Source organism: Agrobacterium sp. LEGMi-208b (assembly GCF_059511785.1).
This window is the reverse complement of record NZ_CM183445.1, coordinates 2,788,527-2,844,626: the sequence shown is the minus strand read 5'-3', so window position 1 is coordinate 2,844,626 and position 56,100 is coordinate 2,788,527. Positions and strand designations below refer to the sequence as shown.

Sequence of the window (56,100 nt, the reverse complement as noted above, 5' to 3'; positions counted from 1 at the left end):
GCAAGGTCCTCCGCCGTCAGGCCGTCGCCTGCCCGGTGGCCGGCCTCACCATGCAGCCAGACCCCGGCCGCAGCCGCTTCGAAGGCCGGTGCGCCCTGCGCCAGCAGCGCGCCGATGATACCGGCCAGCACGTCGCCTGATCCCGCCGTCGCAAGGCTCGCCGGCGCATTCGTGTTGACCAGCGCCCAGCCATCCGGCGCGGCAATCACCGTATCCGCGCCCTTGTAAACCAGCACGGCGCCGCTGCGGGCCGAGGCGACCTGCGCCTTCTCGATCTTGCTCAGCATCCTGTCGGCGGCAAGATCGGGAAACAGTCGCGCAAACTCGCCCTCATGCGGCGTCAGCACGAATTTGCCCGTGCCAGACGTGATACGCTCGAACAGGACCTCCTTATGATCCCTGAAAGCCGTGATTGCATCGGCATCCAGAACCACCGCCTTGTCTGCGAGCAGGGACACGAAGTGTCGCGCCTTTTCGAGGTCACCGAAACCCGGGCCGAGAACGAAAGTGCCATGACGCCCATCGTCCAGCCACGACCGCAGATCGTCGGCATCGTCCATCGGTGCATTCATCACCGCCGTCAGCGTGACGGACAGCACGTCGAGCGCATCTTTCGGCGCGGCGATGGTGACGATGCCCGCCCCCGCCTTCAGTGCCGCAAGCGCCGTCATGCGGCTTGCGCCGGTCGCATGCGCCGGGCCGGAAAAGACGGTCAGATGCCCTCTACGGAATTTATGGGTTTCCCTATCGGCATGAGGCAAGGCATCCCGCCAGACCAGCGGGCTGTTTTCCGCCACCGATCCCGCATGGGCGTCAAGGATGCGGGACGGAATGCCGATATCGAACACCTCGAGCGCTCCGCAAAGCTCCCGCCCCGGCATCAGCAGATGACCCGGCTTGCGCGCCATGAAGGTCACCGTCCGCTCCGCCCTGAACGATGCGCCTAGAGGCACACCCCGCCTGCCGCAGAGACCCGAGGGCAGATCGACGGCGAGAACCGGCACCTTCGCCTGCGTGACCGCCTCGATCACCCGGACAAGCTCCTGCGGAACATCGCGGGACAATCCGGCCCCGAACACCGCATCGATCACCACATCGCCGGCAAGAGGCGTATAGCCGTCAAGCGGCAGCGGCGTCACGCCGCTCCGCTCGAATGCCGTCCGCGCATCGCCCCTGAGCGCGCCGATATCGCCGAGATGATGAACCGCGACAACCGCTCCGCTCTGCAAAAGCGCCCGCGCCGCCACATAACCATCGCCGCCATTATTGCCGCCGCCGCAGAGCACGACGAAACGCTGCGCCTGCGGATGGTGACGCAGCGCCGAGGCGGCAACCGCCTGCCCCGCCCGCTCCATCAGGTCATAAAGAGGAATGCCGGATTGCCCGGCCGCCGCATCGATGCGGGCCATGGCAACAGGGTCGATCAGGAAGAGGTGCGGGAGGGATTTCATGTTCCGATCATCCCTTCAAAACGCCGGAAAGGCAATCGATACAAAAATAAGCAAATCGCCATGTCTAAATAATAGACAAATGCATAAAATATAAACAAACAGCCACTTCTTTGTTCGCACCTTTTCAAATATTCAAAAAATCTAAAATAATACAAATTCACAGAAATGCTGATGGATTTTTCGGGTTTCCGCGAGAAATTCGCTGGAAAACCGTAAAAACCGAATGCATTTTGTGCCGGAAGGCCGGGGGATCGAAGTTTTTTCTTCAAGCCCGCTTCCGATCTGGCACAATACGTGCATTCTTGTGGCAGAGCGGGAGTTACCTGCTTTAACGGGAGAAGCGGAGAGATATTTTCTCATGAAAAAGATCGAAGCGATCATTAAGCCTTTCAAGCTCGATGAAGTGAAGGAAGCCCTTCAGGAAGTCGGACTTCAGGGAATCACGGTCACGGAAGCAAAAGGCTTTGGTCGTCAGAAGGGCCACACGGAACTCTACCGCGGTGCAGAGTACGTCGTGGACTTTTTGCCGAAAGTGAAAGTCGAAGTCGTATTGGCGGATGAGAATGCGGAAGCCGTCATCGAGGCGATCCGCAATGCGGCGCAGACCGGACGTATCGGCGACGGAAAGATTTTCGTTTCCAATGTCGAGGAAGTCATCCGCATCCGTACCGGTGAAACAGGCGTGGACGCCATATAATCAAGAACGTCCCGAGCCGGGGAGGCTTGGGTTTTCACCTCGTCATCATCACACTCAAGGAAAACGTTTAAATGACGACCGCAAACGATATCTTGAAGCAGATCAAGGATAACGACATCAAGTTCGTGGACCTGCGCTTTACCGACCCCAAGGGCAAGCTGCAGCACGTCACCATGGATATTGTCTGTGTGGACGAAGACATGTTCGCCGATGGCGTCATGTTCGACGGCTCCTCGATCGCCGGCTGGAAGGCCATCAACGAGTCCGACATGGTGCTGATGCCCGATCCGGCCACCGCCCATATCGACCCGTTCTTCGCCCAGTCCACCCTGGTCGTCCTTTGCGACATTCTCGACCCGGTCTCGGGCGAAGCCTATAACCGCGACCCGCGCGGCACCGCCAAGAAGGCCGAAGCCTATCTCAAGGCGTCGGGTATCGGCGACACCGTTTTTGTCGGCCCCGAGCCGGAATTCTTCGTCTTCGACGACGTGAAGTACAAGGCAGATCCCTACAACACCGGCTTCAAGCTCGACAGTTCCGAACTGCCGTCCAACGACGACACGGATTACGAGACCGGCAACCTCGGCCACCGTCCGCGCGTCAAGGGCGGCTACTTCCCGGTTCCGCCGATCGACAGCCTGCAGGACATGCGTTCCGAAATGCTGACGGTTCTGGCCGAAATGGGCGTCGTTGTTGAAAAGCACCACCACGAAGTGGCTGCCGCACAGCACGAGCTGGGCGTGAAGTTCGACACGTTGGTATCCAGCGCCGACAAGATGCAGATCTACAAGTACGTCGTGCATCAGGTCGCCAATGCCTATGGCAAGACGGCAACCTTCATGCCGAAGCCGATCTTCGGCGATAACGGTTCGGGCATGCATGTTCACCAGTCGATCTGGAAGGGCGGCAAGCCGACGTTTGCGGGCGACGAATATGCCGGCCTCTCCGAGACCTGCCTCTATTACATCGGCGGCATCATCAAGCACGCCAAGGCAATCAACGCCTTCACCAACCCCACCACCAACTCCTACAAGCGTCTGGTGCCGGGTTATGAAGCGCCGGTTCTGCTCGCTTACTCCGCGCGCAACCGCTCCGCATCGTGCCGTATTCCCTTCGGCTCCAACCCGAAGGCAAAGCGCGTCGAAGTCCGCTTCCCGGACCCGACCCAGAACCCCTATCTCGGTTTTGCGGCCATGCTGATGGCCGGCCTCGACGGCATCAAGAACAAGATCCACCCCGGCAAGCCGATGGACAAGGACCTTTACGACCTTCCTGCCAAGGAACTGAAAAAGATCCCGACCGTCTGCGGCTCGCTGCGCGAAGCGCTGGAAAGCCTCGACAAGGATCGCAAGTTCCTGACCGCCGGCGGCGTGTTCGACGACGACCAGATCGACTCGTTCATCGAGCTCAAGATGCAGGAAGTCATGCGTTTCGAAATGACCCCGCATCCGGTCGAATTCGACATGTATTACTCGGCCTGATCGGCCTGCGGAGCGCCGTCCTTTCGGCGCTCCATCCATCTCGGCGGTTTTCCCCGGAAAGCCGCCGTTTTCTTTTGAAGCCCAGTCATCATTGCGAAGCATGTCGAACAAGCCAGCCTCTCAGCAAACGCGCCTCACGGACTGGCTCATCTTTCTGGCGGTGCCGTTCTTTTTCTCCAGCAATGTCATTTTCGGCCGTGGCGTCGTCGGCGAAGTCTCGCCTTTCATCGCCGCTTTCATCCGCTGGATCGGATCGACCCTCATCATCGCACCCTTCATGATCGCCGACTGGCGCAACTGCCTTGCTTTCGTGCGGCGCAAAACGCTGCTCTGGCTCGTCCTCGGCATTCTCGGCATGGGCATCTGCGGCGGCGTGGTCTATTGGGGCCTGACCATGACGACGGCCGCCAACGGCACGCTGATCTACACGACCTCATCGCTGTTCATCATCCTGTTCCAGCGCATCTTTCAGGGCCGCCCTATCCGCAAGCTCGAAGTGGCCGGCATGATCATCGCCTTTGCAGGTGTCGCGGCCATCGTGCTCAAGGGCGATATGTCCGCCCTCTGGCACCTGAATTTCAACATCGGCGATTTCGCGATCCTGACGGCGGCCATCGCCTTTGCCATCTATTCGCTGCTGCTGCGCGATCCGGCCGCTCGGCAGATGGCATCCTTCAGCCTTTTCGGCCTGATCGCCTTTTCCGGCGCGCTGGTACTTCTGCCACCGGCGGCGCTGGAACTGGCGCAGGGCGGCATGCTGCCCGCCACCGGCACGGCCTGGGCGAAGATCGGCGGCATCATCCTCTTCGCCTCACTCTTGGCCTTTTATTGCTTCACCCATACCGTGCGCGTCTTCGGTCCCGCCACGGCGGGCGTCACGCTTTACATGATGCCGCCGGTCTCGATCCTGATGGCCACGCTGTTCCTCGGCGAGACCTTCGAGACCTATCACGCCATCGGCATCGTGCTGGTCACCGGCGGCGTCATCATCGCCACTGCGCCCATCGGCAGAAGGCGCTGAGCCAGGACGGCAGACCGGCGCCCAAACCGCTAGGTCTTGATATTTCGCATTCCGACACCAACTAGTATTGGGAAAGGAAGTACATGCCATGAAACAAAGAAACGCAAAATTCACGCTTGGCGAAATCGTCCGCCACAAGGTGTTTCCGTTCCGCGGTGTGGTGATCGACGTGGACCCGGAATATGCCAATACCGAGGAATGGTGGAACGCCATCCCCGCGGAAATCAGGCCGGATCGCGACCAGCCCTTCTATCATCTTCTGGCCGAAAACGAGGAGACGGAATATGTCGCCTATGTTTCCGAACAGAACCTCGTCCACGACGAAAACGAGACGCCGCTCCGAAACCCCAATATCGGCCGCATCTTCGACAAGGCGCCGAACGGTGAATGGCGTCCGAAAATGTCGACGGCGCATTGACGCCCGCCAACCGCCTCCCCACCTCCCAGGGGTATGAAACGGGCATAAAAAAACCGGTCTGTCGCCAGACCGGTTTTCTGTTTTTGAAGCTTGCGCTGCAATCAGGGCTTCGGCGCGCCCTTGGCGGCGTCCTGAGCGGCTTCCAGCTTCTTGCGAGCTTCTTCAGCCTTCTTCTGCATGCCTTCCTGCAGGCTGCGCTGGCTTTCGGCCAGCTGCGACTGGGTGATCGCCGGGCCGTCATAGGCGCCGGTGAAACCGGAAAGCGCGATCTTGATGGGGTTCGGCGCGCGGCGGAAGTTGATGGAGGTGAAGACCACCTCGCTACCCTTCTTCAAGGAAGCGATCATGGCGTCCGTCAGCGGAACTTCGGCCGTGCACTTGTCGGGAAGGCAAACGGCGTAATCGAGCTTCTGGCCTTTGCCGCCATCAATCTGCATCATCACTCCCGGAGGAACGAGACGCGCGGTCGGAACGGAAACCTGCAGCAGCTTGCGATTGACCTTGCCTTCAACGGTGATCAGGCCAACGGCGGTGATCATCTGGCCGTTCTGGGCAAGAACCACGTTCTGCACGACGCAGACATCGTTGTCTTCCTGCTTGGAGCAGGTCTTGAACCAGCCGAGCGGCGGAGCGCCAGCGCCCTGAGCGGCGGGAGCAGCATCCTGCGCCTGCGAGATGGCCGGAGCGGACATTGCGCCGAGAGAAAGGACCAGAGCGGACAGAGCCGTCCGGGTGAATGTGTTTGCCTTGTGCATCATAAGAGTTCCGTCTCCTGAATGTCTGCCAGAACAGAACCGCAAGGTCCTGTTCGCCGATGGCGGTATCCTTCTGCCCGTTCAACTGTCGTTTAAATGAGGCAAATGCGTGACCCGTCTCTTCCGGTCCCCCTGTTACATGCCGATCGCGGCGATATCCAGCACTTCTTTAACTTTTTCTTGAGCGGACCCAAGATTTCCCGCCCTCGCATGGGTCATGCAATGGGACTGTGCTACATATTCGCCAGAATCACGATGATAAACCAGTCGTAACGGCAAATCGGACGGACAGTTGAGACAGGATAGTGACATGCGCAACCTTATGACGACAAAACACGTCAAAGCGGCTTCAGATGCCGGCGCGTCTCCCAATCCCTCATTCCTGTGCCTGTCACAGGAATCCAGCCGGCGCGCGTCTGCGCGACGAGACGAGTCCTTTCAGCCCAAGGACTTGGGCTGGCTGGATTCCTGTGACAAGCACAGGAATGAGGGGAGGCATCTGCTGCGCCTGTCACGCGCTTTGTTCCGCACATTCGGTCTGACAATAGTTTTTGCAGCCGTGCTCCTGCCCGGAATATCGCAGGCACAGCCGCTTCACGGCATCTCCATGCATGGCACGCCCGCCCTGCCGGCAGATTTCCGCCACCTCCCTTATGTCAATCCGGACGTGAAGAAAGGCGGCCGCATCTCCTATGGCGTCGTCGGCACCTTCGACAGCCTCAATCCCTTCGTGCTCAAGGGAATGCGCACCACCGCACGCGGCGTCTGGGACCCGGAATTCGGCAATCTTCTCTACGAACCGCTGATGCTGCGCTCCAGCGACGAGCCTTTCAGCCTTTACGGCCTCCTGGCCGAAACCGCGGAGTGGGATGAGGAGCGCAGCTTCGTCCAGTTCAACCTCAACCCGAAAGCACAATGGTCCGACGGTGAGCCGGTGACCGCAGATGACGTGATCTTCACCTTCAATCTTCTGAAGGAAAAAGGCCGCCCGCCCTTCAACACCCGTCTGGACGGCGTGGCGAAGCTGGAAAAAATAGGCGATCGCAGCGTGCGTTTCACCTTCAATGACAAGGCCAACCGCGAAACGCCGCTCATTCTCGCCTCCTCCACCCCGATCCTGCCGAAACATGCGATCGATCCGGAAAAATTCGAGCAAGCCGGGCTGGGGCCAGTCGTCGGCTCGGGGCCATACCGAATCAAGATCCTGCGGCCGGGCGAACGAATCATCTGGGAGCGGAACCCGGATTATTGGGGCAAGGATATTCCCGGCAAGGTCGGCTTCGACAATTACGACGAGATCAGCGTCACCTATTTCCTTCAGGTCACCACCATGTTCGAGGCCTTCAAGAAGGGCGATATCGACATTTATCCCGAAGGCGACGCCATCAACGGCACCTCCGATACCTCCCACTGGGGGCAGGCCTATAATTTCCCGGCCGTCCATCGCGGCGATATCGTCAAGGACGTTTTCCAGCCGCGCCTGCCCACCGGCATGTTCGGCCTCGTTTTCAACATCCGCCGCGCCGTCTTCGCCGACGAAAAGGTGCGCGAGGGCCTGTCCTATGCGCTTGATTTCGAATGGATGAACAAGAACATCCTCGGCGGCTCCTTCAAGCGCACGCAGAGTTACTGGCAGAACTCCCCGCTCGGCGCCTATGGCAATGCCGCAGACGAGCGTGAGCTTGCCCTGCTTGGCGACGCGGCGAAAACCATGCCGCCGGAACTGCTGGCGGGAACCTATGCCATGCCGACCACCGATAGCACCGGCGCGGACCGCAAAGTTCTGAAAATGGCCGTCGACAAGCTGAAAGAGGCTGGCTACAGCATCAAGAACGGCAGGATGTCCGACGCCAACGGTCGTCAGCTCGCCTTCGAAATCATGACGCAGAACCCGGCGCAGGAACGCATCGCGCTTGCCTATCAGCGTTCGCTGAACCTGATCGGCGTCGCCATGGGCATCCGCTCGGTCGATGACGGGCAATATCAGGCCCGCTCGAACAGCTTCGATTATGATATGATCATCCGCTCCCTGCCCTCCTCGCTCTCACCGGGCATGGAACAGCTCAACCGCTGGAGCTCGCTCTCGCGGGATGCGCAGGGCAGCTTCAACTATGCGGGCGCTGCAAATCCCGACATAGACCGCATGATAGAGGCGCTGCTGCAGGCACGTTCGACGGAGGATTTTCAGGCCGCGGTGCGCGGTTACGACCGCCTTCTGGTCGCCGGCCACTACGTCATTCCGCTTTATTACATCGGCGCGCAATGGGTGGCCCGCTGGAAATATATCGACCGCCCGGATATGACGCCAATATCCGGCAATCAGAAACAGACCTGGTGGGACGCGCGGGCGCAATAAACCGCACCGCACCCATCCCCGGCAGAAAAAGGGAAGATAAAACCATGGAACGCATCGTTATCGACGTCGTATCGGATATGGTCTGCCCGTGGTGTTATCTCGGCAAGGCAAGGCTCGATCTCGCCATTGCCGAGGTGCAGGACGAAATCAGCGTCGACGTGAACTGGCGTCCTTACCGCCTCAACCCGGATTATCCGCCTGAAGGCGTCGACCAGAAAGCCGCTCTCGAGGAAAAGCTCGGCAAGGAGCGCCTGGAACAGGCCCATGCCACGCTGGTACAGCTCGGCAGGGAAGTCGGCATCAATTACGATTTCGATGCGATCAAGATCGGGCCGAATACGCTCGACGCCCATCGGCTGTCGCTCTGGGCGCATTCGGAAGGCCGCGACGTTCAGGAGAAGGTCGTCACCGGCCTGTTCAAGGCCAATTTCGAGGAAGGGCGCAACATCGGCGATCACGCGGTGCTGACCGATGTGGCCGAAAAATCCGGCATGGACGCCAAGGTCGTGGCGCGGCTTCTCGCCTCGGATGCGGACAAGGACACGGTCATCGCCGAAATTGATGCGGCGCAGCAAATGGGTGTCGCCGGCGTGCCGTTTTTCATCATCGACCAGAAATACGCCATAAGCGGTGCACAAACGCCCGACGTCTTGATTGCTGCATTGCGGGATATTGCAAAAATCAAGACGGACGAGCATAGATCGATGAACTGACGGTCAAATCACCGGCGGTTTTCAGCAACTCGATTTTTCGCCGGTGTTTCCGTGTCCGACAAGACCCTGAAAGGCATTCTGCTCGCCTTTGCCGCCTTCGCTGCCTACGCCTGGAGCGATGCCAGCGTTAAACTCATAGAAGGCCAGATTTCGCCGATCGAATCGGCCTTCTTCGGCGCCCTGTTCGGCCTCATCGCCCTGCCCTTCATCCGCAAGCGCAATGATCGCTGGGTGGATGTGGTGAAGACGACGAACCGCCCTTTGTGGATCATCCGTTTTTTTGCCGCCGGCACGGGTGCCGTCGGCAGCGTAACCGCTTTCACCCATCTTTCCATGGCAGAAGCCTTTGCGTTGATCTTCCTGCTGCCTTCCTTCGTCACCATCATGTCGGTGGTGTTTTTGAAAGAACAGGTGGGCATTCGCCGCTGGTCGGCGGTCATCATCGGTTTTCTCGGGGTACTGGTCATCCTGCGTCCGGGCTTTCGCGAACTGGGCGTCGGCCATCTCGGCGCCATCATCGGCGGCTTCAGCGGCGCGCTCAGCATCGTCATCTTCCGCGCCATGGGCCCTTCGGAAAAGAATGTCTCGCTTTATGGTGCCGGCGTGCTGGGCTGTCTCATCATCAGCGGCATCGCCATGGTGCCGACCTTTGTCATGCCAGGCGGAGAGCAATGGCTACTGCTGGCAGGCTATGGCCTGCTCGGCGCACTCGGCAACGTATTGGTGATGTATGCCGCCCAATATGCGCCGGCCGCGATGATCGGCCCGACGCAATATAGCCAGATGCTCTGGGCCATCCTGTTCGGTTATCTGATTTTCGGCGACCGCATCGACGGATGGATGCTGATCGGCATCGCCCTCATCGTCGGCTCCGGCCTGCTGACACTCATCCGCGAGAAGCAGAGGAAAGTGCCGCTGCCCGCCTCGATCGCTGCGACCGACCAGAACGTGGCCGTGGGGATCACGCCGGAAGACGCGCCGCGGACCCTCTAGTCAACGGCGCGTTCCCGCATCGCTGCTTGGGCGGCAGGGCTCAGTCGCAAACCCGTGCGCGATACATGTCACCCCAGGCATTCTGCCGCCAGACGACATGGCAGCGCGGATATACCGGCTGATAGATCACCGGAGGGCCGTAAACCGGCGGACCATAAAAGGGATCGCCGTAATAGGGGCCGCCATAGGAATGCCGCGCCCCGGCGACGATAGCGCCGCCGATAATTGCGCCCGCAATTCCCGCGGCAATGCCGGCGCCGCCATGCCCGTGTCCGAAATGGTTGCGTGCTTCCGCCTGGCCGGTGGTGGCAATTGTGGTGCCCGCAATTGTCAAAGCAACCAGACCTGCGGTGACGAACCTGTTTATGTTGGTCCACATCGTCTTGCTCCTTCGTCTTCCCACTCGCGCGTCATATTGGGCGCGGCAGAGGAGATGAAAACAAGACTACGCCCGCCGAAGCTACCGGCGCATGTCCGTTTCATTACATCCCGGTAATGTTTGCTTCAGGTTTTGGCTTTCGGGAGGTTGTTTGTTGACAGCGGATCGAGGGTGGGTGGGGTTTACCCCCTCTGCCCTGCCGGGCATCTCCCCCACAAGGGGGGAGATCGATATACAGCGAGGTTTTGCCCATCTCGACGTTAGAGAATGAAGTGGTGACAGCGCGTCTTGCCGATCTCCCCCCTTGTGGGGGAGATGCCCGGCAGGGCAGAGGGGGGTAAACCCCACCCACCTTCGGTCAGTCGCCAAATGGACAAGCTCCCAAAAGCTCAAATCTACGACCGCGCCAGTTCCGCCAGCTGCGTCATGATCATCGCTGCACCCGTCAGCCGCTTTTCCGGCGTCGGCAGATCGCGGTTGAGGAACAGGCTGTGGTCAGGACGGATTTTCGCCATCGAGCCCTGCTTGCCGATGTAACCGACCAGCGCCGCCGGGTTCGGGAATTCCTTGTTGCGGAACTGCACGACGACGCCCTTCGGCCCGGCATCCAGCTTCTCGACATTGGCGATACGGCAGAGCGACTTGATGTAGACGATCTTGAGAAGATGCTGCACCTCTTTCGGCAGCGGGCCGAAACGGTCGATCATTTCCGCGCCGAAACCGTCGATCTCGCTGATATCGGCAAGCTCGCCGAGACGGCGGTAAAGACCCATGCGCAGATGCAGATCGGGAACGTAATCTTCCGGGATCATGACGGAGGTACCGACGGAGATTTGCGGCGACCAGCCGCTATCCTGCACCTGCTCGTCACCCTTCACCTCTGCCACCGCCTCTTCCAGCATCTGCTGGTAAAGCTCGAAACCGACTTCCTTGATGTGACCGGACTGTTCTTCACCCAAGAGATTGCCCGCACCGCGAATATCGAGGTCGTGGCTCGCCAGCTGGAAACCGGCACCGAGTGTATCGAGCGATTGCAGCACCTTCAGCCGGCGCTCGGCGGTCGTCGTCAGCACCTTGTTGACCGGCAGGGTGAAGAGCGCGAAGGCCCGCACCTTGGACCGGCCGACGCGGCCGCGCAGCTGGTAAAGCTGGGCGAGACCGAACATATCGGCCCGGTGCACGATCAGCGTATTGGCAGTCGGCACGTCGAGGCCGGATTCGACGATGGTGGTCGACAGCAGCACGTCATATTTGCCGTCGTAGAAGGCATTCATGATGTCTTCCAGTTCGCCGGCCGGCATCTGGCCATGCGCCACCGCCACCTTCAGTTCCGGCACATCCGATTGCAGGAACGCGTGAATATCGGCAAGGTCGGCAAGACGCGGGCAAACGTAAAAACTCTGGCCGCCGCGATAATGCTCGCGCATCAGCGTCTCGCGAATGACGAGCGGGTCGAACGGCGAAATGAAGGTGCGCACCGCCATGCGGTCCACCGGCGGCGTGGTGATGAGCGACAACTCACGCACGCCCGTCATGGCCAGCTGCAACGTGCGCGGAATGGGCGTCGCGGATAGCGTCAGCACATGCACGTCGCTCTTCAGCTCCTTCAGGCGCTCTTTGTGCTTGACGCCGAAATGCTGCTCTTCGTCGATGATCAAGAGGCCGAGATTGGCAAAGCTGATGCCCGCGCCAAGCAGCGCATGGGTGCCGACAACGATATCGGTCTTGCCATCCGCCACTTCCTTTTTCGTCAGCGTCAGTTCCTTGGAGCCGACAAGGCGCGAAGCCTGCTGCACCCGGATGGGCAGGCCACGGAAACGTTCCGAGAAAGTGCGGAAATGCTGGCGCGAAAGCAACGTAGTCGGCACCACCACCGCCACCTGCACGCCATTCATGGCGGCGAGGAAAGCGGCGCGCAATGCCACCTCAGTCTTGCCGAAACCGACATCGCCGCAGATAAGGCGATCCATCGGCCGGCCGGCACCGAGATCTTCGCGAATGGCCTCGATGGCGTTCAGCTGGTCTTCCGTCTCATCATAGGGGAAACGGGCGGCGAATTCGTCATAAAGCCCGTCGGGCGCCGCCAGCACCGGCGCATGGCGCACCAGACGCGCGGCTGCGATGCGGATAAGCTCATCGGCCATATCGAGCAGGCGCTTCTTGAGCTTGGCCTTGCGCATCTGCCATGCGCCGCCGCCCAGCTTGTCCAGCTGCGCTTCCGCCGCATCCGAACCGTAACGGGACAGAAGATCGATGTTTTCAACGGGCAGGAACAGCTTGGCGTCGTCGGCATAATGCAGTTCCAGACAGGCCCGCGGCGCACCCGCCGCCTCGATTGTCCGCAGGCCGACGAAGCGGCCGATGCCATGTTCGGCATGGACGACCAGCGAGCCTTCATCCAGCCCCGCCACTTCCGAGATGAAATCCGCGCCGCGCTTGCGACGCTTGGAGCGGCGCACCATGCGGTCGCCGAGAATATCCTGCTCGCCGATAACGGCCAGCGTCCCGGTTTCGAAACCCGCCTCAAGGCTCAGAACCGCCGAGGCCGCCTCGCCCTTGCCGAGCTTCTCCACCTCTTTCAGCGAAGTAACCGGCTTGATCTTCTCAAGCCCGTGCTCGTTAAGCACCTGCAACAGCCGGTCGAGCGAACCTTCCGACCAGCCTGTTATCAGCACCTTCCAGCCCTTGGCGCGGCGTTCGGCAATGTGCTTCACCGCCAGATCGAAAACATTGACCCGCTCTTCGCTCTCGCCCTCGGTTGGCGGACGCGCCCAGCGCGGCCCGACATGGGCGTCAAGCGTGGCGACCGGGCGGCCTTCGCTGTCCTGCTCGTTGAAAGGCGTCAGACGCACCGCATTGACGGCAGCGAGCGCGGCATCGAAGCTCTTTCCATCGAGATAGAGCTGACCGGGCGAAACCGGCTTGTAGGGCGCGCCCTGCGTCGAGCCCTTGGTTTCGCCGGAGCTGCGGCGCGCATCGTAATAATCGAGCACGAGCTTGGAGCGCTCTTTCGCCGCCTCCCGCGCCGTATGATCGGTGACGATGCGGAAATCCTTCAGATAATCGAAGGCAGTTTCCAGCTGCTCGTAAAACAGCGGCAGCCAGTGCTCCATGCCGGCATAACGGCGACCTTCGGAGACGGCCTGATAAAGCGCATCGTCGCGCGTCGCCGCACCGAACAGCGACAGGTAATTCTTGCGGAAACGGCTGATCGTATCCGGCGTCAGCGTCACTTCGCTCATCGGATTCAGATCGAGCGAGCGCGCCTGTCCGATGGTACGCTGGCTGGCCGGATCGAAGGTGCGGATGCTTTCCAGCGTATCGCCGAAGAAATCGAGCCGCACCGGCTCTTCCGTGCCCGGCACGAAGACATCGAGAATACCGCCGCGCACGGCAAATTCACCCACTTCACGCACCGTCGCCACCCGGTCGAAACCGTTGCGCTCCAGCCTTGCTGCAATCTCCTCCATGCGGATCTGATTGCCGGGTCTGGCCGAAAAACCGAGGCTCTCGATAATGTCGCGCGGCGCCATCTTCTGCAGCATGGCGTTGACGGTGACGAGCACGATGGCCGGATGCGGTTTCTTCGCATGGGCAATGAGGCCGGAAAGCGCCGCCAGCCGGCGCGCCGAAGTGTCGGCGCTCGGTGACACGCGGTCATAGGGCAAACAGTCCCAGGCCGGCAACGTCATCACCGGAATGTCAGGCGCGACGAAACCGAGGATCTGTTCGAGATCGGCGACCCGCTGGCCATCCGACATCACATAAGCCACCGACGTGCCCGCCCGCGCCATGTCGGCAAGCAAAAGGGCTTCCATGCCGGAAGGCACGTTTCCGATGGTCAGCGGCGTATCGGCCGACGACACCAGCTTTGCATCGAATCCGGCTATCATGTTTCAGGCTTTCAGGGTGTCAGTGGTGACGAGATCGAAATCGGGACGGTAGGAGGCGATCTTTTCAAACAGCGGTGTCTGGAATTTTTCCGGGATGGCAAGGGCGCCGGTCACCATCTTGACGAGGTCGTTATCCTCTTCCGCCATGATGACTTCCAGCTCGTCGAGCTGCTCATCGGAAAGCCCGGCAATATTGTCTTCCGCGAATTGCCCGAGCACCAGATCCATCTCGCGAATGCCTCGGTGCCAGCAGCGGTAAAGAATCCGCCTGCGTCTCGGATCGAGGTCGGCACTCGTGCGCACCAGTCCAGTCATCGCATTTTCCTTCCCATATGGATCGCCGCGCGTGATTCATTGGTTTCATCTGCGGTTTCATCTGCCGGTCCGTCCCCACCACCCTCATTCCTGTGCCCGTCACAGGAATCCAGCCGACGCGCGTCTGCGCGACGAAAGAAGACCTTTTCAGCCCAAGGACTTGGACTGACTGGATCCCTGTGACAAGCACAGGGATGAGGAAGAGGAGAGCATCGTGAAAAACAGCAGGCTCCGAACTTGCAGCGCGCCCTTCAATCTTTGCCTCGTCTATCGTGACCTCCTATAGAACAAGAAGCGAACGCTTGGGAACCGGTTTTTATCGAAATAATGCCACGGCGATGAAAATCTGCCGGTGATAACCCGCCTTTGTGACCAGCCAAGTCTTGCATAAGCCGCCCCCTTCCCTGATTTTGCTGACCCATGCGCCCGGCCATTCTCGATCCGCTGTTTGCCTCCGTCTCCACCCTTGCCGGTGTGGGGCCGAAGCTCGCCGATCTTCTGGCGAAATTGCTGAGCCGGGAAAGCGCCGACGACACCCGCGTTATCGATCTCCTCTTCCATGCGCCCTCCAACGTCATCGACCGCCGCAACCGCCCCGGCATTGCGCTGGCCAGCCCCGGCGCCATTGTCACCATTCAGGGACGCATCGACCGGCACCAGCCGCCGCCGGCTGGAAACCGCTCCGCACCCTATCGAGTCTTCCTGCATGACGAGACCGGCGAACTGGCGCTGACCTTCTTCCGCGCCAAGGGCGACTGGCTGTCCAAGGCCCTGCCTGTGGATGAGGAGGTTCTCGTCAGCGGCAAGGTGGACTGGTTCAACGGCCGCGCCTCCATGGTGCATCCGGATTTCATGGTGAAGCTGTCAGAGGCGGAGAACCTGCCGCTGGTGGAAGCGGTTTACCCCATGACCGCCGGTCTGTCGCCCAAGGTGCTGCGCCGCGCCATCGAAGGCGGGCTGGCGAAGCTGCCGGTCTTTCCGGAATGGATCGACGAGACGCTGAAAACCCGCCAGGGTTTCGGCGATGTCGCCTCAAGCTTCCGCGAGCTGCACGATCCGCGCGACAGCGCCGATATCGAACCGCAGGCCCCGGCGCGCAGGCGGCTTGCTTATGACGAATTCCTCGCCGGGCAGTTGTCACTCGCATTGGTGCGCCAGCGGCTGCGCAAGGTGGCGGGCCAGCCGATCCGCGCCAGGGGCGATATCGCCGCAAAAATCCTCTCGCAGCTGCCCTTCTCGCTGACGGCAAGCCAGAGCGCCGCGGTGAAGGATATCCTGACCGACATGGCTGGCGAAGACCGCATGTTGCGGCTGCTGCAGGGCGATGTCGGTGCGGGCAAGACGCTGGTGGCGCTGATGGCCATGGCAACGGCGGTGGAGGCCGGCGGACAGGCGGTGCTGATGGCGCCCACCGAAATCCTCGCCCGCCAGCATTACGCCACCATCTCGAAGCTCGCCAATGCCGCCGGCATCACCGTCGAGGTCCTGACCGGCCGCACCAAGGGCAAGGAACGCCGCGAGATCGAGGAGCGCGTCGCATCCGGCGAAGCGCAGATCGTCATCGGCACCCATGCACTGTTTCAGGACAGCGTGACCTACCGGAACCTCGTGCTGGCCGTGGTGGATGAACAGCACCGTTTCGGCGTGCACCAGCGCCTGCGCCTCACCGCCAAGGGCATCACACCGCACATGCTGGTCATGACCGCCACGCCCATTCCGCGCACGCTGGTTCTGGCCGCCTTCGGCGATATGGATGTCTCCAAGCTCACGGAAAAACCTGCGGGCCGCAAACCCATCCAGACGGTCACGATCCCCACGGAACGGATCGGCGATATCGTCGAGCGGCTGCGCGCGGCGCTGAAGGACGGCAAGAAGGCCTATTGGATCTGCCCGCTGGTCGAGGAAACGGAAGAATCCGACCTGATGTCGGCGGAAGAGCGGCACGCCGTGCTTTCGCAGATGCTCGGAGCCAATATCGGCCTCATTCATGGCCGCATGAGCGGCCCGGAGAAAGACGCCGCCATGCTCGCCTTCAAGAGTGGCGAAACCCGGCTGCTGGTGGCGACGACGGTGGTGGAAGTCGGCGTCGATGTGCCCGACGCGACGATCATGGTCATCGAACATGCCGAACGCTTCGGCCTCGCCCAGCTTCACCAGCTGCGTGGTCGCGTGGGGCGCGGCGATGAGGCCTCCACCTGCATCCTGCTCTATAAGGGACCGCTCAGCGAAAACGGCCGCGCCCGGCTTTCCATCCTGCGCGACAGCGAAGACGGCTTCCTGATCGCGGAAGAGGATTTGAAGCTGCGCGGCGAAGGCGAGCTGCTGGGCACCCGCCAGTCCGGCACGCCGGGTTTCCGCATCGCCAGCCTCGAGGCCCACGCCGACCTTCTGGAAATCGCCCGCAAGGACGCGGCCTATGTCATCGAGCGCGACCCGGAACTCACAGGCCCGCGCGGCAATGCGCTGCGCACCCTGCTCTATCTGCACCGCCGCGACGAAGCGATCCGCTTCCTGCATGCTGGCTGAAAGTGAACGCCCATGAACATGATCGACCCCCGCCGCCCGCCGCCCGCCTTCCGCAAGGGCTACGCGCTCTGCTCGCCGCAGAATATCCTGCAGCCTGAGACATTTGCGAAGAGCGCGAAAAAGGCGATCGGCAAGGCGTTCAAGAAACCCGGACGCAAGAAGGCCTGGAGCCAGGCGCTGGAAGAAGGCTGGAGCGTGCGGCTGGTCTATATGCGGCTTTTTGTTCCCGTATTCCACGCGACGAATACGGGAACGGAAGTGGATGATCTGGATGACGAGGATTGATATGGTCCATTGAATGGACTAATACAATGCTAACTTTAACACTTGAGGTTAGCGATGCAGATATCCGTGACGGATGCAAAAAGTCAGCTTACCGAACTGGTGCGCCGCGCCGAAGCCGGTGACGAGGTCATTCTCACCCGTCATGGCCACGCAGCCGTACGGCTGGTTCCGGTCATTGCCGTGGCGGATAAAACATCCCGCAGAGCCGCGCTCGCAAAAGTGCGCGCGACTGTCGCCAACAAAGCCGATGATGGCCCGGATGCCGCGCATAGCCAGGATTTTCTTTATGACGAACACGGCCTTCCGAAATGATCGTTATCGATACGTCGGCTCTGATGGCGATCCTGCTTGATGAACCCAAAGCGGATGCCTGCGCCGCAGCTCTCGAAACAGACGAGCCTCTACTCATTTCCGCCGGTACGCTTGCGGAGGCCATGATCGTGGCGCAGCGGCGCGACCGCAGTCGGGAGCTAGAGATGCTGATCGAAGGTCTGAGCGTCGAAATCAGACCCGTCACCCCCAAATCGGCGCATGGCGTTTCCGAAGCTTACCGCATCTGGGGCAAGGGCATTCATCAAGCCGGGCTGAATTTCGGCGACTGTTTTGCCTACGATTTGGCGAAAACCGAGGGTTGCCCTTTGCTTTATGTCGGCAACGACTTTTCGCAGACAGACATCCCCGGCGTTCTCTAATCGTCAAACCGGCGCGATCATCTTCGGCGGCGTGAAATCCGGCGCCACCAGACCGCCCGAAATCAGCAGTTTCGCCGCATCTTCCGGTGTCATGTCCAGCATCACGATCTTGTCTTTCGGCACGAACAGCAGGAAACCCGCCGTCGGCACCGGGGTCGGCGGCAGGAAGACGGCGACCATCTGCTGGCCCATCTCGTTGAAACGATGCGCAAGCTCGCCCTTGGCCTCGGAGGCGACGAACACCATCGCCCAGGTACCGGATGAGGGAAACTCGATCAGGCCGACCTTCTTGAAGGAGTTCGAATGCTCCTTGAGGACGGATTCGAACAGCTGCTTGATGCTCTTGTAGATCGGCCGGACCAGCGGCATGCGGTTGAGGATGGATTCGCCGACGCCGAAAATCCATTTGCCGATGAGGTTATTACCGAGAAAGCCGATGAGCGTGATGCCGATGACGGCGATCAGCAGACCGAAACCGGGTATCGCCACATCGAAATATTGCTCGGGATCGTAACGGGCCGGAATATAGGGTTTCACCCAGCTATCGGCCCATTGCAGGAAACTCCACACCAGCCACATGGTGATGGTGACGGGCGCGAGGATCAGAACGCCCGTGAGGAAACTATTGCGCAGGCGGGCTGCGAATGAAATTTTGACTGGAATATCGGTCATTTACCGTTCGGAATTAAGCGTTGTCGCCATCGAAACCCGGATGAAAACCGACAATGCCGGATGGAGTTCCACCATGCAAGCGAAGAACTGTGAAATATTCGTCAGGAATCCCTTCCGCATTCACCCCTTCGACATGGCGAAAACCGAAGCGGCCATAGTAGTCCGGATCCCCCGCGACAACCACGCCGGAAGCGTTCAGACGCTCCAGAACGGCTAGCCCGTCCCGCACCAGCCCGGAGCCGACGCCCTGTCCCTGGCGTTCCGGTGTCACGGAAAGCGGCGCGAGGCAGAACCAGCCGGTCTCGCCGCTGGTGAGCGTCACCGGCGAGAAGCCGACATGGCCGATGATGCCTTCGCTGTCCTCGGCAACCAGTGAAACGGTGAGCGCATCCGCCTTACGCAGTCGCTCGACGATCAGATGTTCCGTCTTGTCGCTATAATCGACGTTACGGAAAGCCTCTTCCGTAACACGAGCGATCGCGTCCTCATCGCCCTGCCGCTCCGGCCGGATGATCATTCCACCGTCACCGATTTCGCCAGATTGCGCGGCTGGTCCACATCCGTGCCCATGAAGACGGCGGTGTGATAGGCCAGCAGCTGGATCGGCAGCGAGAAGACCATCGGCGCGATCAGCTCATCGACATTAGGCAGCGTGATCGTCGCCATGGTGTCGAGCTTGGAAGCGGCGGCACCCTTCTCGTCGGTGATGAAGATGATGCGGCCACCGCGCGCGGCGACCTCCTGCATATTCGAAACCGTCTTTTCGAAGAAACGGTCATGCGGGGCAATGACGATAACAGGCATGTTCTCGTCGATCAGCGCGATAGGCCCATGCTTCAGCTCGCCTGCGGCATAACCTTCGGCGTGAATATAGGAGATTTCCTTGAGCTTCAGCGCGCCTTCCAGTGCCAGCGGGAAGCTGGTGCCGCGGCCGAGATAAAGCACGTCCTTGAAACGCGACAGATCGCGAGACAGCGCCTCGATCTGCGGCTGAATGCTGTTCAGAACCTTGCTCATGATGCGCGGCATCTCGGTCAGATGGCGAACCAGTTCGGTTTCCTGCTGGGGCGTGATCGTGCCGCGCGCTTTTCCGGCAGCAACGGCAAGCGAAGCGAGCACGGCAAGCTGGCAGGTGAACGCCTTGGTGGAGGCCACGCCGATTTCCGGACCGGCAAGAATCGGGAAGATCGCGTCGGATTCGCGCGCCATGGTGGATTCGCGCGTATTGACCACCGCGCCGATCTTCAGCCCCTCCTGCTGGCAATAACGCAGGGCCGCCAGCGTATCGGCGGTCTCGCCCGATTGCGAAATGAACAGTGCCGCCTGCGTGGGAACAAGCGGGATTTCGCGGTAACGGAATTCCGAGGCGACATCGATTTCCACCGGGAGACGCGCATAACGCTCGAACCAGTATTTGCCGATCAGGCCGGACAGATAGGCGGTGCCGCAGGCGGAAATGGCAAGGCCGGAAAGCTTGGCGAAATCGATTGCCTTGTCGGCTTCCTTGACGGTCTTGCTGGCGAAATCCACGTAATGGCTGAGCGCGTGGGAAATGACTTCCGGCTGCTCGTAGATTTCCTTTTCCATGAAGTGGCGATGGTTGCCCTTGTCGACCACATAGGCCGTCGCCTGCGAGATCTGCCGCTCGCGCTTCACCGGCTTGCCGGAGAAATCGATGATCTCGGCACCCTGCCGGGTCACGATGGCGCAGTCGCCATCCACCAGATAGGTGATCTCGTTGGTGAAGGGCGAAAGCGCGATGGCGTCGGAACCAAGGAACATTTCCCCCCGACCGTAACCGACGGCAAGCGGCGGGCCGGAACGGGCCGAAAGCAACGTGCCGGGATCGTCCTTGAACATGACGACCAGCGCATAGGCGCCCGTCACGCGATTCAGCATCTTCAGCATCGCCTCGCGATGGCCAAGACCCTCGCGGGTATATTTCGCCAGAAGCTGCGCCACCACTTCGGTATCGGTCTGGGTGGTGAAACTCGCGCCCTCGGCGGTCAGTTCCTCGCGCAGTTCCGCGAAGTTCTCGATGATGCCATTATGGACGACGGCGACGCCGTCGACGAAATGCGGATGGGCATTGGTTTCGTTCGGAACGCCATGGGTCGCCCAGCGGGTGTGGGCAATGCCGACGACGCCCGGCAGCGGCTCTTCCGAAAGCCTTTTTTCCAGATTGAACAGCTTGCCTTCCGCCCGGCGGCGATCCATCGCGCCATTGTCGATGGTGGCGACACCCGCCGAATCGTAACCGCGATATTCGAGACGCTTCAGCGCATCGACAAGCCGTTCAGCAACGGGCTGGGTTCCGACAATTCCGACAATTCCGCACATATATTTCTCCAGACGGCGATCTCTTCGCCGAAACTTTCAGAGCATTTTCGCATTTCCCTGAAATGCAAAAAACTCAACCTTTTTGTTCTGACGCATTTCCGGACGTAAAACCGCTGCACACTTTTACTGGAAATGCTTTAATCGTTTCCCTGAAATCGGCAATTACGCCGCCGGTCACTTTCGGTATCGCTCGGTAACGTCTTTCAAGAGGATTTTTTCTTCGCTTCCTTCAGCGCTTTTGCCCGCTCGCGCACCACGGTTGCCCGGCCAGGCTTCACTTCCTGACGTGCACGTCCAAACGCCAGCGCTTCGGCCGGCACATCATCGGTAATCACGCTGCCGGAGGCGATATAGGCCCCTTCCCCGATCGTCACGGGAGCGACCAGCGACGAGTTCGAGCCGATAAAGCTGTTCGCACCGATGCGCGTTTCGGCCTTGTTGTAGCCGTCGTAATTGCAGGTGATGGTGCCCGCACCGATATTGCTGCCCGCGCCGATGAAGGCATCGCCGATATAGGTCAGATGATTGACCTTGGCGCCCTCGCCGATCTCGGCCTTCTTGACCTCGCAGAAATTGCCCACCTTGGCGTTGGCATGCAGGTTTGCGCCCGGCCGCAGCCGCGCATAGGGGCCAACAGCCGCACCTTCCGCCACATGCGCCCCTTCCAGATGCGAAAACGCATGGATGACGGCGCCCGGCTCGATGGTGACGCCGGGACCGATGACGACATTCGGTTCGATCAAAACGTCCTGACCGATCTTCGTGTCATAGGACAGAAACACGGTTTCGGGCGCAATCATCGAAACACCCTCCACCATCAATTCGTGACGGCGTCGCTCCTGCCAGAGCTTCTCGATAAGGGCCAGTTCGGCGCGGTTGTTGCAGCCGACCAGTTCCGTTTCGGGCGCATCGATGGCGACGGCGCGGCGGCCGAGGGAACGGGCGATCTCGACCACGTCGGTCAGATAATATTCGCCCTTTACATTGGCATTGCCGATCCGGTCGAGAAGGTCCAATGCATTGCGGCCGTTGATGGCCATCAATCCGCTATTGCACCAGGTGACCTTACGCTCCGCATCGGTCGCATCCTTCTCCTCGCGGATGGCGACAAGTTCGCCATCCTTGACCAGAAGCCGGCCGTAGCCGGTCGGGCGATCGGTATGGAAACCGATGACAGCGACATCGGCGCCGGCGGCAATCGCCTCACGCGCCCGGTCGAGCGTTGCGGAGGTGATGAGCGGTACATCGCCATAAGCGACGATGAGATCGTCGAAACCGCGTTCGATGGCTGCGCGCGCGGCAAGGACCGCATGGCCGGTGCCCTTGCGTTCCGTCTGCAGGAAAGCTTCGACCTGAAGGCCCTTCATGCTTGCGGCCGCAGTGACATTGTCGGCATCGCGCCCGACCACCAGCGACACCGTACCGACGCCCGATCCAGCCACCGCCTCAATCACGTGCGCGATCATCGGACGCCCGGCGACCGGATGCAGCACCTTCGATTTCGACGATTTCATGCGCGTGCTGTCGCCCGCTGCGAGAATAACGGCTAGAGAGCTGCGCTCCATAAGACCTCCAACACCCCGTTAGCGGCTGCCTGGCAGCCGGTACAGCGGCATATGTTTGACTTCACGCCGTCCGCAGAACGAACGGGCGCATCGGTAATTTCATTCCGGAATTGCTATAACGGCGGCCCACTTAAGAAACCATGCAAATCTGCACCAAATTTCCGCAGCGATTTTCATCAAACGTGATTGCAACGGGATCGCATCCCGCTCGCAGGGCCTGATTTATCGCCGGGGGTTGCGGGCCGTGAATTCCAGCACCTGCTGGCGGCCATTTTCAATCAGCCTTTCCATCTCGCGGCGCGCTGCGGCTTCGTCGCGCAGGCGAAACGCCTCGACAAGCCGCAAGTGGGAGGCGGACACGTCGGAAATCTCGTTGGGATCGGTTTCCGGGTTGCTCATCCGGAAAATGCCCGCCAGCGCCGCCTTTATCAGCGAACCGACGGTGCGCATGAACGGGTTACCGGACATTTCGGTGATGAGGACATGAAAGTTCATATCCGCAAGCGCCCGCTTTTCCTTGGAATAGGCCGTATTGCCCATCTCATTGGCATAGGCGGCAAGCTTGGCGATATCGGTATCCTTTGCCCTGATGGCGGCAAGCCCTGCGCCATAGGGCTCGAAAGCCTTGCGGATATCGTAGAGATGCAGCAGGAACTCGTCGCTCACGCCCGCCTCGAAATGCCAGAGCAGCACCTCGCTGTCGAACATGTTCCAGCTTTCGCGCTCCGTCACCCGGGTGCCGATACGCGCCTTCGGCGAAATCATGCCCTTGGCGGTCAGCGTCTTCATCGCTTCGCGCAGTACCGTGCGCGATACTTTCAGCCGCTCCATCAGCTCGGCATCACCCGGCAGGATGTCACCCGTCTTGAAGGTGCCGGAGACGATATCGAGACCGATCTTGTGAACGACCTGTGCATGATTTGTCCGCAGTTTTCGAAAACCGATCGCCGCATCGAGCATTCCGCGCTGCAAATGTCATGTCCTTCCGTTCGGCTGGCGATCTCAAAAATCGCGCCAGACGTGTGTATCTCAAGTCAGACTATAGTGAAAAACATCAAGTCGCGTGAAAAGCAAAGGCAAACTTCGTCCACAGCGTAAAACGGGTAAAAATAAGCAAGGCCGCACATGAATTCATGTGCGGCCTGTCATCAATAATGGAAGAGAATCCGCATTATTGCGGCAGCTTGTCGTCCACGCCGGCCACGTAGAAGTTGAGGCCGAGCAGAACCTTGTCTTCAGCCTTCTCACCGGCCTTCAGCCATTCGGAGCCGTCCTGCTTCTTCACCGGGCCGGTGAAGGGGTGCAGCTCGCCCGACTTGATCTTGGCTTCGGTTTCCTCGGCCATTTTCTTCACGTCGTCGGGCATGTTGGTGTAGGGCGCCATGGTCAGGATGCCGTCCTTCAGGCCGTCCCATACGGATTCGGACTTCCAGGTGCCGTCGAGAAGCGCCTGCGTGCGCTTGATGTAATAGGCGCCCCAGGTGTCCTTGATGGCGGTCAGCTGCGTCTGCGGGCCGGCGGCGATCATGTCGGAGGCCTGGCCGAAGGCCTTGATGCCGCGTTCGGCCGCAACCTGCATCGGCGCCGTCGTGTCGGTGTGCTGCGTCAGGATATCGACGCCCTGATCGATCAGCGCCTTGGCGGCATCGGCTTCCTTGCCGGGGTCGAACCAGGTATTGGCCCATACGACCTTGAGCTTGAAGTCCGGGTTCACCGACTGCGCGCCGAGAACGAAGGCATCGATGCCCATCACAACTTCCGGGATCGGGAAGGAAGCGATGTAACCGGCGAGACCCTTCTTCGACATCTTCGCGGCGATCTGGCCCTGAATGTAACGGCCTTCGTAGAAGCGCGAATTGTAGGTCGCGACGTTTTCAGCCGTCTTGAAGCCGGTGGCGTGTTCGAACTTCACCTTGGGGAACTTCTGGGCGACCTTCACGGTCGCATCCATGAAGCCGAAGGAGGTGGTGAACACCAGTTCGCAGCCCGAGCGGGCCATTCGCTCGATGGCGCGTTCGGCATCCGGGCCTTCCGGAACGCTTTCGAGGAACGGCGTCTCGATCTTGTCGCCGAAATGCGCCTGCAGTTCCTGACGGCCGATATCATGCGCCTGTGTCCAGCCGCCATCGGTCTTTGAACCGACATAGATGAAGCAGACCTTCTTGGCGTCGGCGGCCTCAGCCGAGGAAACGACGCCGCCGAGCGCCGCGACGGAGGCGGCAAGTGCGATGACAAGTTTTTTCATTTTTACCCCTGTTGGTTTGGAGACGTGAGGATTGTTCTTCACCTGTCCGGCACGAAGGATTTGCCCAAAGATGCCGGTGTGTTGATCAAGGTCGTGCGGCGATTATGCGAGATGATGACCAGCACGACAATAGTTGCAAGGTAAGGTAGCGCCGAAAGCAATTGCGACGGCACACCGATGCCGAAGGCCTGCGCATGCAATTGGCCGATGGTGACGGCGCCGAACAGATAACCGCCCGCCAGCAGGCGCCACGGACGCCAGGAGGCGAAGACAACGAGCGCCAAGGCAATCCAGCCGCGCCCGGCCGACATGTTTTCCACCCATTGCGGCGTATAGACCAGCGACAGCTGCGCCCCCGCAAGACCGGCACAGGCGCCGCCGAACATGACCGCCAGATAGCGCGTGCGGATGACGTTGATGCCAAGCGCATGGGCCGAAGCGTGATTGTCACCGATGGCGCGGATTTTCAGGCCCGTGCGGCTTTTGAACAGGAACCAGCTGATGCCGAACACCAGCGCGATGGACATGTAGAAGATCAGATCCTGCCGGAACAGCAATGGCCCGATGAAGGGGATTTCCGACAGCACGGGGAAGACAATCGGCTGCAGCTTGATGCCCGGCAGGCCGACGAAACTTTCGCCCAGCATGCCGGAGACGCCAAGCCCGAGAATGGTGAGCGCCAGACCCGTCGCCACCTGGTTGGTGACGAGCGTCAGCGTCAGGAACCCGAAAAGCAGCGAAAAAATCGCGCCGGAAGCGATACCGGCCAGAATGCCGAGATAGGGCGACCCCGTCATATGCGCGGTGGCGAAGGCGCAGACCGCACCCATGATCATCATGCCCTCGACGCCGAGATTGAGTACGCCCGAACGCTCCGCCACAAGCTCGCCCGAAGCGGCAATGACAAGTGGCGTGGCAGCGGTGATGACGGTGAGGAGGATGGCCTGAAGCATATCCATCATGCCGCTCCTTCTTTGCGATGTGTCCTGCCGGTAAAGACAACCCGGATGCGATAGAAGATCAGCGTGTCGCAGGACAGGACGAAGAACAGCATCAGCCCCTGAAACACCCGCGTCACCTTGTCGGAGACACCAATGGAGAGCTGCGCCGCCTCGCCGCCGAGATAGGTCAGCGCCAGCACCAGTCCGGAAAGGATGATGCCGAGCGGATTGAGGCGGCCGAGAAAGGCGACGATGATGGCGGTGAAACCATAACCCGGCGAAATGCTGGGCTGGAGATGGCCGATGGAACCGGAGGCTTCCGAAATGCCCGCAAGCCCGGCCAGCGCGCCCGATAGCAGCAGCGAAAACCACACCATGCGGCTCGATGAGAAACCGGCAAAACGCCCCGCCCGTGCCGATTGGCCAAGCACGGTGACCTCAAAGCCCTTCAGCATGTAGCGCATCATGAACCACAGCGCGATGGCGGCGACGATGGCGAACACGAAACCCCAATGCGCCCGGCCCGAGGCCAGCATTTCCGGCAAAACCGCGCTATCGTTGAAGGGCTTGGTCTGCGGGAAGTTGTAACCGCCCGGATCGCGCCAGATGCCGCGCGTCAGCCAGTCGAGGAAAAGCTGCGCGACATAGACCAGCATCAGGCTGACGAGGATTTCATTGGTGTTGAATTTCGTCTTCAACAGCGCCGGAATACCGGCATAAAGCGCGCCGCCAACGGCGCCCATCACCATCATCAGCGGCAGGATGAGCGGCGAGTGCCAGTCGGGATAAAGCACCGGCAGGATGGAACCGGTGATCGCGCCGATGGTGAATTGCCCCTCCGCCCCGATATTCCAGTTGTTGGAGCGATAACAGATCGACAGGCCGACGCCGATCAAAATCAGCGGTGCGGCCTTGATCGCCAGCTCATGCAGCGACCAGACCTCAAGGAGCGGCTCGACAAAAAAGGCGTAAAGCGCATGCGCCGGATTTTTGCCGAGCATGGCGAACATGATGGCGCCGACCAGCAGCGTCAAAACCAGCGCCAGAAGCGGCGAAAGCAGGGTGAAAAGCTTCGAGACCCCCGCGCGTTTTTCAAGCTCAATGCGCATGCTGGGCGGCTCCCGAATGTGACGTGTGAATGCCGCCCATCAAAAGGCCGATCTTTTCGAGTGTCATCTCTTCCACCGGATGGGCCTCGGAAAGCTTGCCGTCGGAAATGACGGCGATATTGGTGGCGACCTCGAAGATTTCATCGAGATCCTGACTGATGACGATGACGGCCGAGCCGGCCCTGGCAAGATCGACCAGCGCCTGACGGATGCGGCTTGCGGCACCCGCATCCACACCCCAGGTCGGCTGGTTGACAACAAGCACGGAAGGCTGGCGATCAAGCTCGCGCCCGACGATGAATTTCTGCAGATTGCCGCCCGAAAGCGAACCCGCCAGCGGATCGGCCCCGCTCTTGCGCACATCCATGGTTTCCGAAATACGCCGCGCCGCCGCCTTGATAACCGACCCCCTGACGATACGCAGGAAACCGCCGGTTAGAAACGCCTTGCGGTCGGACCGCGCCCGCGCCAAGAGCAGATTGTCGGAAAGGCTCATGGCGGGAACCGCCGCATGGCCATGGCGCTCTTCCGGCACGAAACCCGCGCCCATCAGCCGGCGGCCATTGATGCCGATACGACCGACCGGTTTGCCGCGCAGATGGATCGCGTCGTTATTATAGACGGGATATTCGCCCGAAAGCGCATCGAACAGCTCGCCCTGCCCGTTGCCGGCCACACCGGCAATCGCCAGTACCTCGCCCGCGCGCACCTGCATGGAAATCGATTTCAGCGCCACGGCAAAAGGCGTGCGCGGCGCAACCGAAAGCCCCATGACCTCGATCTGCGGCGCGCCGAGCGCTTCGCCCGTGGCCCGCGAAACGCTTGCGACATCGCTGCCGACCATCATGCGCGCCAAAGATGCCGGCGTTTCCCTGCGCGGATCGCAGGCGCCCGTCACCTTGCCATGCCGCAGAACGGTGGCACGGTCGCAGATGCGCTGCACCTCTTCGAGGCGATGACTGATATAAAGCACCGAACGCCCTTCGGCCTTCAGCTTTGCCAGCGTCTCGAACAGCTTGTCAGCCTCCTGCGGGGTCAAAACCGAGGTCGGCTCATCGAGAATGATAAGGCGCGGGTTCTGCAACAGGGCACGAACGATCTCGATGCGCTGGCGCTCGCCGACCGAAAGATCGGCCACATGCGCATTGGGGTCGAGCGGCAGGCCATAGGCCCGCGACAGCGTTTCCGCTTGCCCGGCGATTTCCTTCAATGAAATTTTCGGATCGAGCGACAGCGCGATATTTTCAGCAACCGTCAGCGCTTCGAACAGCGAAAAATGCTGGAAGACCATGCCGATGCCCAGCCTGCGGGCCTCGCTTGGCGAGCCCACGGAAACCGGCTGGCCCTGCCAGATGATCTCACCCTCCGTCGGCGAAAGCACACCGAACAGCATCTTGACGAGCGTGGATTTTCCCGCGCCGTTTTCCCCCAGAAGCGCATGGATTTCGCCGGGCGCAATATCGAGATCGATGCCGTTGCAGGCGGCGAAATTGCCGAACAGCTTGGTCAGCTTGCGAACGGACAGGAGAGGCACGGCCTCCGGCGCCAAAGTTCCAGTCACGAGTTCCCTCTCTCACCGACCGCCGCGCCTTCTTCGAAGCGTTTCCAGCGATCGTGGTCATTGTTCCCAATCGGACGCCAATGCGTATGCAATCTCATCCAATCAAGACTTATTGATAACTGTTTTGCTGCTGCGCACAACTGAAAAAGACGTTGCTTAAATGCAATTTGCACAAGCAATAAACGACTTTACCTTTTTCTCATTTCGCGCCGAGCGACGGGAAAAACTGCAAGATTCCCCCGATGCAATAAAGATAGATGCCGCTCGCCACAAAGCCAATCACCGCCCATGTCGGCGTCTGGAAATGCATCAGCAGCGCATAACCGCCAAGTGCGCACCAGATGGCCACGACGAGGAGATTGAGCGGCCGCAGCCGCTTCACCCGCACCGGATGCAGAAAATTGATCGGCAAAAAGGTCAGGAACACCGAAACCGTCACCACCGTCATGGCCGTGGTCGCGCTGGCATCCATCACGAACAGGGTGAAAATCACCATGTTCCACACCACAGGGAAGCCGGAGAAGAAATATTCATCCGTCTTCATGCCCATGTCGGCGTAATAGATCGCGCTGGACACCACGATCATGCCGGCCGCCACAAAGGACCAGGGTTCGCCGATCATGCCGCTCTGGTAGAGCGCAAAGGCTGGCAAAAGCACATAGGTGACGTAATCGATGATATTGTCGAGCGTATCGCCGGACCAGTTGGGCAGAACGTCCTTCACCCTGACCTTGCGGGCGATGGGACCGTCAATGCCATCCACCAGAAGTGCCAACCCCAGCCACCAGAACATGTCAACGAAGCGATGTTCTGAAGCGGCGACGACACCGAGAAACGCGAGGAACGAGCCGGAGGCTGTCAGAATATGAACGGAAAAGGCGCGGATTTCCGCGTAGGGAACACGCTTGTAGTTGAAAATTTTCATGGTCAGCGTCTGCGCCCCGCTTTTCATCCGCCCTGTTCATTCCGGTATGCGGCCATTCACCACGCTTTGCAACCGGCTCAATCCGCTTATCCTAGGACTAATATAGCGGTACAACCAACGAATCTTCGCGACCCTATGTTCCGGACCCGAAGTGGATTTGCCCGTGCAAAGGCACTATGATGGTCTGGAAATAACAACGGATCAGGACCATGAGACACTTCGATATCGCCATCACCGGTGCGGGACTTGCAGGCCAGATCGCGGCCATCGCGCTGGCGCGGGCTGGCCGCCATGTGGCGCTTGTCGCGCCCTCAAGCGAAAAGAAGGACCGGCGTACGACCGCGCTGATGGACCAGTCGATCCGTTTCATGGACCGCCTCGGCCTCTGGTCGCGCATCGCGCCTTCGGCCGCACGCCTTTCCACCATGCAGATCATCGACGGCACCGACCGGCTGCTGCGCGCACCGACCGTGCAGTTCCGCTCCTCCGAAATCGGGCTCGACGCCTTCGGCTGGAATATTCCGAACGAAGCGCTGCTCGGCGTTCTCGGGCAAGCGGTGGAGCAGGAACACAATATTACCCGCCTCGACACGACGGCCGAGACGATCGACATCGGCAACGACCGCGTGACCGTGACGCTTGCGGACGGCGAAACCCTCTCGGCCGATTTCCTCATCGGTGCGGATGGCCGCAAATCGATGGTGCGGGATGCGGCCAACATCGGCGTCAAATCCTGGTCCTATCCGCAGACCGCCATCGTCCTGAACTTCGGCCATAGCCGGTCACATGGCAATGTCTCGACGGAATTCCACACCCCCACCGGCCCTTTCACCCAGGTTCCCCTGCCCGGCAACCGCTCCAGCCTCGTCTGGGTCGTTACCCCGCAACAGGCAGAAGAATTGACGGCACTGCCGCTGGAGGCGCTGAGCCTCCGGATCGAGGAGCGCATGCAATCCATGCTCGGCGCGGTAACCGTCGAGGACAGCGTTCAGGCCTGGCCGCTTTCCTCCATGACCGCACATCGCTTCGGCAAGGGCCGCGTGGCCTTGATCGGCGAGGCGGCGCATGGTTTTCCGCCCATCGGCGCGCAGGGGCTGAATCTCAGCCTGCGCGACATCATCGCCCTGACGGAACTGCTCGGCGCCGTCTCGGACCGGCCGATTGCGGCCGACGCCGGCGAGCGCTTCGACCGCAGGCGACGCGCGGATGTCTATAGCCGCACGCTGAGCGTCGATCTCCTGAACCGGTCGCTGCTTTCCGACCTCCTGCCGGTGCAGATGGCGCGCGCGGCCGGCCTGCATGTCCTCTCCGGCATCGGCACGCTCAGAAGCATGGTCATGCGCGAAGGCATCGAACCGGGCCGTGGACTGAAGGCCCTGCCCTCCCTGCTGTTCGGCAGCTTCAAAAAGGCTAGATGAAATAGACCACGCCCGTCAGCGTGAAGACCGACAGCACCGTCGAAATCAGGATCGTGGCCGACGCCCGCTCCTGCCAGACGTGGTATTGCTGGCCAATGACAAAGACATTCGTCGCGGTCGGCAAGGCAGCCAGCAGCACCGCGGAATAAATCCATATCGGCTCGAATCGACCGAGCGACGACAGCAACAAATAAGCCGCAAGCGGATGCAGGATCAGCTTGGCCGGCACGATATAACTGATTTCCATGGGCACCCGTTTCATTGGCCTGAGGGCCAGCGTCACGCCCATGGCAAACAGCGCGCAGGGCGCCGCCGATTGCGCCAGATAATCCACCAGCCGCTGCACAGCCTCCGGCGGCTGCCATGACAGCGAGGCAGCGAGAAAACCGGCGATGACAGATACGATGAACGGATGGGTGATGACCTTGCGCGCCACATCCAGCGCAAGCCTTGAGGCAGAACGCTTGTCACCGCCCGCAACCGCCATCATCGCCGGCGCGACGATGAAATGGGCGGCGTTTTCAAGGCAGACGATCAGCGCCACCGGCACCGCCGCCTTTTCGCCAAGTGCGAGAAGCGCAAGGCCCGGTCCCATATAGCCGATATTGCCGTAACTTGCCGCAAAGCTCTGGATCGCGGTTTCGGCGAGGCTGTTTTTCCGCACGAACCGGCCGATCAGGAACACCAGCAGGAATATCCCATAGGTGCAGGCGAGACTGGCAGCGACGAAATCCATACGCGCCAGCTCTTCCACCGGCGTTTTCGAGACAAGCTTGAAAAACAGCGCCGGAAGTGCGGCATAGATGATGAAGGTATTCAGCCAGCCCATCGCCTCGACCGGCTGCTTCGTGATGCGCGCCGCGCCGTAACCGATGAAGATCAGGCCGAAAAACGGCAACAGCAATCCCACGATATCGGCCACGATCATTCCCCTCGCCTGTAATGTCCGGGGAGGCTTAACCGATTTTCATCAGGATCGGAAAGGTCTCCTGGAACCAGATCGCCACATTGGTGATGAAACCGGACATGAAAGCGAGACCGGTCAGCACCAGCAAAACGCCGAGCAGCTTTTCCACGAGGCCGAGATGGCGGCGGAAACGCACGAGGAAACGCATGAAGGAACCGGAAAAAGCCGCGGCAATCCAGAACGGCACGGCAAGACCAAGAGAATAGACCGCAAGCAGCGCCGCACCGTCGCCAACCGTATCCCGCGAGGCGGCGACGCCGAGGATCGCCCCCAGAACCGGGCCGATGCAGGGCGTCCAGCCGAAGGCGAAGGCAAGGCCCATGACATAGGCCCCGGAAAGCGTGGCCGGCTTGCCCCCGCCCTGAAAGCGCGCCTCGCGCGAAAACAGCCCGATGCGGAACACGCCGAGGAAGTTGAGGCCCATCAGAATGATGATGAAACCGCCGATCTTGGCGAGAATGTCGAGATTCTGGCGCAGAAGCGTGCCGATTGTCGAGGCACCTGCCCCCAGCGCCACGAAGACCGTGGCAAAACCGAGCGTGAAGAAGAAGGCCGAAAACAGCACGGCCCTGCGAATCTCCGGCCGCGGCGCGGTATCTTCCGTCCTGAACTGCTCAACCGAAACACCCGCCATATAACAGAGATAGGGCGGCACCAGCGGCAGGACGCAGGGCGACAGAAATGAAAGAGCGCCGGCCAGAAGCGCACTGAACAGGGAAATATCGGCAATCGACAAGAAGAACTCCGCATCCCGCAAAGCCGCCGCGATTCCTCGGATTCGCCGCCACTTCACGCTTCATTTTCATGCATGTCATTGCTGCAAAAGGATTTCACCCGTTCGGCCGACATGTCTGAAGCCGGTTTTATCCCCAGCCGCCCCCTCTCTCCAATCACCTTTTCGGGGGTGCGACAAAAAAAACCGGATTGATTGTCGAAACCGCTTTTTTTGGGTTGACCGAACGGATCGCTCTACCTATGTTCCGCGCACTTCCGAAGGGCAGCCAAGCCCAGACACGGGAGAGCGTAGCTCAGCCGGTAGAGCAACTGACTTTTAATCAGTAGGTCCAGGGTTCGAATCCCTGCGCTCTCACCAACGGAAACAAGCACTTACCGTTGAAAATCAGCCCAAAACCGGTAGAACTGTCCTCGCAAATATCTCGCCATTGATCAGGCAAGTGAGAGGTGGTGGCGACGGGCGTTATCCGACATGCCGCGTCGGGCGTTGTCGGCATCAATCCCAAGGCCCCCATAGTCCCGCAATCGCAGAAACTGGACCCGTCCGCTCGATTTTGGCGCAACCCCGTCGAAATTATATCGCTATGCCCAGCGATCTGCCGGTATTCCTGAGATGATCGCGCGCCTCGGGATAATCGCCATCGGCAAGGTGCTCCAGCATGATGGGGATGCCGGTTCCGTCGAGCAGGCTGAGATAGGTCCGGTAATCCAGATTGCCGCGGCCGGGAATCACCTCGCTCAAATGCAGCGACAGCTTGTCGCCCAGAACGATGTCCTTGCCGTGAGAGCTGATGATATAGGGGCCGAGAAGCTCGAAACAGCGTTTGATGAGGCTGGCATTGTCATAATAAAGGCGTGGCGAGACGATCAGATTGACCGGATCGAGATGGGCGGCGAAGGCCGGCCGGTCGATGGCCTTGATGAGCGCCAGCAGGATTTCCGGACTGTCCGGCAGCTCCCATTGCATCATTTCGAGGCAGAATTTGGCGCGTTTCGGTTTGACGTCATCAATGATCTCGCGGGCGCATTCGACGAATTCGTCGAAACCCTTTTGCGTGAGATTGTCGGGATGCGGCTCGTAATTGCCGCCCGGCTGCATGGAGCCGATATAGGTGATCGCACAGCGCGCGCCCACCTCGTCGGCGACGGCCAGCCGCTCCTTGACATAGGTTCTGTTGGCCTTGCGCACCTCCGGCTCCGGCGGCACCACGTTGCGCCAGGCCGCAACCTCGGCGATTTCGACATCATTTGCCGCGAAAGCATCGCGGATCGCCGCGATGCGATCCCCGTCGCCAACGTCCACCGCCGGACAATAGGCCGCGCTATAGCCGAAATCGACATGTGCGCGTGCGATTTCCAGGGGGTCGTCCGATGTGACCGGAACCCCGTATCCACCCAATCTGATCATTGTCCAACATACTCGTCGCTAGAGGGAAGTTTCTGTCCGAGACGTTCGATCAACGAACCGTCGGGGATCTCCTTGAGCGGCAGGTCGACCCTGCGGTGACCGATTGCCGAGAGATAGAGCGCCATCACCGCCTCGAAGCCGTGATAGCTGATCTCGCCGTCGCAGGGGTGAACGGCAATCACGCCATCCAGCCAGTCGGCCAGATCGCGAATATAGAGCGGCTGCTCGTAGGACGGATTGAAAAAACCGTCGCCGCTCAAGATTTCGCCCATGCTCGATTTCGTCACCGCCTGCCAGCCATTGCCGGTCGTGACGCGCGCATAACCATGGGTGCCGTGGATGGTGAGAGCGCTGTCGGTCCAGAATTTGATGTGGCCGACAGGATTGTCGCCCGGCACGAAATGCGGCGCATGCGCACCGCATTCAATGACGCCGCGCACGCCGTTTTCAAACTCCATGCTGCCGATGACGTAATCGGCGGAAGGATGCGTGTCGGTCAGCTTGCCCGTGCCGATCGCCTGGCCGACCACCCATTTCACCCGCGAGCGATTGTTGAACCACAACATATAATCCATGATGTGGGTGCCGAGCTGGCTGAGCCATGCCCGCGCCGTCGCGTGAATCTTGGTGATCTCGCCGATCTCGCCGGCACCGACCAGTTCCTTCACTTTCTGCCAGGCCGCGCCATATTTCTGCTGATGCGAAACGATGAGCCGGATACCGGCCGCACGGCAGCGGTCGAAGATTTCCCTTGCCTCCGGCAATTCCGTCGCGACGGGTTTTTCGAAGGCGATGACCTTGACGCCGTGCTTGATCCCGAGCTCGATGAGCGACAGGCGAATGCCGGGAAGCGTCGCGAAGCAGAATATATCCGGCTTCTCGGCGGCCAGCATGGTGTCCACGTCGGCATAGACCGTCTTGACGTTGAAACGTTCGGCCAGGGCGTTGGCGCGCCCGGCATCGAGATCGCAGACGGCTTTCAGATCGAAGCGGTCCGCATTGGCCGTGAAGCCTTCGGCATGGTAAGCGCCGCGCGGCCCGCAGCCGGCCAGAACCACGGAATATCTGGACATTATTTATTTCCTCCCATTGGATGTGGCGGCGCATGGCGCAGCCGGATGTGAATAGCCAACCTCCGGACCGGAACGCCCGACAGGGTTTCCGGTCCATCTGATGAACGGATGAAAAGCTGGCGCGGCGGCGCCCGCTTATTTGACGCTGCCGGAGGTAACCCCCGCCACGAAAAACCGCTGCAGCGACAGGAACAGGCAGAGCGGCACGAAAACGGCGATGGCGGCTCCCGCCATGACAAGATGCGGGCTTGAGGCGCTGATGCCGATCATCTGGGCCAGCATGACCGGCAAAGTGTGGTTTTCAGGCCCACCAGCCACCAGCAGGGGCCACAGAAGGCTGTTCCAGTAATACACGAAACAGAGCGCGCCGAGCGTGGCGAGACCCGCTGGCGCCAGCGGCAGATAGACCCGCCACCAGATGCGGAAATAGGACGCCCCGTCGACCCGCGCCGCCTCGAAGATTTCCCGGGGGATGCCGAGAAAATACTGGGTCAGCAGGAAGGTTCCGAAAGCGGTGAAGGTAAAGGGTATGATCATGCCCCAGAGCGACCCCACCAGTCCGAGGTATTGCACCACCTGAAACATGGGAACGAGCACCACCGCCACCGGCAGCATGGATTGGGTGAGCAGCATCACGAAGGTGATGCGGCTGCCGCGAAAGCGCAGCGTCGCGAAGGCGAAACCCGCCATGGAAGCGGTGACAAGCTGGATCAGCGTGACCGCAACCGCCACGAACAGGCTGTTCAGCGCCGCCGGAATGATCGGGTAGTTGCTGACCATCTTCGTGTAGTTGTCCCAGCGGATTCGGCCGGGAATGAGTTCGGGCGGCAGGCGAAAATAGTCGCCTATGCCCTTGATCGATTGCGACGCCATCCACACGAAGGGCACGAGAAACAGCGCCGCCAGCACGATCACGAAAGCATAACGCATCAACTCGACGGATCTGCTTCCGGCTCTTTTTTTCGCCGAATTTCCGGACGGAAAACCGGGTGCGACCTTTCCTGGAAATGCTCTAGACATCCTGCATCCTCCTCTGCGCCCGCAACTGGATGACGGTGACGATCAGCATCAGCACGAACAGCGCCATCGAGGCGCTGGCGCCGCTGCCCACCTCGAAGCGCCGGAAGGTCGACTTGTAGATATACATGCCGATCGTCGTGGTCGAAGTGCCGGGGCCGCCATCCGTCAGCACATAGACCGCCTCGAAGGTCTGCAGCGCGCTGACCGTCTGGGTGATCGCCAGAAACAGCGTCGAGCGGGCGAGAAGCGGCCGCACGACATAAAGGAAGAGCTGCCACCGGCTGGCGCCGTCCAGCCGGGCGGCCTCGATGAGCGACTGATCGATCTGCTGCAGCCCGGCAAGATAGATCAGCATGCACAGGCCCGACATCGACCAGATCATCATGATCGAGACGGCGAATATCGCCTGTGTCGGATATGTCAGCCAAGCCACGGGCGGCAGGCCACGCAAGGCCGATGACATAGTTGATGAGGCCGGTTTCGGTGGCGAACATATTGCCGAAGACAAAGGAAATCGCCACCATCGAGGTTACGATGGGCATGAAGAAAATCGACCGGAACAGGAGTTTGCCGAAGGGAATCCGGTCGAGCGCAAGCGCAAGCGCCAGTCCGATCGCCATCGAGGCCGGGACGCTTATGGCGCATAAAAGCAGGGTCACAAGGACACTCCTCCCCGCAGCGCCGCCGGAAAACAGGTCTATCCAGTTGTCCAACCCGACGAATTGCGGCGTGGAGATGAAGTCCCAGCGATAAAAACTGAGCACGAATGTCGCAAAGGCCGGTATCAGCGTAAAGATCAGGAAAGGAACGACCGAGGGCAACAGGAAGAGCCAGGCTGACAGCTCCTCCCTGACCGAGCGTTTCAATCCGGATGACGCCACCGGAGACACGGTATCGACTGCGGTAATCACTGCCATTGTCCCCACCTCTTCATGGAGGACGCCCGCAAGGGCGACAACGATGGAAAAGACGCCGCCACCGGGGCGGCGTCCGCATCACCCTATTTTGCGGCCGCCTTGGCGAGAGCGGCATCCGCCTCCGTGGCGATCTGGGCGAGGCCTGCGGGAACGTCCTTGCTGCCGTTCCACACCTCGCTCAGCACGCGCTTCTGGATATCCATCACCTGGAACGAGCCCTTGACCGCGTTGAAGGGTTCGAAACCCTGCACCTTGCCGGCGAACTCGGTCATCCGGTCCGAGAGCTTGCCCCAGGCCGAGGTGCGGGCCGGCACGCCCGTCGTCACCACCTTGGCGAGAACCGGACCGCTGGTTATATAGGCGAGGAACTTGTAGGCGGCATCGGGATATCGCGTGTCGGCGCTGATGACATAGGCGCCGCCAAGACCGGTTCCGACCTGTCCTGCCGGTCCGACCGGCAGGCGGGCGATGCCGAAATCGACACCCGCATCCGAGAAGATGTAGGTGGCATGTCCGACCCCCAGCGCCATGGCCGCCGTGCCGCCGATGAAGAGCGACTGCGCCTGGGCGTTTGGATCCTTCTGGTCGGGGATCGGCATGACGCCGTCCTTGATCATGTCCATGAAGAACGAGATCGTCTGCGCGCCTCCCTCGTTGTTGGCGCCGTATTTGCCGTCATCGGTGATCATGCGGGAATTAAAGCCGCGAAACCACCCTTCGAACACCCATTCGGCGCTGGCGCCGGCAAAACCCCAGACCTTGCGGCCGTTACCGTTGAGTTTCTTGCTGATCGTGCGCGCCGCCGTCGCCAGATCGTCCGTCGTCCAGCCGTCCTTCGGATAGGCAACGCCGGCCTCATCGAACAGTTTGGGATTGTAATAAACCACCTGTCCGTTGAAGTCGTAACCGATGCCATAAAGCTTGCCGTTCAGCGTCATGTATTTCAGCATGGTCTGGTTGGCGTCGGGCAGGTTGATGGTCGGATCGGCATCGGTATATTTGTTGAGCGGCAGCAACTTGTTGCCATAGAGCCATTCGGCGCCGAAACCGGAAACGAACAGCCAGACATCCGGCAATTTGCCCGAGGCCGTATCGACGCGACGCTGCTGCCAATATTCCACCCATGGGGTGTTTATCATCTTCACCTTGATATCAGGATTGGCCGCGTTGAATTCGTCGACGGCGCGCTGATATGGCTCCACCTGTGGCAGAGACAGGGCATTGGCGAAAGTGAGTTCGACGGGCTGCGCCCGGGATGGTCCCGTTCCCAGACAGAGCGTCGTAAATGCAACGGCAATAAACTGCTTCAGTTTCATTTTTGCCTCCCGTTGTGCAGGCTGCGCCCCTCCTCCAGGACCGTCGGCCCACCATCCGCGCATTCTCTGGCGCGTGGACCCATGCTTATATTATATTAGTGTAACAATCAATCCGAACTTGATGCTTCATCCGACAAGTTCCCGGCGCGGCCGCTTCGGCCAACATCGGAAAATAAATCGAAACCCAAATTATCACATTGTTTTAAAACATCTTTTTCGAAAATTCGCAGACAGAAAAAACAGCGGAAAGTTTTTGAACATAACCATAAAGGCAATCACCGCGTCAGAGGCGGCGATGTATCTCTCCCCCACCCCAAGGCACGAACATGATTTCGGCGCAGGCATGATTTCCTCTTTCTAAATTCAAAATACTAGTATAATGAATGCTCAAATTCAGCTGGGAGGATGGCATGAACAGGATTGATCTCGACGGACAAGTGGCAGTGGTAACCGGCGGCGCACAGGGAATTGGCCTTGCGATCGCTAGGCGGCTTATCGAATCAGGCGCGAAGGTCAGCCTTTGGGATATGAGCAAGACAGCGATTGATGCGGCCTGCGGCCTGCTTGGCGACGCCGCCGGCGGCAAGGTCGTCGACGTCACCGATTTTGCCGGCCTCGCACGCACGCACGCCGAAGTCGAGGCGGAAACCGGCCCCGTCTCGATCCTCGTCAATTCCGCCGGAATTGCCGGCGGCAATGCGCCGCTTGAAGATTACGACATCGAGGAATGGCGGCGCGTCGTCGAGGTTAATCTCAACGGCACCTTTTACGTCAACAAGGCCGTGATCCCGTCCATGAAGGCCAGAAACTACGGCAGGATCGTCAATATTTCCTCGGTTGCCGGCAAAGAGGGCAATCCCAAGCTTTCAGCCTATTCCGCCGCCAAGGCCGGTGTGATCGGCTTGACCAAATCGCTCGGCAAGGAGCTGGCGGGACACGATATCGCCGTCAACGCGATCACGCCCGCCACCGCCCGCACCCGGATTCTCGAAACACTGACGCCGGAATTCATCGACTACATGCTGACGCGTATTCCGCGTGGCCGCTTTCTGGAAGTCGAAGAGGCAGCGGCAATGGTCGCATGGCTGGTGAGCCGCGAAAACAGCTTCACCACCGCCTCGGTTTTCGACCTTTCCGGCGGCCGGACGACCTATTAGAGGCAGCGGGGAAACCCGGACTTCGATAGATCAGCGAAAAATAAAACGGTCTGCGTCCGGTCAGAATGAACGGGACGCGGCCGATGGAGCAGCCGATGACGCGCATGGGATTTTGCCTGAACCTCAAGCCCGGAACGGTCGAGGAATATAAACGGCTCCACGCCGATGTGTGGCCGGAGGTGCTCGACGCCATCAGCCGGGCCAATATCACCAATTATTCGATTTACCTGAAAGAGCCGGAAAACCTGCTCTTCGGCTATTGGGAATATGCTGGCCAAGATTTCGCCGCCGATATGGCGGAAATGGCGCAGAACGGGCGGATGCGGGAATGGTGGGCGATCTGCGAACCCCTGCAATCGCCCTTCCCGACACGCCGGCCGCAGGAATGGTGGGCGCAGATGCCCGAGGTCTTCCACATCGATTGACGGCGCCGATCGGCATACGTCCGGGTGCGCTTCAAGCGCCGGCCAGACCGTCGGTGCCGATGTTGCTGAGCAGCGTCAGCGTATTGCTCAGCGACGTTTCCAGATGCTCCCGGATCGCCCTTTCGGCCGCTTCCGGATCGTGCGCCTCCAAAGCATCGACAATGGCGCTGTGCTGCTCGATCGTCGTTTCGCCGGCTCCCGGCGAAGGCAGCGACAGAAGGCGGCAGCGGTCCATCTGCGCCTTGGTAATGTCCACCACGCGCCACAGCATGGAATAGCCGTTAACCTCGGCAATGACCCTGTGAAAGGCGTCATCGTGATCGATCGCATCCTCGAAGCGGCTTCTTTTGACCGAAAGCGCATGAAGATCGATGATGTCGCGCAGGCGTTGCACCGCCTCTGCGCTGATGGTTTCGGCCGCGCGGCGAACGCTTTCCCGCTCCAGCGCGATGCGAATGATATAGGCCTCCTGCACCTGCCGGCGGCTGATGGGCGTCACGAAGGTTCCGGCCTGGGCGCGGACATCGATCAACCCCTCGTCCTCCACGCGTTTGACGGCCTCGCGCACCGGCGTGCGGGAGGTGCCGAGACGCTCGGCGATCTCGATCTCGTTGACCGGCGAGCCGGGCGCAAGCCTGCCGGTGACGATGGCGCGGCGAATGAGCTGGTAGATCTGGTCGCGAAGCGGCATGTTCCGCGTGATCGTCACGCCCTTGAGAAATCCGGTCAAATCGGATTTGTCCGGCAAGGAATGGCCGAGATTCGCCTCTTCTTTTGACACGTCCGTATTCTCCCATCAAAACCGGACTCACCGGCACAAATTTCTTTAGCCGGTTTCTTGTCCGTAACCAACCTCCGTGATCATTTCGGTGCAAGCCGCTCTCCGGATGCGCCGAACAGATGAACCTTGCCCGTTTCCGGTTGCAGATGGATGGTCGAGCCCGGCCCCAGATCCAGCCGCTCATGGAAGACGCAATGGACCTGCTGGCTGCCGATTTTCGCCACGACCATCGTTTCGGAGCCGGTCGGTTCGGTCACCACCACCTCGGCGGGAATGCCGTTCGGATCGATCCGCATATGCTCCGGCCGAACGCCATAGTGAACGGCGAGACGGCTCGACTGCAAAGGCAGGGGCAGCATATTGCCGCCGGTGAGCATGAAGCCGTCCTCCACCACCGTTCCGGACAGGAAGTTCATGGCCGGCGACCCGATGAACCCCGCCACGAACATGTTGACGGGATGATCGTAAATCTCAAGCGGCGAGCCGATCTGTTCGATATGGCCGTCGCGCATGACGACGATCCGGTCCGCCATCGTCATGGCCTCGACCTGGTCATGCGTCACGTAAACCGTCGTCGTTCCGAGCCGCTGGTGCAACTCCTTGATTTCGGAGCGCATCTGCACCCTGAGCTTGGCGTCGAGATTGGAGAGCGGCTCGTCGAACAGAAAGACCTGGGGATCGCGCACGATCGCGCGGCCCATCGCCACGCGCTGCCGCTGGCCGCCGGAAAGCTGTTTCGGATAACGGCTCACCAGTTGCTCGAGGCCGAGAATCTGCGCCGCCCGCTGCACCTTGTCGGTGATTTCGGCCGCGGAGGCGCCTTTCAGCTTCAGCGAGAAGGCCATGTTGTCGCGCACCGTCATATGCGGGTAGAGCGCATAGGACTGGAACACCATGGCGATATCGCGCTCCTTCGGCTCCAGTTCGTTGACGATACGGCTGCCGATGGCGATCGTGCCGTCCGAAATATCCTCGAGGCCGGCGATCATCCGCAGCAAAGTGGATTTGCCGCATCCCGAAGGGCCGACCAGAACGACGAACTCTCCGTCGGCGATTGAAAAAGAAATATCCCTGAGCGCTTCATACGCACCGTAACGCTTGACGATGCTCTCTATGTTCACACTGGCCAAATCCGTCTCCTCCGCATTTTGCCCCGGCTTCAACGATCCTTCATATTTCCGGCAAAGCCGGCGCCGCCAGCAGGCCGTTTTCCTGCAAGGCCTGCCACAGCTCCCCCGGTATCTCCTCTTCGAACCAGCCGACCGATTGCCGCAGCTTGTCCGGATGTTTGGCCCCGACCAGCACCGAGACCACGGCTGGATGGAACAGCGGGAACTGCACCGCCGCCGCCCCCAATGGCACATCGAAACCGGCGCAGATCCGCGCCAGTTCTTCCGTGCGCCTGACGATGTCGGCGGGCGCGTCGCTGTAGTTGAACTTGCCGCCGGCCGCCGTGCCCGTGGCGAGAATGCCGGAATTGAAGACCCCGCCGATAACGATGGCCGTGCCCTGCCGGTGGGCGCGGTCGAGCAGCGGCACCGCATCCTGTTCCAGCAGGCTGTGCCGGCCGGCCAGCAGGCAGCAATCGAGATGCACCTCGTCCATGGCGGCGGCGATCGCCTCCGCCTCATTGACGCCCAGCCCGAAGCCGCCAATCAAACCGGCCTCGCGCAATTCGACCAGCGCCCTGAAACCGCCGGATGTCAATTGCCGCCAGAGCGCGGCGTTTCTTTCGCCATGGGTCAGGACGCCGATATCATGGATGAAGAGAATGTCCAGACGGTCGGTGCCCATGCGCTGCTGGCTGTCGTCGAAGCTGCGCATGATGCCGTCATAGCTGTAATCGAAGCTCTCGCGAAACGGCAGCCCGTTCTGCCAGCCCGGATCCAGCGGATTTTTCGGCGGCTCCGGCGGCAGGCGGCGGCCCGGCCGGTCATTGGCGAAAAGACGGCCGACCTTGGTGCTGACAATCGCTTCATCGTGCTGCGGCGTTTCACGCAGAAACTGCCCGAGCAGGTGCTCCGCCCGGGTCAGCCCATACATCGGCGCAACATCGAAATAACGGATGCCACACTGCCAGGCGGCCTGAAGCGTCGCCAGCGCGTCAGTGGCGCTCACCGGCGCATATAGCCCGCCGAGCGAGGCGCAGCCCATGCTGAGCGCCGTCACCGAAAGCTTCGTGGTTCCGAGACGTCGTTTATCCCCTGCCCGCATCGTAATCTCCTTTGCATTTCTCGATCATTACACTAATATAACGAGTAATCAAGGTTCTTCCGGAGGCAAGCGCATGGGCAAGATACGTATCGGTCTGGTCGGCACCGGATTCATGGGCCGCACACATAGCAACGCGTTCCGGCAGGCGCCGGTGTTTTTCCCGGGCGAGACATCCGTCGAACTCGCCGCAGTCTGCGCCCGCAACGAGGACAACACCGCGAAATTCGCGGCACTCTGGGGATATGGCGGTTACGAAACCGATTGGCGGCGCCTGGTGGAGCGCGACGACATCGACCTGATCGACATCGCCACGCCCAATCACCTTCATGCCGAGATCGCGCTGGCCGCAGCCGCCAGCGGCAAGATGGTCTCCTGTGAAAAACCGCTGGGCATGTCCCTCCAGCAATCGCGGCAGATGGCGGATGCCGTCGCGGCGGCGGGTGTGAACAGCATGGTCTGGTACAATTACCGGCGCATCCCGGCCGTAACCTTTGCCAAACGCATGATAGAGGACGGCAGGCTTGGGCGCATATTCCACTATCGCTCGAAATTCCTGCAGGACTGGACCATCTCCGCCGATCTGCAGCAGGGCGGTGCTGGCACATGGCGGCTGGATGAGGCGGCGGCGGGCAGCGGCGTCACGGGCGACCTGCTCGCCCATTGCATCGACACGGCGATGTGGCTGAACGGCCCCATCGCCGAAGTGTGCGGCATGACCGAAACCTTCATAAAGGAGCGCATCCATGCCGCGACCGGCACACGCCGCCCCGTGACCATTGACGATGCCAGCGCCTTTCTCGCCCGCTTTTCGAACGGATCGCTCGCCACCTTCGAAGCGACACGCTACGCGCGCGGCCACAAGGCGCAATTCACCTTCGAGATCAATGGCGAACGCGGATCGCTCGCCTGGGATCTGCACGATCTTCACCGCCTGAGCTATTTCGACCATGGCGGTGACGGCGCTATGCGCGGCTGGCGGACAATCCACGTCACGGATGGCGACCATCCCTATATGGAGGCCTGGTGGGTGCCCGGCCTGCAGATCGGCTACGAGCACAGTTTCATCCATCAATTCGCGGATTTTCTCAAAGGCCTCGAAACCGGGCAGCCGCTGGTTCCCGATTTTCGGGCCGCGATGCAGACCGACGCCGTCACCGATGCGGTAATCGCATCCGCCCGCTCCGGCAACTGGCAGACGATAGATTGCCCGGATTGAACTTTTAACGCGCCGGCGCGATTCCAGCCTCAGCTGAAGATGACAAGCAGGAATTGCCCCGCCCGAAAAATCATCGCGTCTCGTGCTCGCGGCGCAAACGCTGCATCTCCTTGTTTTCACATGTTTTCAAAGGAAAAAACAGACTGCCTTTCATGCCGGAAATGCAAGCATCACCCCTCCCCACCCCCTTGACCACGATGCATTATACTAGTATTCAAATATACAGCAGAGAATGAATTTCCGGCCCCGGCCGTTTCACGCAGATAAATCATGGCCCGCTACATCAAACTGACTGAAACCGATAATATCATCGTCGCCGTGGAGCCGATCGCGCCCGGCGAAACCGTGGCGGAGATCGCCGCCCGCGAGCGCATCCCCCGCGGTCACAAAATGGCGTTGCAGGCGATTGCAAGCCACACGCCCATCGTCAAATATGGCCAGATCATCGGCTTTGCGGCGCGCGACATCGAGCCGGGGCAATGGGTTCACGAACATAATGTGACGATGCAGAGCTTCGAGCGCGGTTATGCGAGTGGCGGGGAAGCCAGGCCGACGCGTTATGTCGAGCCGGAAAAACGGCGCAGTTTCAACGGCTTCCGGCGCGCCAGCGGGCGTTTCGGCACCCGCAACTACATCGCCGTCCTCACCTCGGTGAACTGTTCCGCCACCGCCTCACGCTTCATCGCCGACGAGGTCAACCGCTCGGGCATTCTCGGCCAGTTCCCGAATGTGGACGGCGTCATATCGCTCGTCCACGGCACCGGATGCGGACTGGATATTCATGGCGAGGCCTACGAATTGCTGAAACGCACCCAATGGGGTGTGGCACAGAACCCGAATATCGGCGGCGTGCTGATGGTGGGGCTGGGTTGCGAAGCGTTTCAGATCCCGCGCTGGATGGATGCTTACGGTGTCAAAGAAAACGAGACCTTCCGCACGCTCACCATTCAGGAAGTTGGCGGCACACGCAAGACGGTGGAGGCCGGCGTCGCCGCCATCCGCGAGATGCTGCCGGTGGTCAATCTTGCCGGGCGCGTTCCCGCCCCCGCGTCGGAACTGATGCTGGCGCTGCAATGCGGCGGCTCGGACGGCTATTCCGGCATCACGGCCAATCCGGCGCTCGGCATTGCCGCCGATATATTGGTCGCCGAAGGCGGCACGGCGATCCTCTCGGAAACCCCGGAGATTTATGGCGCGGAACATCTGTTGATCCGCCGGGCCGAGCGGCCGGAGGTCGGCGAGAAGCTGGCCGAACGCATCCGCTGGTGGGAGAATTACACGCGGCGGCACGATATGGAGATGAACAACAATCCCTCCCCGGGCAACAAGGCGGGCGGCTTGACGACCATTCTCGAAAAATCGCTGGGAGCGGCGATGAAGGGTGGCTCGACCAATCTGACAGCGGTGTTCAACTACGCCGAACCGGTCGACGCCAAGGGACTGGTCTTCATGGATACGCCCGGTTACGACCCTGTTTCAGCCACCGGCCAAGTGGCGGGCGGCGCCAATATCCTGTGTTTCACCACAGGGCGGGGCTCGGCCTTCGGCTGCAAACCCACCCCTTCGATCAAGCTCGCCTCCAATTCCTACATCTTCGATAAGATGGCGGAGGATATGGACATCAATTGCGGCGACGTGCTGGACGGCACGACCTTGCAGCAGAAGGGCGAGGAAATTTTCACCCGCATCCTGGCCGTCGCCTCCGGCGAGCGCACCAAATCGGAGCTTCTCGGCTATGGCGACAGCGAATTCGTTCCCTGGTCCATTGGCGCGACGATGTGAGCGGCTGGGTACGCAAATGTGGCGCGTCCGCGCCGATGTTTAAGGAATAGGTACATAGACGGCGTCGGGCGTCAGCGTATCGCAAATATTATATTAATGTAATGAAATTTTGAGTGCTCTGGGAGGAGAACATGGCGGCAACGGCGAGTGCGCTGCGCATGCGGGGGATCAGCAAGATCTTTCCCGGCGTGAAGGCGCTGTCCAACGTCAATTTCACGGTGGAATATGGTCGCATCCATGCCGTCGTCGGTGAAAACGGCGCGGGTAAATCGACGCTGATGAAAATTCTGAGCGGTAGCTATCTGCCGACAACAGGCACGACGGAAATTGCCGGCGTGGAGGTGCATATGCGCCGGCCTGCCGATGCGCAGAAACTCGGCATTCGCATGGTGCATCAGGAACTGAACCTCGTTCCGGACCTCACCGTTGCGGAAAACATCTATCTCGGCCGCATGCCGCGCCGCCGCTTTCTGGTCGACAGGCAGGCCATGCTGCGCAATGCGGCCACGGTTCTGAAGGAACTGGAGGCGGCGATCGACCCGAAGGCACGGCTCGGCGACCTGACGATCAGCCAGCAGCAGCTCGTCGAGATCGCCAAATCCTATTGCGCCGATCCGCGCATCATCGTCCTCGACGAGCCGACATCGAGCCTCAGCGAACACGAGACCGCGGCGCTGTTTTCCATCCTGCGCAAGATGAAAAGCCAGGGCATCGCCATCATCTATATCAGCCACCGGCTGAAGGAGGTGCTTGATATCGCCGACGACGTGACCATTCTGCGCGACGGCAGCATGATCGAGACCCGTCCGGCCGCCGGCATCACCGCCGCTGAAATGATCCGCCTCATGGTCGGGCGCGAAGTCGCCAATGTCTTTCCCAAGACGCCATCGAAGATCGGCCCGGTGGCGTTCAAGGTCACGGGACTGAGCGACGGCGAAAAATTCCACGATGTCGGTTTCGATGTCCGCGCCGGAGAAATCCTTGGGCTGACCGGCCTGGTGGGGGCCGGCCGCACCGAGGTCGCCCAGGCGATCTTCGGTCTGGCGCCGCTGACGGCGGGCCGCATCGAGATAGACGGCAAGGTCGTTACCGTCGGCTCACCGGCGGCGGCCGTCAAGGCCGGCATCGCCTATGTTCCCGAAGATCGAAAAGCCGATGGCATCGTGCCGTCCATGAGCGTGCGCGAAAACATCAGCCTGCCGGTACTGCGGCGTTTGAGCCGCCTCGGACGCATCGGCATGGGCGGGGATCGCGGGCTCGCGGCGAAATATACGCGCGATTTTTCCATCGTCCCGCCCGATCCGGAGCGGCGTATCAATCTGCTTTCGGGCGGCAACCAGCAGAAGGCGATCATTTCACGCTGGCTGGCGGCCGGGCCGAAGGTGCTGATCCTCGATGAGCCGACACGCGGCGTCGATGTCGGCGCGAAGGCGGAAATCCACCGCATCATCGGAGAACTCGTGGCCGGTGGCATGGCCGTGGTGATGATTTCCTCGGAACTGCCCGAAGTGATGGGGGTCTGCGACCGGGTGGTGGTCATGCGCGATGGACGCGCCTCCGCCCCCATCGCGCGCGGAGACGTGACGGAAGAGCGCATCATGGCGCTTGCAACAGGAGAAGAACCAGCGTGACCGAAATGACCGCGATCACCGAAAAACAAAACGTCGCCCCGCGCTTTCATCGCGGCGGGCGGCTGGCCGGCCTGTTCGCCAAAGGCGGCCTCCTGCTGGCCATTCTTCTCGTGACCCTCTACGGCTCGCTCTCAAGCCCCGTCTTCTTCACCACAGGTAATTTCATCAACATACTGACATCCATGGCCATCGTCGGCATCGTGGTCGTCGGCATGACCTTCGTTCTCGTCACCGGCGGGCTTGCGGATCTCTCCGTGCCGGCGACCATCGCCTGCGGTGCGATCCTTTCCCTGGCGTTGCAGCCGGAGATCGGCGCCCTTCCCGCCTTCCTGGTCGCGGTCGCACTCGCCGGCGCCTGCGGTCTCATCAACGGATTGCTGATCGGTTATATCGGCGTCAATCCGATCATCGCGACCCTCGGCCTCGGCACCATCATTCTTGGCATCGTGCAGGCGGCTGTCGGCGGCGTGATCGTTTATGGAACGGACCCGGCCATCGCCGCCTTCGTCAAAAGCCGCATCCTCGGCGTTCCGCTTGTCGTGCTGGTGTTTCTCGCCGTAGCAGCGGCCGGCCATTTCGTCCTTTCCAGCACCGTCTGGGGCCGGTGGACGCTGGCAACCGGCGGCAATTACCGCGCGGCGCGGGCAAGTACCGTGCCGGTCAGGGCGGTCAAGGCCGGGGCTTTCGTCATCACCGGGCTGGCGTCCGGCCTCAGCGGCGGCCTGCTCGGCCTTACCCTGCAAAGCGCGCGTCCACTGGTGGGAACGGGATATGAATTCAGCGCCATTACGGCCGTCGTGGTCGGCGGCATCTCCATCATGGGCGGTTTCGGCTCCGTGCCGCGCGCCATAGCCGGCCTCGTCCTCGTCCAGCTCTTGACCAATGTCATGGTGCTGCAGGGAGTTCCGACCCCCATCCAGGGTTTTGTCCTCGGGTTGCTCATCGCTTTCGCGGTCGCTCTCGATGTCGCGCTTCGCCGGAGGTCCGTGGCATGAACGAATTATTGTCTGCACTGTCCCGTTATCGCGTAACGATCATATTGGGCGCGACGCTGGTCATTGCCGCCCTCACCGTACCCGGCTTCGTCAGCCTCACCACCGCCAGCCTCGGCCTCGATCGCGGCGCGTCGATCGGCATCGTCGCGATTGGCCTGACGGTGCTGCTCATTGCCGGCCAGATCGATCTTTCCGTCGGCGCGGTCTTTGCGCTCTCCGGCATCGTGGCGATTTCGCTGCAGGCTGAGCTCGGCATATGGCCGGCGGCCGCGCTCGGGGTACTGACCGGCATCGCCGCGGGTGTCTTCAACGGCATTCTCACAGTCGGCCTGAAGATCAACGCGCTGGTCGCGACGCTGGCCAGCATGCTGATTTTCCGCTCGCTGGCCCATTGGATCACCGGCAGCCAGCCGGTTTCAGGCACCGATATCATCTTTGCCGTTACGCTTTCGCATGTCTACGCGGAATTCTTCACGGCCCGCAGCGCCCTGTTTCTGGCCGGCATCGTGCTGCTCGATTTCTGGCTGCGGCGCACCGTTTCGGGCCGCAACCTTTTCGCGGTCGGATCGAACCCCGCCGCCGCCGAGGCAAGCGGCATCTCATCCGGCCGGACGCTGTTCCTGAGCTTCGTTTTCGCGGGCGCGCTAGCCGGTCTGGCAGGCGTTTTCGAAAGCCTGACGACCAATACGGGTTCGCCGGTCTTCGGCGCGGAAATCACCGTCGTCATCATTGCCGCCGTGGTGGTGGGAGGCACCCGGCTGGAAGGCGGTCGCGGCTCGGCACTCGGCACGCTCGGCGGGGTTCTGACGATTGCGGCGCTGACCACGGCGATGGAGTTCCAGTCCGTACCCGCCTATGTGCAGCAGATCGTCAACGGGCTGATCCTGATCCTGCTGGTCGTGCTCGACCGCACCGTGCGCGCAAGGCCGCGTCCGGCAATGCCGATACTGAAATCCCTTTAACCAGACATGTCACTTAAGGAGGAGTTTGTGATCATGAATAAAAAGACCCTGTTTGCCGGTATGGCGACGCTTATTGTCTCGGCCGGCTTCGCCGAGGCCAAGACGGTGTGTTACGTCACGGCCGCCGATTCCCATGCCTATGTCACGCCGGCCAACAAGGCCATCGATGCACGGGCCAAGGAACTCGGTGTTGAGGTTCTCAGCCTCAGCCAGAATTTCGACGTCCAGACCGGTGTGCAGCAGATCAATACCTGCATTGCCCGCAAGGCGGCCGGCATCATTTTATGGCCGCTCGATCCGCAGGCCTATATTCCCGGCCTCGCAAAGGCCAAGGCGGCCGGCATTCCCGTCAATCTCATCAACTCGCCGATGAACGACGCGGCCAAGCCCTTCATCACCTCCTTCACCGGCCCGGATGTCTATTCGGAAGGTGAAATGGCGGCCGAGGCGCTCCAGAAGGCGCTGAACGGCAAGGGTTCCATCGTCATCATCGCCGGTCAGGCCGGCAATGGCACCACCATCGGCCGCGTCGACGGCTTCAAGGCCAAGCTGAAGGCGCTCGGCAGCAAGATCGAGGTTCTCGATACCGTCAATGCGGATTTCGACCAGCAAAAGGCGCTCGTCGCCAGTCGTGACCTGATCACCCGTTTCGGCGACAAGATCGCCGGCGTCTACGCCAATGACGACACCATGGCGCGCGGCTTCATCGACGCCTGGAAAGAAGCCAGACCCGGCAAGGCCACACCGCCGATCGTCGGCATCAATGGGCAGAAAGACGCCTTCGAGTCTATCAGGAACGGCGAAATGTACGCCACCATCGTGCAGTCGCCGATCGAGGATGGCCTGCTGGCGATCAACGCCATGGCAGATATCCTGAACGGCAAGAAAATCGACGCCCGGCTGCCTATCCCGCTGACGGTTGTAACGAAGGCGAATGTGGAGAAGGAAAAGCCCGCCTTCTGAACGATGCAGCATCGGCCCGGTAAAGGCGGATGTCTTCATAGCCAGATATAGAAAATGCCGCGCAATTATTTTCGATTGCGCGGCATTTTATCTTCATCGGCGGAAATCTGTGTGCCGAAGCGCGTTGAGGCCAAGCGCCGCCGCCCAAAACTCCCGCCAGCCATCCTTTGCCGGTCTTCAGGCCGAGAGGCTCAGCCCCAGAAAGCGTCGGGTTTGATATTCCGGCCAAGCCGGCCAGAGATCATTTGCGCGCAGCGGTGCGGCGGCAGCGCCAGTTCCAGTCTCTTGGCTCACCCGTGTCCATATGGACGGATTCGGTGTGGCAATAGGTGCCGACGCCACCGCGTTCCGGCAGGGAACGCAGATAGGTCGCAAGCTCCCATTTGGAGACACCCTTGATCTGGATGTCGGCGGCATCGCAGGTATAGTGCTTGGAGCCCTGCCTTATGCCCTTCGGCGGGCGATAGCCCGAGGTGACGATTGCCGGGCTGTTGTAGTGGCGCTCCACATCCTTGATCATCCGCACCAGTTCCGGCTTGAAACAGCCGACTTCGACACGGTCCGTCTGCAGGAAAAGCCCGTTCGGGGCAACGCGGGTAAGGCCGGAGAGCGAAGCGAGCTTCATCAGGCCGGTCGGCTGGTCATCCTCTTCATCGAGATGGGCATCGTCGAATTCGTCGGACATCATCGAGCGGCCGGAAAGCGCGATACCCATCGTCCCGTCCGCGGCTCCGGGCAATGCGGCGACCTGCATATTGCCCGCCGTACCACTTTCAATCATCTTCGGCAGGCGTTTCTTGGCCGCTCCGGCGAAAAATGCCGCAAGCGTCACGCCCTTACCCTCGCCTTCCTTGCCCCCATCCACGGCTGGCTGCGGAGCAACGGCCGCAAACTGTTCCGAGGCCGACTGTGGTACGGGCACCGGAACCGGCTGACGATTTTCGCTATGCTGTTCCGCCGGCGCCTGCCCGGCCGCCGGGACCGGAACCGGCGCTGTCACCGGTTGAGGTTGCGCCGCCTGCACCGGCGCCGAATAGACGCTGCTGACGGCGGGAGTGATCCTCTGGGTAGTGCCCGCAGCAGCGGCTGTGCCCGGCGTCGCTGCAGCACCGGCGGGCGCTGCGGCAGATGCGGTGGAATAAATGCTTGTTGTCCCCGCGGAGATCGCCGTTGGCTGCGTCGTCAATCCGCCAATGTCAGGGGCGGCGCCATAGGCCTGCGCCGGACCGCCCGATGCCTGCGGCTGGGCGGGCGCGGCCGCGCCGGCTGCCGATGCCACGGCGGGATCCACATAGTGCCCCGGTTGCGCGCCGGCCGCGGCGGTGGCAGCGGCAGACGTGGCGGCTTGCGGCTTATGTTGTGCGGCGATTTCCGGTTTTTTGGTCGCGGCGGCCATCTCGTCGTCGGTCACCGCCGAAACGCATCCGGAAAGCCCGAGCAGCGAAACCGCGATGACGAGACGCTGACAGACCAGGCGTCCTTTCGCGCTCTCGACAGTTTTCATGGGTGGCCTCCGTATCTTGCATTTCCAACAGCAGCACGGGAACGGGCGCGTGTGCTTCCCCAAAACGGGACTGGCCGTTTCGATTCGCGGACTATGCCTCATCCCCTCGGGACAAGGCAAGAGCACCCGAAAATGCCGCTACTCACCGGAAAATCCTCACCAGGAACCGGTATTCTGCATAGATATCCACGGTTCGGCTGGTGCGAGGCTTTCGCCCTTCTGCAGAATTTCGAAGGAAATACCATCCGGCGAGCGCACGAAGGCCATGTGCCCGTCGCGCGGCGGCCGGTTGATGACGATGCCGTTCTGCTGCAGGCGGGCGCAGAAGTCGTAGATATTGTCGACTTCATAGGCCAGATGGCCGAAGTTGCGGCCGCCGGTATAATCCTCGGTATCCCAGTTATAGGTGAGTTCGAGGCACGGCGCCTTGTTTTCCTTCGCCGCAGCAATGTCGTCGCGCGCCGCAAGAAACACCAGCGTGAATCGGCCTTTTTCATTCTCGATTCGGCGTATTTCCGTAAGACCCAAGAGGTCGCCATAGAATTTCAGTGATTCGCCAAGGTCTTTGACGCGAACCATCGTGTGCAGATACCGCATTTTATTCCTCTCCATTACACGGGTCCGGAGCCGTTAAACACATGATGGCAAGCCCCGGACAAGGACGGCGACATAAAAGCAGGTGCGTAAATCAAAAACTAGGGCTTGCGTGAAACCGTTACCAAGATGTTAATCTGGCGCACAGGAATCAGTTGACCGGTGTATGGCGCGTAATCGAGGGGTTGGCAGGATATGGCTGATAGGATGTCATCGAAAACGATAGTCGATGTCGAGGACCTTTCGGGCGATGCCGTGGACCTGACCGAAATCACCGGCGTCGTGAAGTGGTTCGATGTCGCCAAGGGTTTCGGCTTTATCGTGCCCGACAACGGCACGCAGGATGTGCTGCTGCACGTCTCCTGCCTGCGCCGCGACGGTTACCAGACCATTCTCGAAGGCACGCGCATCGTCGCCCTCATCCAGCGGCGCGACCGCGGCTTCCAGGCTTTCCGCATCCTGTCCATGGATCAGTCGACCGCCGTTCATCCCTCGCAGCTGCCGCCGGTGCGCACCCATGTGCAGGTGACGCCTTCGAGCGGGCTTGAGCGCGCCATCGTCAAGTGGTTCAACCGTACCAAGGGTTTCGGCTTCCTGACGCGCGGCGAAGGAACGGAAGATATCTTCGTGCATATGGAAACGCTGCGCCGTTTCGGCCTGACGGAGCTTCGCCCCGGCCAGGTGGTGCTGGTGCGTTACGGCGATGGCGACAAGGGCCTGATGGCGGCGGAAATCCACCCCGACAACCCGGTTTCCATCGGGATGTCGCATTGATGTCCGCCCTGCCCCATATGGTGAAAAGCGCCATCATGGCGCTTCTTTTTTTCACGCTCGCCGGAGCCGTCCAGGCCCAGCAACAGCAGACATTCACCTCAGAACCGCTGCAGATTGAAACCGCCGGGGGAAAGAGCCACGATTTCACTGCCGAACTGGCGCTGAACAACGCCCAGCGTGAACAGGGCCTGATGTTCCGCAAGAGCATGCCGCTTGAAAACGGTATGTTGTTCGACTTCGGTGAGCCGCGTGACGTCGCCATGTGGATGCGGAACACGCTCATCCCGCTCGACATGCTGTTCATCGCCCGTGACGGCCGCATTACCCATATTCACGAAAACGCGGTTCCGCATTCGGAAGCGATCATCAGCTCCCGCGGGCCGGTAAAATTTGTGCTTGAGCTGAATGGCGGCACTGCGAAACGCTATGGCATCAAGCCGGGCGATATGGTCCGCAGCGCACAAATCGGCAACCGGAAATGACATTGCCGCGTTATTGCGTCTGAAGGAGCCGGACGAGGTTTCGCCCGGCTGGCGCAATGTTCAGTAAACCGGCTCGATATGGCTCAGAATCCGGCAATTGGAAATGGAAGCGGCAAGATTGATGGCGATGTCGATCGCCTCAACCGAATCAGCCGTGCCTTCCAGATAGATCACGTCATTTTCGACAGTCGCCGAAATACGCGACTTCTCGAGACCCGATTCGAAGGCCAGTGCCGAAGTGATCGCCTGGCATACGCCGGCCATGCGGTCTCCGAAGAAGCTTTCCTGAATGCCTGACAAATTGAACATATACGTTCTCCTTCTTATGGACATAACAACGCCCTGAGGGCGGTTTTGTTCATCTCCGGTTCATCTATTTGTTCATCTTCCATTCATCTTGGAAAATTGGAACCCCCCGACCGATCACATTTTAGGTGATCGGGAACCATTTCGTGAGGCGGGCATTTCGCGCATGGGAGTAAAAACCGCCATGAAGGCGTGTGAAACAGGGAGGAGAATGACATGCTGATTAACAGAACGGAGCCGTGTCACCATGCCTCGTGGATGAAGCCGGTGGCGATCCACCTGCCGCTTTGTGTTGCCGTGGAAATTTACAGCCCGCTGGTGGCGCTCGACATGCTGATGTACCGCTGGCCCGAGGAGCACGGGCCGGAATATGAGGAGGCGCGCAGGAACTGCCTCGATGCCATCGCCGGCAGGTGCGACATCGAGAAAGCACGGGAATCGTTTCTCATTGCAAGCAGTCATGCCCATATCCTGAACGTCCACTAAAATTCACTGACCGTCATGATGATTGGGCCCTTCTCCACGGAGGGCTTTTCTTTGCGCGGCGCTGCCGCGACGCCCTGATGCACGGCGCGGCCCTCCTCGCCTGTTGATCATGACATGTAACTGTCACGCAAACGTTATAATCGGCAGGGACGAATTCCATGGAATCGATTGGCGGGAGAACCGCCGAAAGCTTGGGAGTGGAACTGGCCAGCATGGAAACTGTCTTTGCCCTTTGCGCAATTCTGCTCCTCGGCTTCAATCTTCTCGGGGTCATTCTGGCCGGCTGGCGACTGACGAGGCGGGATGCGGAAAACGATCTTGTCCGGCAAAAACCGCCCGTCTCGCTGGTGGTGCCGCTGCGCGGGGTGGAAAACTTCACGCCCCTGACGCTGTCACGCGCTTTTGAGCTCAACTGGCCGAATTACGAGTTGCTGTTTTGCGTCGCCGATGAATTCGATCCCGTGATCGAGGAAGTGCGCAAAGCCCAGTTGGCCTTCCCCACGGTTTCCATGCAATTGCTCATCGGTGACGACCGCATCAGCGCCAATCCGAAACTGAACAATTGCGTCAAGGGCTGGCGCGCCGCCCAACATGAGTGGGTAATTCTGGCCGATTCGAACGTGCTGATGCCGAAATCCTATATTGCCACCATGATGTCGGCCTGGCGGCCCGATAGCGGGCTGGTCTGCTCGCCGCCGCTCGGCTCCCGGCCGGCGGGTTTCTGGGCGCATGTCGAATGCGCCTTCCTCAACGGCTCTCAGGGCCGCTGGCAATATGCGGCTGAGGCGATCGGCATGGGTTTCGCGCAGGGCAAATCGATGTTGTGGAACAAGCCGTTCCTGGAGGACAATGGCGGCATTCGCGCGCTCGCCGCCGAAATCGCCGAGGACGCCGCCTCGACGAAGCTGGTTCGGAGCGCCGGCCGCAAGGTGCATCTGGTCTCCGCCCCGTTCGAGCAACCGCTTGGCCAACGCCATGCCGGCGAAATCTGGTCGCGCCAGACCCGCTGGGCACGGTTGAGACGCGTGACCTTCCCGCAATATTTCGCACCGGAAATCCTGACCGGCGCGCTTCCGCCACTTCTTTTCGCGCTCGCCGCCGCTGCCATGATGGATGTGAACCTCGTGGCAACGGCCTTTGCCGTACTCGCCCTCATGTATGTGCCGGAACTGGCGCTTGCCGCGCTCAATCGCTGGCCGGTATCGCTCCATACGCTGCCGGCCATGATCGCCCGGGACATGATCATGCCCGTCGTCTGGGCGCGCAGCTGGATCGGCAGCGCGGTGGCATGGCGCGGCAATGTCATGACCATCGGCACGGCGGAAAGCACGCTGGCTGGACCGTCAACGGAATAAATCACAGCTATTTGTAAGAGGTTACGCCGGAAAGCTGATGTTTTGCTTTAAAATGGTCGGAGTGGAGAGATTCGAACTCCCGACCCTCTGGTCCCAAACCAGATGCGCTACCAGACTGCGCTACACTCCGCCGAGGCGATGGCTGGGGAATACACGGTTCACCCGAAGTCCGCAACAGGGAAATTCATCTTTGTTCAGCGACGGCCCTGATCGGCGAAACGTGACCGCGAAGCGGCGGGGCGCGATAGGACAGCAAGGGGATAATCGTCTTGACTCTCACCCGAAG

At 60.6% G+C, this 56,100-nt stretch carries 53 protein-coding genes and 2 tRNA genes (1 of these 55 cut by a window edge); 26 read left to right on the top strand and 29 right to left on the bottom strand.

Features of this window, described 5'->3' with window-relative positions; all coding sequences use genetic code 11:
- Positions 1 to 1,451, bottom strand: partial view of an NAD(P)H-hydrate dehydratase gene (locus AC5YUO_RS13920; RefSeq protein ID WP_496153701.1) — the 5' portion only. 25 nt of this gene lie to the left of the window's left edge; 1,451 of the gene's 1,476 nt are visible here — the first part of the coding sequence; the start codon lies at positions 1,449 to 1,451; its stop codon lies off the left edge, out of view.
- Positions 1,452 to 1,809: 358 nt separating this feature from the next.
- On the opposite strand from AC5YUO_RS13920, the gene AC5YUO_RS13915 reads away from it, so the two are divergent.
- The 4 genes from AC5YUO_RS13915 to hspQ all read left to right on the top strand — a co-directional run bounded on the left by AC5YUO_RS13915 (position 1,810) and on the right by hspQ (position 5,068).
- On the top strand, positions 1,810 to 2,148 hold the full coding sequence (locus tag AC5YUO_RS13915; protein WP_003515720.1) for a P-II family nitrogen regulator: 339 nt from the start codon (positions 1,810 to 1,812) through the stop codon (positions 2,146 to 2,148).
- A 71-nt stretch (positions 2,149 to 2,219) separates the two neighbouring features.
- Positions 2,220 to 3,629 carry a type I glutamate--ammonia ligase gene (gene glnA / locus AC5YUO_RS13910; RefSeq protein WP_496153700.1) on the top strand — a complete coding sequence of 470 codons (1,410 nt, stop codon included), beginning with the start codon at positions 2,220 to 2,222 and terminating at the stop codon, positions 3,627 to 3,629.
- A 100-nt stretch (positions 3,630 to 3,729) separates the two neighbouring features.
- A complete protein-coding gene (locus tag AC5YUO_RS13905; RefSeq protein ID WP_496153699.1) occupies positions 3,730 to 4,650 on the top strand; it encodes a DMT family transporter in 921 nt (306 codons plus the stop codon).
- Between the two features lie 88 nt (positions 4,651 to 4,738).
- A complete protein-coding gene (gene hspQ, locus AC5YUO_RS13900; protein ID WP_003523419.1) occupies positions 4,739 to 5,068 on the top strand; it encodes a heat shock protein HspQ in 330 nt (109 codons plus the stop codon).
- A gap of 101 nt (positions 5,069 to 5,169) precedes the next feature.
- Here the strand turns inward: hspQ and AC5YUO_RS13895 are convergent, their stop codons facing one another.
- The gene (locus AC5YUO_RS13895) at positions 5,170 to 5,826 is read right to left on the bottom strand and encodes an invasion associated locus B family protein (protein ID WP_003523420.1); all 657 of its coding nucleotides are present in this window, start codon (positions 5,824 to 5,826) and stop codon (positions 5,170 to 5,172) included.
- A 307-nt stretch (positions 5,827 to 6,133) separates the two neighbouring features.
- Here AC5YUO_RS13895 and AC5YUO_RS13890 point away from each other — a divergent pair, with 307 nt between their 5' ends.
- Genes AC5YUO_RS13890 through AC5YUO_RS13880 form a run of 3 tightly spaced genes read left to right on the top strand, consistent with a single transcriptional unit; the run spans position 6,134 to position 9,885 of the window.
- Entirely contained in the window at positions 6,134 to 8,179 is a 2,046-nt protein-coding gene (locus AC5YUO_RS13890) for an extracellular solute-binding protein (protein WP_496153698.1), read from the top strand.
- A 44-nt stretch (positions 8,180 to 8,223) separates the two neighbouring features.
- Complete coding sequence (locus AC5YUO_RS13885; protein ID WP_496153697.1) at positions 8,224 to 8,892, top strand: DsbA family oxidoreductase; 669 nt, start codon at positions 8,224 to 8,226, stop codon at positions 8,890 to 8,892.
- A gap of 51 nt (positions 8,893 to 8,943) precedes the next feature.
- Positions 8,944 to 9,885: a DMT family transporter gene (locus AC5YUO_RS13880; protein ID WP_400816610.1), complete on the top strand. Its 942-nt coding sequence runs from the start codon at positions 8,944 to 8,946 to the stop codon at positions 9,883 to 9,885.
- Positions 9,886 to 9,925: 40 nt separating this feature from the next.
- Here the strand turns inward: AC5YUO_RS13880 and AC5YUO_RS13875 are convergent, their stop codons facing one another.
- From AC5YUO_RS13875 to AC5YUO_RS13865, 3 genes are all read right to left on the bottom strand, one after another.
- On the bottom strand, positions 9,926 to 10,264 hold the full coding sequence (locus AC5YUO_RS13875) for a hypothetical protein (RefSeq protein WP_496153696.1): 339 nt from the start codon (positions 10,262 to 10,264) through the stop codon (positions 9,926 to 9,928).
- A 395-nt stretch (positions 10,265 to 10,659) separates the two neighbouring features.
- Positions 10,660 to 14,157 carry a transcription-repair coupling factor gene (gene mfd, locus AC5YUO_RS13870; protein ID WP_496153695.1) on the bottom strand — a complete coding sequence of 1,166 codons (3,498 nt, stop codon included), beginning with the start codon at positions 14,155 to 14,157 and terminating at the stop codon, positions 10,660 to 10,662.
- A gap of 3 nt (positions 14,158 to 14,160) precedes the next feature.
- Positions 14,161 to 14,472 carry an FAD assembly factor SdhE gene (locus AC5YUO_RS13865; protein ID WP_077982075.1) on the bottom strand — a complete coding sequence of 104 codons (312 nt, stop codon included), beginning with the start codon at positions 14,470 to 14,472 and terminating at the stop codon, positions 14,161 to 14,163.
- Positions 14,473 to 14,892: 420 nt separating this feature from the next.
- On the opposite strand from AC5YUO_RS13865, the gene recG reads away from it, so the two are divergent.
- The 4 genes from recG to AC5YUO_RS13845 are packed head-to-tail and all read left to right on the top strand — an operon-like array spanning position 14,893 to position 17,975.
- Complete coding sequence (gene recG / locus AC5YUO_RS13860) at positions 14,893 to 16,998, top strand: ATP-dependent DNA helicase RecG (RefSeq protein WP_496153694.1); 2,106 nt, start codon at positions 14,893 to 14,895, stop codon at positions 16,996 to 16,998.
- Positions 16,999 to 17,010: 12 nt separating this feature from the next.
- Positions 17,011 to 17,283 (top strand): hypothetical protein, encoded by a 273-nt coding sequence (locus AC5YUO_RS13855; RefSeq protein ID WP_080834739.1) that lies wholly within the window; start codon positions 17,011 to 17,013, stop codon positions 17,281 to 17,283.
- Between the two features lie 54 nt (positions 17,284 to 17,337).
- Entirely contained in the window at positions 17,338 to 17,595 is a 258-nt protein-coding gene (locus AC5YUO_RS13850) for a type II toxin-antitoxin system Phd/YefM family antitoxin (protein WP_496153693.1), read from the top strand.
- Positions 17,592 to 17,975 (top strand): type II toxin-antitoxin system VapC family toxin, encoded by a 384-nt coding sequence (locus AC5YUO_RS13845; RefSeq protein WP_496153692.1) that lies wholly within the window; start codon positions 17,592 to 17,594, stop codon positions 17,973 to 17,975. Before AC5YUO_RS13850 ends, AC5YUO_RS13845 begins: the two co-directional genes overlap by 4 nt.
- A 3-nt stretch (positions 17,976 to 17,978) precedes the next feature.
- Here the strand turns inward: AC5YUO_RS13845 and AC5YUO_RS13840 are convergent, their stop codons facing one another.
- The 10 genes from AC5YUO_RS13840 to pcsA form a co-directional block, all read right to left on the bottom strand.
- On the bottom strand, positions 17,979 to 18,647 hold the full coding sequence (locus AC5YUO_RS13840; RefSeq protein WP_020012801.1) for a DUF502 domain-containing protein: 669 nt from the start codon (positions 18,645 to 18,647) through the stop codon (positions 17,979 to 17,981).
- A 13-nt stretch (positions 18,648 to 18,660) separates the two neighbouring features.
- The gene (locus AC5YUO_RS13835; protein WP_496153691.1) at positions 18,661 to 19,164 is read right to left on the bottom strand and encodes a GNAT family N-acetyltransferase; all 504 of its coding nucleotides are present in this window, start codon (positions 19,162 to 19,164) and stop codon (positions 18,661 to 18,663) included.
- Complete coding sequence (gene glmS / locus AC5YUO_RS13830) at positions 19,161 to 20,987, bottom strand: glutamine--fructose-6-phosphate transaminase (isomerizing) (protein WP_400816626.1); 1,827 nt, start codon at positions 20,985 to 20,987, stop codon at positions 19,161 to 19,163. The genes AC5YUO_RS13835 and glmS overlap by 4 nt, the downstream gene beginning before the upstream one ends.
- 203 nt (positions 20,988 to 21,190) lie before the next feature.
- Positions 21,191 to 22,552, bottom strand: a complete 1,362-nt coding sequence (gene glmU, locus AC5YUO_RS13825) for a bifunctional UDP-N-acetylglucosamine diphosphorylase/glucosamine-1-phosphate N-acetyltransferase GlmU (RefSeq protein WP_496153690.1) — start codon at positions 22,550 to 22,552, stop codon at positions 21,191 to 21,193.
- Positions 22,553 to 22,774: 222 nt separating this feature from the next.
- Positions 22,775 to 23,512, bottom strand: coding sequence for a FadR/GntR family transcriptional regulator (locus AC5YUO_RS13820; RefSeq protein ID WP_400816935.1), 738 nt, complete (start codon positions 23,510 to 23,512; stop codon positions 22,775 to 22,777).
- 211 nt (positions 23,513 to 23,723) lie between these two features.
- A complete protein-coding gene (locus tag AC5YUO_RS13815; RefSeq protein WP_496153689.1) occupies positions 23,724 to 24,797 on the bottom strand; it encodes a BMP family ABC transporter substrate-binding protein in 1,074 nt (357 codons plus the stop codon).
- Positions 24,798 to 24,835: 38 nt separating this feature from the next.
- Positions 24,836 to 25,756 carry an ABC transporter permease gene (locus tag AC5YUO_RS13810; protein ID WP_496154869.1) on the bottom strand — a complete coding sequence of 307 codons (921 nt, stop codon included), beginning with the start codon at positions 25,754 to 25,756 and terminating at the stop codon, positions 24,836 to 24,838.
- Positions 25,756 to 26,847, bottom strand: coding sequence for an ABC transporter permease (locus tag AC5YUO_RS13805; RefSeq protein WP_496153688.1), 1,092 nt, complete (start codon positions 26,845 to 26,847; stop codon positions 25,756 to 25,758). The genes AC5YUO_RS13810 and AC5YUO_RS13805 overlap by 1 nt, the downstream gene beginning before the upstream one ends.
- Positions 26,837 to 28,396, bottom strand: coding sequence for an ABC transporter ATP-binding protein (locus tag AC5YUO_RS13800; protein ID WP_496154868.1), 1,560 nt, complete (start codon positions 28,394 to 28,396; stop codon positions 26,837 to 26,839). The genes AC5YUO_RS13805 and AC5YUO_RS13800 overlap by 11 nt, the downstream gene beginning before the upstream one ends.
- A 211-nt stretch (positions 28,397 to 28,607) precedes the next feature.
- The gene (gene pcsA, locus AC5YUO_RS13795) at positions 28,608 to 29,333 is read right to left on the bottom strand and encodes a phosphatidylcholine synthase (protein WP_400816634.1); all 726 of its coding nucleotides are present in this window, start codon (positions 29,331 to 29,333) and stop codon (positions 28,608 to 28,610) included.
- 209 nt (positions 29,334 to 29,542) lie between these two features.
- Here pcsA and AC5YUO_RS13790 point away from each other — a divergent pair, with 209 nt between their 5' ends.
- Entirely contained in the window at positions 29,543 to 30,751 is a 1,209-nt protein-coding gene (locus AC5YUO_RS13790; protein ID WP_496153687.1) for a UbiH/UbiF family hydroxylase, read from the top strand.
- On the opposite strand, the gene AC5YUO_RS13785 is transcribed toward AC5YUO_RS13790, so the two are convergent.
- Positions 30,744 to 31,673, bottom strand: a complete 930-nt coding sequence (locus AC5YUO_RS13785) for an AEC family transporter (RefSeq protein WP_496153686.1) — start codon at positions 31,671 to 31,673, stop codon at positions 30,744 to 30,746. The genes AC5YUO_RS13790 and AC5YUO_RS13785 overlap by 8 nt on opposite strands.
- A gap of 34 nt (positions 31,674 to 31,707) precedes the next feature.
- A complete protein-coding gene (locus AC5YUO_RS13780) occupies positions 31,708 to 32,454 on the bottom strand; it encodes a cytochrome c biogenesis CcdA family protein (protein ID WP_496153685.1) in 747 nt (248 codons plus the stop codon).
- Between the two features lie 281 nt (positions 32,455 to 32,735).
- Between AC5YUO_RS13780 and AC5YUO_RS13775 the strand changes: the two genes are divergently transcribed.
- A tRNA-Lys gene (locus tag AC5YUO_RS13775) sits at positions 32,736 to 32,811 on the top strand.
- Positions 32,812 to 33,027: 216 nt separating this feature from the next.
- On the opposite strand, the gene AC5YUO_RS13770 is transcribed toward AC5YUO_RS13775, so the two are convergent.
- The 4 genes from AC5YUO_RS13770 to AC5YUO_RS13755 form a co-directional block, all read right to left on the bottom strand.
- Positions 33,028 to 33,861, bottom strand: a complete 834-nt coding sequence (locus tag AC5YUO_RS13770; protein ID WP_496153684.1) for a sugar phosphate isomerase/epimerase family protein — start codon at positions 33,859 to 33,861, stop codon at positions 33,028 to 33,030.
- Positions 33,858 to 34,934: a Gfo/Idh/MocA family protein gene (locus AC5YUO_RS13765; protein ID WP_496153683.1), complete on the bottom strand. Its 1,077-nt coding sequence runs from the start codon at positions 34,932 to 34,934 to the stop codon at positions 33,858 to 33,860. The genes AC5YUO_RS13770 and AC5YUO_RS13765 overlap by 4 nt, the downstream gene beginning before the upstream one ends.
- A 135-nt stretch (positions 34,935 to 35,069) precedes the next feature.
- Positions 35,070 to 35,864: a carbohydrate ABC transporter permease gene (locus AC5YUO_RS13760; RefSeq protein ID WP_496153682.1), complete on the bottom strand. Its 795-nt coding sequence runs from the start codon at positions 35,862 to 35,864 to the stop codon at positions 35,070 to 35,072.
- 82 nt (positions 35,865 to 35,946) lie between these two features.
- Positions 35,947 to 36,417, bottom strand: coding sequence for a carbohydrate ABC transporter permease (locus tag AC5YUO_RS13755; RefSeq protein ID WP_496153681.1), 471 nt, complete (start codon positions 36,415 to 36,417; stop codon positions 35,947 to 35,949).
- Between AC5YUO_RS13755 and AC5YUO_RS13750 the strand changes: the two genes are divergently transcribed.
- The gene (locus tag AC5YUO_RS13750; protein WP_496154902.1) at positions 36,308 to 36,601 is read left to right on the top strand and encodes a hypothetical protein; all 294 of its coding nucleotides are present in this window, start codon (positions 36,308 to 36,310) and stop codon (positions 36,599 to 36,601) included. The genes AC5YUO_RS13755 and AC5YUO_RS13750 overlap by 110 nt on opposite strands.
- Positions 36,602 to 36,954: 353 nt before the next feature.
- Here AC5YUO_RS13750 and AC5YUO_RS13745 read toward each other — a convergent pair whose 3' ends face one another.
- Positions 36,955 to 38,187, bottom strand: coding sequence for an ABC transporter substrate-binding protein (locus tag AC5YUO_RS13745; protein WP_496153680.1), 1,233 nt, complete (start codon positions 38,185 to 38,187; stop codon positions 36,955 to 36,957).
- A gap of 410 nt (positions 38,188 to 38,597) precedes the next feature.
- Between AC5YUO_RS13745 and AC5YUO_RS13740 the strand changes: the two genes are divergently transcribed.
- Entirely contained in the window at positions 38,598 to 39,344 is a 747-nt protein-coding gene (locus AC5YUO_RS13740) for an SDR family NAD(P)-dependent oxidoreductase (RefSeq protein WP_400816744.1), read from the top strand.
- Between the two features lie 95 nt (positions 39,345 to 39,439).
- Positions 39,440 to 39,769, top strand: coding sequence for an L-rhamnose mutarotase (locus AC5YUO_RS13735; protein WP_496153679.1), 330 nt, complete (start codon positions 39,440 to 39,442; stop codon positions 39,767 to 39,769).
- A 31-nt stretch (positions 39,770 to 39,800) separates the two neighbouring features.
- Here AC5YUO_RS13735 and AC5YUO_RS13730 read toward each other — a convergent pair whose 3' ends face one another.
- From AC5YUO_RS13730 to AC5YUO_RS13720, 3 genes are all read right to left on the bottom strand, one after another.
- Entirely contained in the window at positions 39,801 to 40,550 is a 750-nt protein-coding gene (locus tag AC5YUO_RS13730) for a GntR family transcriptional regulator (protein ID WP_496153678.1), read from the bottom strand.
- A gap of 80 nt (positions 40,551 to 40,630) precedes the next feature.
- Entirely contained in the window at positions 40,631 to 41,680 is a 1,050-nt protein-coding gene (locus AC5YUO_RS13725; RefSeq protein ID WP_496153677.1) for an ABC transporter ATP-binding protein, read from the bottom strand.
- Between the two features lie 40 nt (positions 41,681 to 41,720).
- A complete protein-coding gene (locus AC5YUO_RS13720) occupies positions 41,721 to 42,770 on the bottom strand; it encodes an aldo/keto reductase (RefSeq protein ID WP_496154867.1) in 1,050 nt (349 codons plus the stop codon).
- A 67-nt stretch (positions 42,771 to 42,837) separates the two neighbouring features.
- Here AC5YUO_RS13720 and AC5YUO_RS13715 point away from each other — a divergent pair, with 67 nt between their 5' ends.
- From AC5YUO_RS13715 to AC5YUO_RS13690, 6 genes are all read left to right on the top strand, one after another.
- Positions 42,838 to 43,980: a Gfo/Idh/MocA family protein gene (locus AC5YUO_RS13715; protein WP_496153676.1), complete on the top strand. Its 1,143-nt coding sequence runs from the start codon at positions 42,838 to 42,840 to the stop codon at positions 43,978 to 43,980.
- 270 nt (positions 43,981 to 44,250) lie between these two features.
- Entirely contained in the window at positions 44,251 to 45,762 is a 1,512-nt protein-coding gene (locus tag AC5YUO_RS13710) for a UxaA family hydrolase (protein WP_496153675.1), read from the top strand.
- 131 nt (positions 45,763 to 45,893) lie between these two features.
- Complete coding sequence (locus AC5YUO_RS13705; protein WP_496153674.1) at positions 45,894 to 47,393, top strand: sugar ABC transporter ATP-binding protein; 1,500 nt, start codon at positions 45,894 to 45,896, stop codon at positions 47,391 to 47,393.
- A gap of 5 nt (positions 47,394 to 47,398) precedes the next feature.
- Positions 47,399 to 48,388 carry an ABC transporter permease gene (locus AC5YUO_RS13700; protein ID WP_496154866.1) on the top strand — a complete coding sequence of 330 codons (990 nt, stop codon included), beginning with the start codon at positions 47,399 to 47,401 and terminating at the stop codon, positions 48,386 to 48,388.
- A complete protein-coding gene (locus AC5YUO_RS13695) occupies positions 48,385 to 49,350 on the top strand; it encodes an ABC transporter permease (RefSeq protein ID WP_496153673.1) in 966 nt (321 codons plus the stop codon). Before AC5YUO_RS13700 ends, AC5YUO_RS13695 begins: the two co-directional genes overlap by 4 nt.
- Before the next feature lie 33 nt (positions 49,351 to 49,383).
- Positions 49,384 to 50,313 (top strand): sugar ABC transporter substrate-binding protein, encoded by a 930-nt coding sequence (locus AC5YUO_RS13690; RefSeq protein WP_496153672.1) that lies wholly within the window; start codon positions 49,384 to 49,386, stop codon positions 50,311 to 50,313.
- A 241-nt stretch (positions 50,314 to 50,554) separates the two neighbouring features.
- On the opposite strand, the gene AC5YUO_RS13685 is transcribed toward AC5YUO_RS13690, so the two are convergent.
- Both AC5YUO_RS13685 and AC5YUO_RS13680 read right to left on the bottom strand, forming a co-directional pair.
- Entirely contained in the window at positions 50,555 to 51,817 is a 1,263-nt protein-coding gene (locus tag AC5YUO_RS13685; protein WP_496153671.1) for a YcbK family protein, read from the bottom strand.
- A 156-nt stretch (positions 51,818 to 51,973) separates the two neighbouring features.
- Entirely contained in the window at positions 51,974 to 52,414 is a 441-nt protein-coding gene (locus AC5YUO_RS13680; protein WP_400816762.1) for a VOC family protein, read from the bottom strand.
- Between the two features lie 192 nt (positions 52,415 to 52,606).
- Between AC5YUO_RS13680 and AC5YUO_RS13675 the strand changes: the two genes are divergently transcribed.
- Complete coding sequence (locus tag AC5YUO_RS13675; RefSeq protein ID WP_004442353.1) at positions 52,607 to 53,185, top strand: cold-shock protein; 579 nt, start codon at positions 52,607 to 52,609, stop codon at positions 53,183 to 53,185.
- Complete coding sequence (locus AC5YUO_RS13670; RefSeq protein WP_496153670.1) at positions 53,185 to 53,667, top strand: DUF192 domain-containing protein; 483 nt, start codon at positions 53,185 to 53,187, stop codon at positions 53,665 to 53,667. Before AC5YUO_RS13675 ends, AC5YUO_RS13670 begins: the two co-directional genes overlap by 1 nt.
- A 60-nt stretch (positions 53,668 to 53,727) precedes the next feature.
- Here AC5YUO_RS13670 and AC5YUO_RS13665 read toward each other — a convergent pair whose 3' ends face one another.
- On the bottom strand, positions 53,728 to 53,976 hold the full coding sequence (locus AC5YUO_RS13665) for a BON domain-containing protein (RefSeq protein ID WP_003522642.1): 249 nt from the start codon (positions 53,974 to 53,976) through the stop codon (positions 53,728 to 53,730).
- Positions 53,977 to 54,189: 213 nt separating this feature from the next.
- Between AC5YUO_RS13665 and AC5YUO_RS13660 the strand changes: the two genes are divergently transcribed.
- Together AC5YUO_RS13660 and AC5YUO_RS13655 are read left to right on the top strand one after the other, a co-directional pair.
- Positions 54,190 to 54,459, top strand: a complete 270-nt coding sequence (locus AC5YUO_RS13660) for a DUF982 domain-containing protein (protein ID WP_003522644.1) — start codon at positions 54,190 to 54,192, stop codon at positions 54,457 to 54,459.
- A gap of 212 nt (positions 54,460 to 54,671) precedes the next feature.
- Positions 54,672 to 55,814, top strand: coding sequence for a ceramide glucosyltransferase (locus tag AC5YUO_RS13655; protein WP_496154865.1), 1,143 nt, complete (start codon positions 54,672 to 54,674; stop codon positions 55,812 to 55,814).
- A 53-nt stretch (positions 55,815 to 55,867) separates the two neighbouring features.
- Here AC5YUO_RS13655 and AC5YUO_RS13650 read toward each other — a convergent pair.
- A tRNA-Pro gene (locus tag AC5YUO_RS13650) sits at positions 55,868 to 55,944 on the bottom strand.
- Positions 55,945 to 56,100: the final 156 nt, after the last annotated feature.

Excerpts from the sequence above, each read along its gene's own strand:
- AC5YUO_RS13675 (WP_004442353.1), top strand. The coding sequence starts at position 52,607 with ATGGCTGATAGGATGTCATCGAAAACGATAGTCGATGTCGAGGACCTT.
- AC5YUO_RS13805 (WP_496153688.1), bottom strand. The coding sequence starts at position 26,847 with ATGCGCATTGAGCTTGAAAAACGCGCGGGGGTCTCGAAGCTTTTCACC.
- pcsA (WP_400816634.1), bottom strand. The coding sequence starts at position 29,333 with ATGAAAATTTTCAACTACAAGCGTGTTCCCTACGCGGAAATCCGCGCC.
- AC5YUO_RS13750 (WP_496154902.1), top strand. The coding sequence starts at position 36,308 with ATGCACAGGCCCGACATCGACCAGATCATCATGATCGAGACGGCGAAT.
- AC5YUO_RS13755 (WP_496153681.1), bottom strand. The coding sequence starts at position 36,417 with ATGTCATCGGCCTTGCGTGGCCTGCCGCCCGTGGCTTGGCTGACATAT.
- AC5YUO_RS13745 (WP_496153680.1), bottom strand. The coding sequence starts at position 38,187 with ATGAAACTGAAGCAGTTTATTGCCGTTGCATTTACGACGCTCTGTCTG.
- AC5YUO_RS13670 (WP_496153670.1), top strand. The coding sequence starts at position 53,185 with ATGTCCGCCCTGCCCCATATGGTGAAAAGCGCCATCATGGCGCTTCTT.
- AC5YUO_RS13665 (WP_003522642.1), bottom strand. The coding sequence starts at position 53,976 with ATGTTCAATTTGTCAGGCATTCAGGAAAGCTTCTTCGGAGACCGCATG.
- AC5YUO_RS13815 (WP_496153689.1), bottom strand. The coding sequence starts at position 24,797 with ATGAAAAAACTTGTCATCGCACTTGCCGCCTCCGTCGCGGCGCTCGGC.
- AC5YUO_RS13890 (WP_496153698.1), top strand. The coding sequence starts at position 6,134 with ATGCGCAACCTTATGACGACAAAACACGTCAAAGCGGCTTCAGATGCC.
- AC5YUO_RS13885 (WP_496153697.1), top strand. The coding sequence starts at position 8,224 with ATGGAACGCATCGTTATCGACGTCGTATCGGATATGGTCTGCCCGTGG.
- AC5YUO_RS13770 (WP_496153684.1), bottom strand. The coding sequence starts at position 33,861 with ATGATCAGATTGGGTGGATACGGGGTTCCGGTCACATCGGACGACCCC.
- AC5YUO_RS13915 (WP_003515720.1), top strand. The coding sequence starts at position 1,810 with ATGAAAAAGATCGAAGCGATCATTAAGCCTTTCAAGCTCGATGAAGTG.
- AC5YUO_RS13865 (WP_077982075.1), bottom strand. The coding sequence starts at position 14,472 with ATGACTGGACTGGTGCGCACGAGTGCCGACCTCGATCCGAGACGCAGG.
- AC5YUO_RS13690 (WP_496153672.1), top strand. The coding sequence starts at position 49,384 with ATGAATAAAAAGACCCTGTTTGCCGGTATGGCGACGCTTATTGTCTCG.
- AC5YUO_RS13740 (WP_400816744.1), top strand. The coding sequence starts at position 38,598 with ATGAACAGGATTGATCTCGACGGACAAGTGGCAGTGGTAACCGGCGGC.
- AC5YUO_RS13680 (WP_400816762.1), bottom strand. The coding sequence starts at position 52,414 with ATGCGGTATCTGCACACGATGGTTCGCGTCAAAGACCTTGGCGAATCA.
- AC5YUO_RS13760 (WP_496153682.1), bottom strand. The coding sequence starts at position 35,864 with ATGCGTTATGCTTTCGTGATCGTGCTGGCGGCGCTGTTTCTCGTGCCC.
- AC5YUO_RS13850 (WP_496153693.1), top strand. The coding sequence starts at position 17,338 with ATGCAGATATCCGTGACGGATGCAAAAAGTCAGCTTACCGAACTGGTG.
- AC5YUO_RS13875 (WP_496153696.1), bottom strand. The coding sequence starts at position 10,264 with ATGTGGACCAACATAAACAGGTTCGTCACCGCAGGTCTGGTTGCTTTG.
- AC5YUO_RS13835 (WP_496153691.1), bottom strand. The coding sequence starts at position 19,164 with ATGATCATCCGGCCGGAGCGGCAGGGCGATGAGGACGCGATCGCTCGT.
- AC5YUO_RS13660 (WP_003522644.1), top strand. The coding sequence starts at position 54,190 with ATGCTGATTAACAGAACGGAGCCGTGTCACCATGCCTCGTGGATGAAG.
- AC5YUO_RS13715 (WP_496153676.1), top strand. The coding sequence starts at position 42,838 with ATGGGCAAGATACGTATCGGTCTGGTCGGCACCGGATTCATGGGCCGC.
- AC5YUO_RS13765 (WP_496153683.1), bottom strand. The coding sequence starts at position 34,934 with ATGTCCAGATATTCCGTGGTTCTGGCCGGCTGCGGGCCGCGCGGCGCT.
- AC5YUO_RS13705 (WP_496153674.1), top strand. The coding sequence starts at position 45,894 with ATGGCGGCAACGGCGAGTGCGCTGCGCATGCGGGGGATCAGCAAGATC.
- AC5YUO_RS13820 (WP_400816935.1), bottom strand. The coding sequence starts at position 23,512 with ATGCTCGATGCGGCGATCGGTTTTCGAAAACTGCGGACAAATCATGCA.
- AC5YUO_RS13895 (WP_003523420.1), bottom strand. The coding sequence starts at position 5,826 with ATGATGCACAAGGCAAACACATTCACCCGGACGGCTCTGTCCGCTCTG.
- AC5YUO_RS13810 (WP_496154869.1), bottom strand. The coding sequence starts at position 25,756 with ATGGATATGCTTCAGGCCATCCTCCTCACCGTCATCACCGCTGCCACG.
- mfd (WP_496153695.1), bottom strand. The coding sequence starts at position 14,157 with ATGATAGCCGGATTCGATGCAAAGCTGGTGTCGTCGGCCGATACGCCG.
- AC5YUO_RS13735 (WP_496153679.1), top strand. The coding sequence starts at position 39,440 with ATGACGCGCATGGGATTTTGCCTGAACCTCAAGCCCGGAACGGTCGAG.
- glnA (WP_496153700.1), top strand. The coding sequence starts at position 2,220 with ATGACGACCGCAAACGATATCTTGAAGCAGATCAAGGATAACGACATC.
- AC5YUO_RS13710 (WP_496153675.1), top strand. The coding sequence starts at position 44,251 with ATGGCCCGCTACATCAAACTGACTGAAACCGATAATATCATCGTCGCC.
- AC5YUO_RS13840 (WP_020012801.1), bottom strand. The coding sequence starts at position 18,647 with ATGACCGATATTCCAGTCAAAATTTCATTCGCAGCCCGCCTGCGCAAT.
- AC5YUO_RS13695 (WP_496153673.1), top strand. The coding sequence starts at position 48,385 with ATGAACGAATTATTGTCTGCACTGTCCCGTTATCGCGTAACGATCATA.
- AC5YUO_RS13845 (WP_496153692.1), top strand. The coding sequence starts at position 17,592 with ATGATCGTTATCGATACGTCGGCTCTGATGGCGATCCTGCTTGATGAA.
- glmS (WP_400816626.1), bottom strand. The coding sequence starts at position 20,987 with ATGTGCGGAATTGTCGGAATTGTCGGAACCCAGCCCGTTGCTGAACGG.
- AC5YUO_RS13790 (WP_496153687.1), top strand. The coding sequence starts at position 29,543 with ATGAGACACTTCGATATCGCCATCACCGGTGCGGGACTTGCAGGCCAG.
- AC5YUO_RS13685 (WP_496153671.1), bottom strand. The coding sequence starts at position 51,817 with ATGAAAACTGTCGAGAGCGCGAAAGGACGCCTGGTCTGTCAGCGTCTC.
- AC5YUO_RS13905 (WP_496153699.1), top strand. The coding sequence starts at position 3,730 with ATGTCGAACAAGCCAGCCTCTCAGCAAACGCGCCTCACGGACTGGCTC.
- AC5YUO_RS13855 (WP_080834739.1), top strand. The coding sequence starts at position 17,011 with ATGAACATGATCGACCCCCGCCGCCCGCCGCCCGCCTTCCGCAAGGGC.
- AC5YUO_RS13700 (WP_496154866.1), top strand. The coding sequence starts at position 47,399 with ATGACCGCGATCACCGAAAAACAAAACGTCGCCCCGCGCTTTCATCGC.
- glmU (WP_496153690.1), bottom strand. The coding sequence starts at position 22,552 with ATGGAGCGCAGCTCTCTAGCCGTTATTCTCGCAGCGGGCGACAGCACG.
- hspQ (WP_003523419.1), top strand. The coding sequence starts at position 4,739 with ATGAAACAAAGAAACGCAAAATTCACGCTTGGCGAAATCGTCCGCCAC.
- recG (WP_496153694.1), top strand. The coding sequence starts at position 14,893 with ATGCGCCCGGCCATTCTCGATCCGCTGTTTGCCTCCGTCTCCACCCTT.
- AC5YUO_RS13655 (WP_496154865.1), top strand. The coding sequence starts at position 54,672 with ATGGAAACTGTCTTTGCCCTTTGCGCAATTCTGCTCCTCGGCTTCAAT.